This is a genomic window from Leptotrichia sp. (genome assembly GCF_057270615.1).
Genome location: NZ_DBHIXN010000009.1, coordinates 1 through 57,671 on the forward strand (window position 1 = coordinate 1; position 57,671 = coordinate 57,671).

Sequence of the window (57,671 nt, forward strand, 5' to 3'; positions counted from 1 at the left end):
TCCATATTTTCAATATCTTGATTTGGAAATAATTCTTTTAATTTCATAGTTTCTCACTTCCCTCAAAATTTTTCACAATTTTTCCCTTCACAAACAAAAACTCTTTCAACGATTTCTCCTCAAATTCCCCATAATTTTTTCTCAGTTCATAAACCGCATTTCTAAGAATTTCCCCTTTTCTCACTCTTTTCGATATTCCCGAAAAAACTCTATCTAAAAAATCCAAATTTTTATACCTAGCCAAAACTTTTTCTCTCTTCAACCAGTCAAAAAAACTTTTAAAATCACTTGGAAAAAATTCATCATATTTTTCAATATTTTTAATTATTTTTCTTTCAACTTTTTCCACATTCTCAAAATCAGAATTTTTACAAAATATATCCTCAAAATTTTTACACAAAAAATGGTCAACACACATATCCGACACAATTCCTTTAAAAATCCCAAATTTTTTTCGCAAAAGTCCATTCAAAAAATTTTCTTCTCTATCAGAAATTTTATCAATCAATCTATGCAAAATTATCCCGCTTTTCAGATTTTCTTGTAATTCGATTTTCTCAACCTTCCCTTTATAAAAATCTCCGGTAAAATTGCCGTAAAGCGTATTTCCATTTATTTTTTTATCAATTTCAAGTGATATAACCGAATGAGCTAAATAATTCATTTTGACTCCTGTTTTTTCAAATAGTCCAAAATCTCATCAAAATTCTCAAACTCAAAAAAATCAATCTCATTTTCTTGACAAAACTTGATCGCTCGAGTTCCTTTTCTAACAAAAGAAAAATCCGCCACTTCAATCGCCCTGTAATCCGAAGGTCCATCCCCAACGAAATAAACCGTATAACCTTCCTCTTTATATTTTTGAACAGCCTCTTTTTTGTCAACACCGTAATATTGCTCTTTATCTAAGTAAGGAAATGAAACAGTAATTTTATTCCCATCAAATTTAATATCATTCGAGATAATTTCTTTTTCATCCAAATTAATTCCATAATTTCTAAGAACACCTGCAATATTCAATTTTGTTCCAGCACTCACAATTCTAAATTCTATACCACTTTTCACAAAATCCACAAATGTCTCATCAATTCCAACTAATTTCAATGTTTCCAAAAATTCCTCTTTCGTAATATTCAAGCTCTCAATCCCAGTCTGCAAATATTCCTTCATCGTAATTTCGCCACTTCGATATTTTCTCCTAATATCCTCCTTTAATTCTGGCTGATACACTGAAAGTAGCGTATCTGTCGAATCTTTTTTACTAATTGTAATATCAAAATCTATTAAAAATATTAATTTTTTGCTCACAATTTCTCCTTTAGTTATCATAAATTAGCCATTTGTAAAATAAAATAATTTCAATAAATACAATTTTTTTTATTTGCCTTTTCTTTTTCTTCCATTTTTTATAAGGGAGTTAACCTCTTATGATTATAAATACTGCTTTTAGTTTATTTACTTTTACAATTGTCTATTAACATAAATACTATTATTTCTCAATTTTTAATGACTTTATTTTTATAAATTTTTCAAATATTTAATTTCATCTTCATTTAAAGAACGATATTCTCCCACTCCCAAGTGTCCCAGCGTAAGTTCTCCCACTTTTACTCTTTTTAGTGCATCAACTGTATATCCCAAAGTTTCAAACATTTTTCTAATCTGTCTGTTTCTTCCTTCAAAAATTGCAATTCTCACTTCTCTTCTATCAAGTTTTTTCACTTTTGCAGGAGCTGTCTTTCTTCCGTCAATTACAACTCCATGTTGCAACGCTTCAATATCTTTTTCTTCAATGTCACGATTTATTTTTGCAATATAGCTTTTATACAATTTTTTTCTTGGATGCATGACATGGTTGTAAATATCGCCATCATTGCTTATAATAATAAGCCCTTCTGTCATAAAATCCAGTCTTCCATAAGTAAAAAGTCTAGCATGTGATTTTATAAAGTCAATTGCGAGTCTACGTCCAAATTTATCTTCATTTGAACAAATAACTCTTTTTGGCTTGTTTAAAATATAGTATTCGTATCTTGTGTTAAGTTTTACTCTTTCTCCGTCAATTCTAACCACATCTTCAGGCTTTATATCCATTCCAATAATAGCTTCATTCTTGTTTACTGTAACTCTTCCTTCATTTATCAGCTCATCGGCTTTCCTACGAGAACAAAATCCCGTTTCTGCTATAAATTTATTTAATCTCATTTTTTACCTCTTTATTTATGATTTATTAAAAATTATTTTTAAAAGAAAGTTCTACCTCCTTTTTACTAAATAACTAAAATATAATTTTTATTTTTCAGAATTTTCATTATCTGGATTTTCAATTTGCGTTTTTTCATCTTCTTTATAAAGCAAATCAATTTTTTGAAACTGTTCACTTCCAGGCAGTTCTTCTCTTCCGTGAATATTCAAGTAACTGTAAAAATCTTCTGTCACTTCATATAAATTTGGTGTTCCAATTGATTTTTTCTTCCCAGAAATATAAATTAATTTTCTTTCCAAAAGATTAGCCATTGTCTTATCTGCCCCAGCACCTCGGATTTGTTCGATTTCAGCTTTAGTTACAGGCCCTTTATATGCAATAATTGCTAACGTTTCCATTGCTGAACGTGATAATTTTTTTAATTTCATTTCTGGATTAAAAAATCTTTTCACATCAAAGCCAAAAAGTGGATTTGACACTAAAAAAACTGCTCCATTTTCAATTTTTAAGTTTATTCCAGTATTTTTTCTTTTTTCCCTCAAACTATACAGCACTTCTTCCATTTCAAAGTTTTCCATTGCATAAAACTGTGCAAGTTCCTGTACTGTCACCATTTCCTTTGCCAAAAAAATAATTGCTTCCACTTTCTCTTCAATTTCGCTAATTTTAATTTTTCTTTGAACACCAATTATATTACTTTGTTTTTCTTCTTCTTTTCTTTCTTTTCCTTCAAATTTTTCCATATTCTACCATTTTTTATTTTTTATTTTTTTATAACAATACTTTATTTAATACTAAAAAATTTTTATTCCTTGCTAAATAATACTTGATAATATAATAAAATTGATTTAAAACTGAACTCAAATCCTAAGTTTATATGATTTTTAATAGTTTTATTTTAAACGAATTCGAGTATATTTTTATTTTTTAAACATTAAATAGTATTAATTCAAATCTAGTTTTATTATATTGTATTATTAGAAAATTTTGTAATTACAATAAATTTGTTCGATAATTATGCAAACTTAAAATTTAATAAAGTAAATATCCTAAAATAAGGTATCTTAATTTCTTGTATAGATAAAAAAATTTAGATTACCGAACATATCTAATCATAAGTTATCACTATTTTCATTAATAGGGGAATTCTCCTGTATCGTTTCTTTCAGAAAATTCCCCTAGTTTCTAGCATTATTCAAATTAATATTCGTGTGTTGGTGAAATAATAATATTTTTGTATCTCTTGAAATCTGTCAATACTTCTGCAATTCCTGTTACTACCGCATGAATCGCATCATCTCCAACAGTTACCTTTAACAGTAATTCCTTTTCGATTCTTTCTTTCAAGATTTTTATACCTGCTCCACCACCAGATAAATAAATTCCTGTTTCATAAATATCTGCTGCTACTTCAGGTTCTATTTCTTCTATTGTAAGTCTTACTTCATCAATAATTGCGTCAATATGTCTTGTAATAGCTCCATTTATAGCAGAAGTCTTGATTTTCATGCTTTTTGGTAATCCAACTCCTAGTTCACGTCCTCTTATTTCATATTCCAATTCAGGATCATCTTGACTTATTGTATTTATTTTTAATTCTTCTGCTGTTCTTTCACCAATCAGCAAATTATATTCATCTTTTACAAATTCCATAATATCTTCATTTAAATGATCTCCAGCAATTTTTACTGATCTTGACAATGCTGCTCCACCTGATACAATAAATGCAATTTCAGTAGTTCCTCCACCTATATCAACAATCAAATGCCCTTTTGGCTCAAACAAATCAATTCCTACACCAATCGCAGCCGCTATCGGTTCTTCAATTAAATAAACTTCTTTTGCTCCAGCATCTTTTACAACTTCAATTACTGCTCTTCTTTCCACTTGTGTAACTCCACTTGGAACACATATAATAACTCTTGAACTTTGGAATTTGTCTTTTTTTATTCTATGTAAAAATTCTTCAAGCATTCTTTCAGTAACTTCATAATTTGAAATTACTCCATTTTTTAACGGACGAATAATTTCAGTATGCTTTGCTGTCCTTCCAATTATTTCTTTTGCTCTTTCACCAATGTGTTCTAATTCTTCAGTTTTTTTATTGATAGCCACATAAGTTGGCTCATCTACTTGAATTCCTTCTCCCTTTACATACATAACAGTATTTGCTGTTCCTAAATCAATAGCTATATCACGCGTAGTCTTCTGTGCTATATTTGTTTTAAACAAGTCAAAAAATTTCATTTATTCTATCTCCTTCATTCTATTTTTTATTTTTTTATAAACAATTTATCAAATTACTATAGCCTTAAAGTATTTTACCATTTTTTTTGAATATACTCAAGCAACTTTAAGGGGGAATTTATTATAATGTTAATTAATTCTCTAAAATATATCTTTTTTTTAATCATTTTCATCAGTATTATCAACTATTATTTGATCATCTTGACTTATAACTCCATGTTCTTTTAATTGATCATAAATTCTCGAAGCTCTGTTAAATCCCACTTTTAATTTACGTTGAAGCAATGAAATTGAAACTTTATTTTCCTGTCTTATAATATTTACTGCATTCTCAAAGGCAGGATCAGTATCATCTTCTACTTCTTCTTCAGGTTCTTCTAAAATTTCATTTTTATATTTTACTTTTTTCGCTGATTTCAATGTATCAGTTAATATCTTAACTTCTTCATCAGAAATATATGCACCCTGTATTCTTTCCATTTTTGAAGATCCATTTGCTAGCAACAGCATATCACCTTGTCCTAAAAGTTTTTCAGCTCCTGCTGAATCAAGTATTGTTCTTGAATCAATTTGTGATCTTAATGCAAATGAAATTCTGCTTGGCAAGTTAGCCTTTATCATTCCAGTTATAACATCTGTAGATGGACGTTGTGTTGCAACAACTAGATGTATTCCAACTGCTCTTGCCTTTTGTGCAATTCTTGCAATTGACTCTTCCACGCTTCCTGAAGCAACCATCATAAGATCTGCCAACTCATCAATTATTATAACAATATATGGCATTTTTTCCACAAAGCTCAATGAATTATAGCTCTTTATGTTTCTTACTCCATTTTCCATAAGTTTTTTATATCTATTTTCCATCTCATTAACAGCCCATTTTAGCGCTATTGCAGCTTGTTCTGGATCTATAATTACTGGCACTAAAAGATGTGGAATATCATTATACGGCATAAGTTCTACCATTTTTGGGTCAACCATTATAAATTTGACTTCCTTGTCAGATTTTTTTGAAATTAATGTTGAAATTAATGTATTTACACAAACTGACTTACCTGAACCAGTTTGTCCCGCTATAAGTAAATGTGGCATTTTAACAATATCTATAAATTTATCTCGTCCTACAATATCTTTTCCTAATATTACTTTTAGCTCTCCACTGTCAAGTTCTTTATTTTTTATAATATTTGAAAAATGCACAGGTTCCTTAATTTTATTAGGAGTTTCAATTCCTATTGTATTTTTCCCTGGAATCGGAGCTTCTATACGTATACTTTCCGCTGCAAGATTCATTGCAATGTCATCTGAAAGTCCTGTTACTTTACTTACTTTTATACCTTTTGGAATTATGATTTCATATCTTGTTATAGTTGGTCCATATTCATAATTTACAACTTTTGCATCAACTCCAAATTCTTTTAGTACATTTTCCAGATGATTCACATTTTCTCTTATATTTTTTTCAATTTCTTTTTTTCGTTCAAAATCCATCGGTTTTGACTTAAAAATTTCCGCAATAGATTTTTTTACAACGTCATCATATCCCTGATTACTATCAAACATTGCATTAACTTTTCTTAATTCCTCTTCAAGCTCTTTTTCCTTTGCATTATTATTTTCAAACGCATCAAGTTTTGGAAATTGCTGAAAATTTGGATCTGTGTTTGCAGAATTAATTTCTTCTCTTCTTAAAGGCGTTACAATCTCAAGTTTTGTCTCTTTTTTATTACTTTCACCTTTTTTATTTTCACTTTTGTTATTTTCATTTTCAGTTTTTATTTCTTTTTTAGCTTCTAAAACGTTTTCTTTTTCAGGATTTGAAATATTTTCTGCAATATTTTCAGGCTTTTCTAAAGTTTCTATTTTTTTTGCACTTTCTATTGGTTTTACAACCTTGTCCAGCACATCTTCTTTTTTTATTTTTTCATTTTCCTTTATTTTTTCTTTTCTTGCATTTTCATCTTTTTTAAAATTTCCTTTTTCCTTTTCTTCAAAAATTTCAATCCATTCTTTTTCTTTTTCTGCAAGCTCTTCTTTAGAATAAACTTCTGTTTTCTGTAAAAAATTATCTTTAGGTTTTTTTGCAATTTCAAAACTTAGCTTTTCATTTCTTGACTGTATAATTTTAGCTTTTAACATCTCTCTCTGATACCGCTTATAATCAGTCTTTTTCAAATTTTCAGCATATTTCTTTGCTGCCAGTTTTCTTTTTTTCTCTTTATAATCATCACTTTTATAATATTTTATTACTTCTCTCAAAACTTCATACCCAAGTTCAATAAAATCTTTAATTATCCATGCTACAAAAAGTAATGATAAAATAACAAGAATTATAAACATCCACTGAAAACTCAAAATTTTGTAAATCGGTATCGAAAGCAATGCAGCTAAAACTCCTCCACTTTCACGATTAAATCCTATCTCCAAAAGTTGCCTACCCGCCGCAGTAAAATTCTCTGACAAAGGTTTGCCATGAACAACAGAACTTCTTATCAGAATCATTCCAAAACTCAAAAACAATCCTACTAACGCCACAACTTTTCCCTGTGTCACATCAATTCCGATTTTTTCATAAAAAAAGAGAATTACCCCATACAACATAGATATTATCGCAATAAACCATGTCATTTTTCCAAAAAACAATGTAATTCCACCTAATATAAGTGAAAATATATTTTCTCCAACATTATCACTAAGCATTTTTGATTTATTCGCCATCAGCAATATCAATATCAGCCCAATAACAAACCAGATTATACCTTCAATTTTTCTCTTATTCATCTTAACTATCCTTTCTAAAAATTCTATCTATTTCAATTTTTAAATTTAAATTAGGTTTCAAAGTGACTTTTTAATATTATACTATATTTTTTCAATTTTGTCATTTTCTATTTCTTTAAAAAAACGGAATAAATTATTTAAAGTCAAATCAAAAGCTATATTTTGATACTAAACTCTATTAAAAAATATGAATTATATCTTTATTTAAATACCAAAATTAAATTTATCAAAAAAAAATATAATTTTTTCTATTCAGATACTTGTTAATTTAAATAAATGTGGTAAAATTAATATAAAGGAGCAGAAAAATTTGCTATTTTCAAGTATTACTCTAAACAAATTCAGTAATTATGGCTATTCTGCTCAAATTTGATATTTGATATTTTTTTTATTTTAATTATAATTTATTTTTAAATTATAAAAAATATACACAATTAAATTTTAAATTTTTAAATAAAACTTTTAGGAGGAATACCATGGACTACATGAAAAAATACGAATATTGGCTAAATTCAAAAGCCATTGATGAAAAAGACAAAGAAGAGCTAAAAAGCCTAGCTGGAAATGACAAAGAAATTGAAGATAGATTTTTTAAAGATCTAAGTTTTGGAACTGGTGGAATTAGAGGGGTTCGTGGAATTGGAACAAACAGAATGAACAAATACGTAATCAGAAAAGTAACTCAAGGACTTGCAAATTATATGTTAAGTTTTGATGAAAAAGCTGCTAAAGCAAAAGGAATTATAATTGCTCATGACTGCAGAATAGGTTCAAGAGAATATGCGTTAAATACTGCAAGAGTAATGGCCGCAAATGGAATTAAAGCATACATCTACGAAAGTTTACGTTCAACACCTGAATTATCATTTGGAGTACGTTACAAAGGATGTATGTCTGGAATAGTTGTTACAGCTTCTCACAACCCTGCAGAATACAATGGATACAAAGTATACTGGGATGACGGAGCACAAGTTGTTGATCCGCATGCACCAGCAATTGTTGCTGAAGTAAATAAAATTGCAACATTAGAAGAAATAAAAGTTATTTCTGAAGAAGAAGGAAGAGAAAAAGGATTAATTATTCAACTAGACCATCAAATTGATGACGATTATATAGCAGCAATTAAAAAACAAACTATACATACAGATATTCCAGGAAAAGAAGATTTCAAGATTGTTTACACTCCGCTTCACGGAACTGGTGGAAGACCAATGAAGAGAATTTTATCTGATTTTGGATATTCATTTGAAGTTGTAAAAGAACAAATTGAACCTGATGGAAACTTCCCAACTGTAGTTTATGCAAACCCAGAAGAAGTTGCAGCATTCAAATTAGGAACAAAATTAGGAAATGAAATTGGAGCACAATTAATTCTGGCAAATGACCCAGATGCTGATAGAATTGGTATTGCAATAAGAGATGACAAAAATGAATGGTATTATCCAAACGGAAACCAAGTAGGATTATTGTTATTACAATATTTATTGAATTATAAAAAAGATATTCCAGCTAATGCACAAGTTATTACAACAGTTGTTTCTACACCAATGATTGATGTTGTTGCACCTGCTAAAAATGTTGGAGTTATGAAAACATTGACTGGATTCAAATACATTGGACAAAAAATTAGACAATTTGAACACAAAGAATTGGAAGGATCATATTTATTTGGATTTGAAGAAAGCTACGGATATTTGATAGGAACTCATGCAAGAGATAAAGATGCGTTAGTAACTTCAATGGTTATTTCTGAAATGGCAACTTATTATCACTCAAAAGGAACTTCTATTTACAAAGAATTACAAAAATTATATAAAGAATTTGGATATTATTTAGAAGGTATCAAGTCAGTAATGCTAAAAGGTAAAGATGGAATTGAACAAATGGCAGCATTGATGTCTAACTTGAGAGAAAATGTTAAAGATGAATTGCTAGGTAAGAAAATTAAAATTAAAAGAGATTTCTTCTCACATAAAGAACATAACTTGGAAACAGGTGAAGAAAAACAAATTAATTTACCAAAAGAAAATGTGTTGCAATTTGTACTTGAAGACAATACATTTATTACAGCAAGACCATCTGGAACAGAACCAAAAATTAAATTCTACTTCAGCGTAAATGCAGATTCTAGCGAAAATGTAAAAGCAAAACTTGACAAAACAATGGAAGAATTTTCTAAATTTATTGGATTATAATTTTTTGAAATAAATGTTTTGAAAAATTTGATAATTGAGATAAAATAAAAATTTTATACAAAGTTTATAAAATTGAGTAAAAATTGAAGTAAATAAATAGATGAAAACAGGGAAATTTCTTGTAATAAGAATGATTTTCCTGTTTTTTTATTTGAAAATGGAAAATATTTTTGAAAAATGTACCATAAGTTACACGTTTTAGAGATAAAAATATGATAAAACAAAAGAAAGTTTTATACTCAAATATTTTTTTAGTAAAATTAATTTGTGAAAGTTTTAAATTGGATTTAGAAGAAATGAAATATGAGGTGATATGTTTTATGGAAAAAGTAGATATGAAGAATCATTTGAATATAAATTTTGATTTGATTGAAAAAATGACGGAAATTAAGAAAAATTATATAGAAGGGAATGTTGATGTAGAGACTACAAGAAAATTGATAAGGGAGACTTTTAAAGATAAAAAGATAACTCCTGCTGAGTTTGCCTATTCTGAGCAGAAAATAAAAGATTTAGGATTTGATGATGCGACTGTTCATGATAAGATGAATGATGTGCTTGATTTGTTTGATGAAATTATTGAAAGAGAGGACTCTTCATTGCCTGAGGGGCATCCGATAAAAACTTATTTGAAGGAAAATGAAGCGGCTAGAAAGTTGATTGCTGAAATGAAGGAAGAATTGAATAGGAAGTTTATAAAAAATAGATGGCTGGAGTTTTACGATAAACTTTATACATTTAATTTGACACATTTGGCTAGAAAACAGCATCAATTATTTTCAATATTAGAAAGAAAAGGATTTGACAGACCGTCTAGAATAATGTGGACTTTTGATAATGCAGTTAGGGATAATATAAGTGAGGCTAGAAAACTGTTAATGGAAGATAAAATGGAAGAATTTTATGCGAAACAGGAGATTGCTTGGGAATTGACGCTGGATATAATGCACAAGGAAGAAGAAATTTTATTTCCGACTTCACTTAAAATGATTACTGAGGAAGAATTTAGAAATATGAGAAGTGGAGATGATGAGATAGGATATTTCTTGATTGATAAGCCTAAAGGATTTTTGCCTGAGAAAAAAGAAGAAAAAATTGAGAAAAATCAAAATTTGAATGGAAATATGTCTCAAACAGGTAATTTTATGAGTGATTTAGCTGGACTTCTTTCAAAATATAATATGAATGCAGGTGGAGGAAAGTCTGATGTGTTAGATGTTAAGCAAGGAAAACTTACTTTGGAGCAAATAAATTTAATTTTCCAACATATGCCAGTAGATTTGTCTTTTGTGGATGAGAATGAGATTGTTAAGTTTTACACTGATACAAAACATAGAATTTTTCCTAGAAGTGCAGGAGTTATAGGAAGAGATGTTAAAAACTGTCATCCGAGAGAAAGTGTTGCTTCGGTTTTGGAAATAGTTGATGCGTTTAGAAATAATGAGCAGGATGAAGTTGACTTTTGGCTTGAAATGAACGGGAAATTTATTTATATTTATTATGTTGCCGTAAGAGATGAAAATGGTACATTTAAAGGGGTTCTTGAGATGATGCAAGATGTTACGAGAATAAGAAGTCTTGAAGGGAAGAGAACGCTTGTAACTTGGGAAAAACCTAAAAAACCTGAAATTAATCAAGAGAATGAAAAAGATTTTGAAGAAAATAAAAATCCTTATGGACTAACAGAAAATACAGTAATAGGAGAAATAATAGATAAATATCCTTACATAAGAGAATTTATGCCAACATTATCGCCTACATACAAGAAACTGCTTGATCCAATTCAATATATGATAATGTCTAAAGTTGCAACACTTGATATGATTTCAATGCGTGGTGGACTTCCTTTAGATGAATTGATAGAGAAAATTTCTGATGAAATTAGAAGAAATGAAGTTGAAAAATAGTTATTATAGATAAATTGCTAAGTAAGAGTAAAAGATTTTTATTTTTAGAATAGAAATAAGAATATTTAGATAAATTTTTAGAATAAATTTTAAAAAAGTTGTAAGGATAACAGGAATTTTATTATTTGTACAATTTAAATTTGGCAGTTCCATTTTTTATTTTTTAAAATTAGCAAAAAAACATTTGACTAACATAAATTTATGATATAAAATATTATTGTTATCAAAATAATTTATAGAAAGGAAAATGGATGTTGGTACATTATTTTATTGCAGGTGGAATATTTATGTGGGGGATACTGTTCGCTTCTATTTGTGGAGTTGCAGTAATTTTAGAAAAATTTTGGATTTTTTTTACGAAAGAGAGGGAATTTACAAAAGAGTATAGGAAACAGCTATTTGAAGCGTTGAAAACAGAAAGTAGGGAAAAGATTGTTGAAATTGTAAAACCAAAAAGAGATTCAGTTTCTAGAATTGTTACAAAAACGATGGAAAATATAGATTTGGATTTGGATAAGATTGAGGAATCAGATAGGGAATATCTTGAGGAAATAATAAGAGAAGCAGTCTTGGCACAAACAGGGAAATTGGAAAAAGGAATGTGGATTTTAGGGGCAGTCGTAAATACGGCACCTCAGTTGGGGCTTCTTGGGACAGTAACGGGAATGATAACATCGTTTTCAGCATTGTCTGCGAGTACTGAAAGTTCAAAGATAGTTGCGGCTGGAATATCGGAGGCTCTGTATACTACGGCATTTGGTCTAATTGTGGCAATACCGTCTTTAGTATTTTATAATTATTTTAATAGAAGAATAGATGCAACAGTTTTGGGAATGGAGAGAGCGGCTTTGCATATTATGGGAAGAGTGAAAAAATAGAATTATAGAGTATTGAAAGGAATTAAAAATGAAATTTTCTAATAGAAGAAGTAGGCAGAATGTAGAAATATCAATGCTTAATCTTATTGATGTCATATTTATGTTATTAATATTTTTTATGATTGCCACAACATTTAATAAATATTCACAATTTCAACTTTCTGTTCCAAAATCAGATGCTAAATTTGATAAGAAGGAAGAAACGAAGGCAGAAATAATAGTAAATAGAAATAAGAAATATTTTTTAAAGATGGGTAATGATATTAAAGAAATTTCAGAAGAGAATATTCATAGTGAAATTTTGAAATTACCTAAAGAAATGCTTGAAAATGTGACATTGACGGCGGATGAGCATCTTGAATATGGATATATTGTAGAAGTAATGTCGAAATTACGTAATGAAAATGTAAAAAATGTTAGTCTTAATATACAAAAAAGTAATAAATAATAAAATGGAGAAAGGAGAGCGTGGCGAAAAAATACTGATGTCATGCGAGAATAGGATTTATGTTAAAAAAAATTACGATTTTAAGTTTAATTTTAGCTAGCTTATCTTTATATGCAGAGGGAAAATATGAAGGAAAACTTGAAAAAACAGTTGTGACGGCGACAGGATTTACTGATAATATTGATAATCAGATAAAAAATGTAACTATTATTACGTCAGAGGATATTAAAGAAAAAGGATATAATACGGTAGAAGATATATTGAAACAGGCACCAGGAGTCAATATAACACAAACTGGATTTGGTTCAGCAGTAGATATTAGAGGGCAAGGTAGATTTGGATTGGGGACAAGTGCGAATATTTCTAAAGCAGTTTCTTCGGTAAAAATACTTATTGATGGGGATGTTGCGATGGATACGATTGACACTTCTCATGCGTATATTCCTTTAAATACAATATCTGTTAATGATGTAGAAAGAGTGGAAATAATAAATGGTGGAGGAACAGTTCTGTATGGAAGTGGAACTCGAGGTGGAGTTGTAAATATCATTACAAAAGATAGAACAAAAGAAGGAGCTTCTGGTAAAGTATATTATCAAAATAGTTCTTATGGGACAAATAAATTAGGATTTGATGCAGGAATCAATTACGGGAATAAAGTTATTATTGATTTAGGATATGAAAATGTTAATGGAAAAGGTTATAGAAGAGGTTCAAAAGAAGCAAATGAATATTTGAATGGGAGTTTGAAATATAATATAACAGATAATCATAGTTTGAAATTTAAAGCGTCGAGATATGATTCAGAAGAAACATTGGCGTCAGATTTAACAAAATCACAACTTTTGAGTGATAGAAGACAGCCTGGACTTTTGAGTGATATTGATGTTAATAGAAAAGAATATAGCTTGGGATACGAAGGAAAAATTACTGATAATTTGAAATTATCGTTGACAGGATATAAACAGGATACAAATAAAACTATGTATGGAATGCCTAAAACAAAGTTTGAAGATAATAAAAAAGGAATCAATTTTAAGGGAAATTATGGACTTGAAAATGGAAATATAATTTTTGGATATAATTACATTAATCATAAGGGAAATAGAGAGCAAACTATATTTGGAACACCAATTATGAATGTTGATTTAGCAAAAGAAACGAATTCATTTTATTTGTTAGGGCGTCATAAAATTGTTGGTAATTTAGAAGGGACAGCAGGGTATAGATTTGAAAGAGCAGAATATAAAACAAATAGAGAAGTTCCGTCTACAAGAATGCCGATACCCGGTGGAAGAGGATTTGTAACTATTCCAGCAAGAGAAATACATGGTTCGAGAAAAGATAGTAATAGTGCTTATGAAGTGGGGCTTAATTACAAATATTCTGATACAGGAAATGTTTATGCGAAATATGAAAGAGGATTTAGATCACCAGCTGCAACAGAATTTGTTGATTATGCACCAGGAGCTAGAAATTATACTTTAAATAATTTAAAAACAGAAAAATTTAATACGTATGAAGTAGGATTTAAAGATATGTTATGGAATTCATTTGTAAGTGCTACAGCATTTCATACACGAACAAATAACGAAATATATTTGAATATGGATCACGGAGTGTTGGGAGGACCAAGTACAGCAAGATGGATATTCCATAATTTAAAAGCTACTGAAAGAACAGGTGTAGAGCTATTTGCTGAGCAATATTTAGGTAAATTGAGAGTAAATGAATCATTTACATATGTAAATGCCAAAATTAAAAAAGTTGGAGATGACGTATTAGCTTCAACAACTTACAATTTCAAAGATGGACAAAAAATACCAGGAGTTCCATCTGCAAAGGTTACATTAGGACTTGATTATGAAATAGCAGATGGTTTGAGAACTACTGCTAACTTAAATTATTATTCAAGTTCAGTGGATACCTACAATGAAAAAATACCTTCATATTCTACAACAGATTTAGGATTGAAATATAAACACAAAAATGGATTTGGACTTAATGCAGGAGTAAAAAACGTATTTAATAAAAAATACAATGTTGCTCAAGGGAAAGATCCTCTTACAGGAAGTACAGTGTATTCACCAGCTGATGAACGAACTTATTACATCGGAGCAAGTTATGAGTTTTAGAAAAGTGAGCTTGTTTCATAAATTTGTTTAAAGCGTTAAAGAAAGGGAAAAAATGAAATTTTATATAATTTCAATTGTTTTAAATGTTATGGCTTTATTTATTCCTGTAGCCTATTATGTTTCAAATAATAATGAAAAAGAAAATAAGAAAAATGAGCCAATAACGATAAATTTGAGTGAAAGTGTGTTTACAAATGTTTCAGAAGGAGTGGCTGGAAATAAAAATAATGGAGAGGAAAATGATAAATCTGTAAATGACAAATTTGTAAATAATGAGAGAGTGAAGGATGTTCATAATACTAAAAATATTAGAAATTCTGAGAAAATAGAAGTTTCACAAAATGACGAAATTTCAAACTCACGCTTTGAATCTAAATCAAAGAAAACTAGTAACTTGAATGATCAGAAGGAAAATCAGAACACCGAAAAAGTTTTACAAAAAAATGAGAATGTGAAAGTAGTTTCAAAAGAAAAGGCGATAGATACAACATCATCACGTACAAATATTTCAAAAAGTGTTTCAGAAAATACTGTTGGGAATAATCAAAATGTTTCTCATATTAATAAAACAAGAACTAATACTTTTAGTGGAGAAATTGGGAATCATGAAGAGAGTACTAATAAAAATGTTAAAAGTGATTCTTTTGTTAAGAAATTAGGTAATGACGGAAATAGTGGAAAAGATGGTAGAAACAGAGGAAATATTGATGGAAAAGCTGAAGATGGTGGTAGTTCAAAAGTAAGAAATTTAGAAAAAATTATAAAAAAATCTAGCAAGAATGATGATATTGAAACGAAAAGAAATACTGAAAAAGGTAAAGAAAAAAACGTAAATGTTTGTAATGAGGGAAAAGATTTTACAGTTTCGTATAATCCAAATTTGAGCTATCCTATTGCAGCACGAAGGCTTGGAGATAAAGGAGTTGTTACGGTTTCAGTAAAATTTCATTTCAATAGCAGTGGTTCTGTTAGTGTGATTTCAGTATCAGGAGGAAGTGCGATTTTTCAACAAGAAGCAAGAAAGGCTGCTAGTAAAATAAGAGTAAAAATAAAAAATCCTGAAACTTTGAAATGTACAATATCAAAATCATTTGAATTTGAACTTAAATAACTAAAAAAAGGATCAGAGAGGGAGTTGTAATTCTCCCTTTTGTTTTATCTGAAATTTTGTAATTTTTATTAAGATATTAATGCAAAAAGTTTGAAATCACATCTTACATATGGTAAAATATATTAAGTAATTTAAAAAAGGTAAAAAAATAATGATTGAAGTAAAAAATATTAAAGCATCGAAGGAAAAAAATATTGATGCAATATATATTCATATTCCATTTTGTGATAAAAAGTGCGAATACTGCGACTTTTGCACATTTGTGAGAATGGAAAAGGAATATAGAAAATATACGGATTATTTGATTAAAGAAATTAGAATGTATCCAAAAATCAAATATGATACAATTTATTTGGGCGGAGGAACACCTTCTTTACTGCCTGTTGCGATGATAAGTGAAATATTAGACGAACTTGACTGGTCTGAAAATGCTGAAATTACGCTAGAGTTGAATCCGACGGATGTGACTTTTGAAAAACTGAAAAAACTTAATAAAATTGGAATAAATAGGTTAAGTATCGGTATTCAGAGTTTTCAAGATCATGTTTTAAAATTTATTGGAAGACAGCATAGTTCTGATGATGCAATAAATGTTTATAAAATGGCAAGAGAGGCAGGATTTTGCAATATTACGGTGGATTTGATGTTCGGGATTCCTAATCAAAGTCTTGAGGATTTGCAAAGGAATCTTGATATTTTGCGGGAATTAAAACCTGAAAATGTGTCGATTTATTCGCTTATTTGGGAAGAAGGAACAGTTTTTTGGAGCAAGTTGCAAAAGGGGATTTTATCCGAAATTGATCAGGATTTGGAAGCAGAAATGTATGAAAAAATTATTGATTTTTTTGGGGAAAATGGATATTGTCAGTATGAGATTTCTAATTTTGCAAGAATAGATGATGAAGATAAAGATGTTGAAATTAATGAAATAAAAAAATTTGAAGATTTAAGAAAATTGCAGAAAAATGCGGGAAGACATAATTTGAAATATTGGCGAAATCAGAAATTTATCGGCGTTGGAATGAGTGCTGCTAGTTATTTTGGCGATAATAGGCACAGCAATGTACGGACTTTTAAGAAATATTATAATCTGATTGATGATGGAAAGTTGCCGATTGATGAAAATACGGTTGAAATTGTGGATGAAACTGAAAGCGAGAAGCTAAAAAAAATGTTGGGGCTGCGACTTATTCAAGAGGGAATTGAATATTTTGAAGATGAAAAGGTTGAAAAACTTATAGAAAGTGGATTGCTGGAAAAATTTTTCCTGAAAAAAATAAATTTTACTGATGAAAAAAATAAAGAATTTCTCTATGTAAAACAAAAAAATACAAAAAATAATGGAGGTTTTGACAAAAAAATAGTGAAAAAAACTTGTGAAGCAAGAATTCGACTGACAAAAAAGGGAATGTTGCTAGCAAATGATGTATTTGTTGAATTTATTTAAAAAAAAGGTTATAATAGTGTAATTGTAAAAATATCATATTTGTTCTTATAAAAGATATACACAATAAATTGCTTTATATTAAAAGATTTCAAATATATCTCAAATACAACAAGTCAAAACAGTAAGGAGCAGGAATGGAACTGAACAGTGTAAAAATTCAACAGAATTATAAAAAAATTTTGGAAGATATAAAAAAATATTCTCCCTATCCTGAAAAAGTTAAAATTCTGTTTGTAAGCAAGTATCTTAATGTAGAGGAACATAAGACTCTAATTGAAATGGGCTATGATTACTTTGGTGAAAATCGGGCTCAGCTTTATCGGGATAAGCTGAATGAATTTTCAGATGAAAAATATAAAAATATTAAATGGGACTTTATTGGAAGGTTGCAAAAAAATAAAATAAAGTATATAATTAATAGTGTAAATTTAATACATTCAATTGATTCTTATGAACTTTTAAAAGAAATAAATAAAAAAGCTATTGAAAATGACAGAATTATAAATGGATTAATTGAAATTAACGTTTCAAAGGAAGAATCAAAAACAGGAGTTTACATTGAAGATTTTAAAGAAGATAGCGAGAAATATTTTTCTATGAGTAATGTAAGAATAATAGGCTTTATGACAATGGCTCCGTTTGAGGCAAGCAAAGAAGAAATAAATGATTATTTTTCAAATATGAGAAATCTGAAGGAAGAATATCAGGAAAAATATGATTATATTACAACTCTTTCTATGGGAATGTCAAATGACTATATAGAAGCATTAAAAAATGGTGCAACTATAATTAGAATAGGAAGTAAATTATTTGAATAGGAGGTTATGCTTTGGGACTTAAAAGAAAATTAATGGAGTTTTTTGGCGATGATATTGAAGATGACGATGATGACATATTATCTGAAGAATTGTCAGAAAATGAAAAAAAAGAAGTGGCAGCAGAACAGCCACAACAAAACCAGCAGTCTAAGGTTCAACACAAAACAACAACGACTCGTGTAGAACCAGAAAAACAGCCAGAAGAAAAAAAAGGAATAGGAAGTCTTTTTGGTGTAGGAAAAAAGGAGGAAATTACGAAAATGCCAACATCTAAAATAAATGTCTCAATTATTAGACCAAAAGTTTTTGAAGATTCAAGATTAATTGCAGATGCAATAAAAGAAAATAAAATTGTAACATTTAGCTTGGAATTTTTAGAATATGAAGTAGGACAAAGAGTAATAGATTTTGTAAGTGGAGCTGCTTATGCAATGAGTGCACATCTTTCAAAAGTTACAGATAAAGTTTTAACTTCTATTCCACGTGAAATTGATTATGAAGATATTGATGCTTCATTAGGAGAGGACGAAGGAAATAGCGAATTTTTATAATTTATAAAATTTTAGTTAGGTATCAAAATTTAACTGCTTTTTTTGAGATTTTTTCATTTAAAGCAGTATTTTTTAATAAAATATAGCAAGAAGTCTTTCTATAAGCGGGAGATGAATTGCTTTTTTTTGTAAAAAAAAATTGAAAAAAGGATATATTTATGATATAATTTATTCAGTGAAATAATATAAAATTAGTTAATAATAATGTCATATAATAGTAATTATTATTCAGTATTTGATATAAATTATCATATGATTTTTTGTATAAAATATTGAAGAGAAGTCATTATAAGGAACAAGAATTGTTGATAAACAAGACTTTTGGATGTGTTCATTTTGTCTACAATACGATTTTGTATGCTGCTAATAAAATTTATGAAGAAACTGGGAAAAATAAAATAATTACACCTGCCAGTTTGAAGAGTGAAAACCAATTTTTGAAAGAAGTAGACAGTTTGGCACTTTCAAATGCTCAATTGAATGTAAAACGATCATTTACGAATTTCTTTCAGAAGAGAGCGAAGTTTCCGAGGTTCAAATCTAAAAAGACTAGTGTTAAAAGTTATACGACAAATTGTGTGAATAATTCGATACGAATTGAGGAAAATAAATATTTGGTTTTGCCAAAATTGAAAAAAGTTAAATTGAAATATCATAGAGAAATACCAAAGAATTATAGAATAAAGTCGGTAACATTGACAAACAGTAATGGAAATTACTATGTTTCTGTTTTGACAGAATTTGAAAAAGAAATTCAAAAAATACCAAGTAATGATAAAGTAATTGGACTTGATTTTTCAATGTCTGAATTATTTGTCAGTTCTGAAAACCAAAGGGCTGATTATCCAAGATATTTTAGGATGTTGGAAGAAGAATTGAAAAAATTACAAAAATCATTGTCAAGAAAAGTGAAATTTTCTAAAAATTGGTATAAGCAAAAAATGAAAATATCAAAATTGCATGAGTATATTAAAAATTGTCGAAGAGATTTTTTGCATAAATTATCGAAAAAATTGTCTGAAGAATACAATGCTGTGGTTGTTGAGGATTTGAATATGAAAGGGATGAGCCAGGCATTAAATTTTGGGAAAAGTGTAGGAGATAATGGATGGGGAATGTTTTTGAGGATGCTTGAGTATAAGTTGATGTTTTTAGGGAAACAATTTTTGAAGATAGATAAGTGGTTTCCGTCGTCAAAAACTTGCAGCAAATGTGGAAATATTAAAGAGAAAATGAAATTATCAGAAAGAAGTTATAGATGTGAGTGCTGTGGAATTGAGATTGATAGAGATTACAATGCGGCACTGAATATAAGAGATGTTGGAAAAGAAATGTTGAAATATTAGAAAATAAAAAAACAGGGTAGGAACTACCCGAAGAGCTTGGTAAATATATTTGGCTAGCAAAAGCAGATACTTCCCAAGAAGCTCACGCTTCTAAAAGCGGGAGTAGTTCACAGTATAAACAAAATAGATGGAGATTAGATTAAATAATGGGAATAATTTTTACAATAATAATTTTAGGAATAATTGTATTTTTACATGAACTTGGGCATTTTGCAACAGCTAAATATTTTAGAATGCCTGTTACTGAATTTTCAATTGGAATGGGGCCAAAACTTTTTTCAATAAAAAAGAAAGAAACTACCTATTCGATTAGAATTTTACCGCTTGGAGGATTTGTTAATATAGAAGGAATGCAGCCCGAAAAGTTTGACTTAGAAGCATTTAAAAAGGAAAAAATGGATGATATTATTAAAGAGCTAGATAAAACAGATAGAAAAAATAATAAAACTGAAGATGAGCAATTTATTAGTGAAATAGAAAAGAAATTAGATGAAGCTGTAAAAGAAGAATTGAAAAGACAAGAAAACATTCAAAAAAATGGTTTTTTTACAAAATCACCGTTTAGCAGATTTGTTGTACTAATTGCAGGAGTTGTAATGAATTTTATTTCTGCTTTAGTTGCTTTATACATAATGCTTTCTATTACAGGAGTGGTACCTCCTCAATATTCACAGGCAGTAATTGGAAAAATTGAGCAAAATTCAAAGATAAACAAAAAATTAAAAGTAAACGATAAAATTTTAGAAATTAATGGTAAAGAAGTAGCTAATTGGAACGATATGACAAAAAAAATAAAAGAAATTAGCCAAAATTATAAAAATGAAGATATTAATTTAAAAATATTAAGAGAAAACAAAAAAATTACTGAAAATGTAAAATTAACTTATAATGAAAAGACTAAAGAAAATATTCTTGGAATCCATTTGCTAAGCCAAAAATCAACATTTGGAGAAAAAATAAAAATAAGTTTTCTTATGTTTAAAGATTATTTTAAAATGACGCTCAATGGTATAAAAATGCTTGTGACAGGGAAAGTAGCAATGAACGAAATGACAGGTCCTGTAGGTCTTCCTAAGGTCATTGGAGAAGCTTATGGGCAAGGAGGTCTATTTGCTATGCTTGGTGTTTTTATTTTAATTTCTATAAATATTGGAATTATGAACTTGCTGCCAATTCCTGCACTTGATGGTGGAAGATTAATTTTTATAATTCCTGAATTTTTTGGAATAAAGATTAACAAAAAAATTGAAGAAAAAATACATTTAATCGGAATGATATTTTTACTTGTACTAATGATTGTTATCGTATTTTTCGATGTTACAAAATATTTTTAACAATAAATTTATCTGATAAAAAGGAGGGATTGATCCCTCCTTTGTTAATTTATACTATTCCTCGTTTAAAAAGCGAATATTTATTTTATACTAACCCATTTGAATAACGAATTTATTACAAACTTTTTTAATAAAAAAATATAAATTAAAAGGAGTTTAGTATTAAATACGATTGAAAATTTTAATCAAAATTAATACCATAATCATTATTCCAATATTTACAATAAATGGAAAAAACGGGTTAAATGCTAATAAGTGTCCAGATAGATAAGATCCAACAGCATTTCCAAGTGAATCCACTGCAGATGTTACTCCTAATATTTTCCCCTGATTTTCAACATATTTTCTAGCAATAATTGTATTTGCGAGTGATCGTGCTATTTCATAAGTCATTGTATATACAGCCATTATAAAATATGGCGTTACTCCTGACTTGACTCTAAAAAATATAACTATCATCAATATGATTCCAATAAAAATCATAACTGCATGAATACTTTTTTCTTTAAATTTCTTTAATAATTTTTCAAGTAAAAATGCTGTTCCTAAAAATGCCAGAAGTGATGAACACATTACAAAAGTTCCAATTGTATCTGCAGAAACTTTTTCATAAAATTTAAAAAAATAGTTTAATGCACTTGCATAAGAATAAATTCCAATTCCAGATAAAAAAATTATACCACAGAAAAATTTTGAAAATCTATCTAACTCTTTTATATATCTAAATGTCGAAAATGGATTCAAACTTTTATTATCTCCTATATTTCCCAATTTATTTATAATTTCTCTCATAAATATTAAAATAAAAACAGACATAACACTCCCACAAATAAACTGAAGCCCAAAAGAATATCTAGGATCAACAGTAGCAATAACCCCTCCAATTTTCTGCCCAACAGCTCCACCAATTACAATTGCTGAACTAACTTTTGCAATATTTTTAGCTTTTTCCTCTTTTTCAGACAACTGACTAACATATCCAAAAGCCACTGCAAAAGTTCCCCCAGAAGCAAATCCAGCAATCATTCGTGCCAAGAACACCATTGGAAGATTTGTGACAAAACCAAAAACTAATTGTGCAATTCCATAAAGAAATGGCATAAACATAAAAATCTTTTTCATTCCAAATTTATCTGCCAATGCTCCTAAATATGGGGATGAAATAAACATTGCTGTACTCATAAATGCTAAAAATTCTCCAGAAATGCTCTTTTTCCAACCTCTCATTTGGATCAAGTCAGGTGTTCCTGGATGTCCCAAATTATATATAACCATACATAAAAACATCATTATTATCATTCTATTTATATTTTTTTTCATATCTCTCCTTTATTTTTTCAAATATATACTCAAACCATTCAAATTTAAACTATTAAAAATTATATAAACTTAAAATTTAAATGAAATAATCATAACTTTTGAATTCTATTTTATAATAGACCTGTTCGATAACTATACAAACTTAGAATTTAATAAAACAAATATCTTGAAGCAAGGGGTCTTGACCCCTTGTATAGATAAAAAAACTTAGGTTATCGAACATATCTAATATTCCCCATTTAAAAAGCGAATATTTATTTTGATTATTTGAAAGTAAATATTAGGTTTAATCTACTAAAAAGATTTATAATATATTCGTTATTCAAATGGAGTTTGGTATAAATCAATTTTACTATAAAAAAACAAAAAACCAGATATTACTCTGGTTTTTATAAAAATATTTATTTGAGATTTTAAGTCCTAAAATAATCCTGGAATATTTACTCCACCAGTAACTACTTCCATTTCTTTTTCAGCCATTTCTTCAGATTTATCCAAAATTTCATTTACCGCATTTACGATTAAATCAGAAACTATTGTTGCATCATTTTCTTCAATTGCATCTTTTAAAACATCTAATGAAATTGATAAATCTACAATTTTTTTCTGTCCATTAGCTTTTATAGTGATTCCTCCACCAGCAACAGATGTTTCAACAAATTTATCTTTTAATCCCTCTTGAATTTTTAACATTTCTTGTTGCATTACTTGAGCTTGCTTAATTATATCCTGTTGGCTTCCACCTGATTTATTTCCTGCTCCTTTTATTTTTCTAACCATAGCTAATAATTCCTCCTACGAATTATGATTTATATATTTATAATAAATTTTATTTTTATAAAAAAAAATGGTGGAGAGAGAAGGATTCGAACCTTCGAAGGCTGAGCCGGCAGATTTACAGTCTGATCCCTTTGGCCACTCGGGAACCTCTCCACAACATTCTAAATTTTAAATAGTGGTGCCGCTTGTCGGACTCGAACCAACCACCTACTGATTACAAGTCAGTTGCTCTACCAGATGAGCTAAAGCGGCATTAAATGGCGGAAGTGACGAGACTCGAACTCGCGACATCTTGCGTGACAGGCAAGCACTCTAACCAACTGAGCTACACCTCCATAATGGTGGTCACAATTGGGCTCGAACCAATGACCCCCTGCTTGTAAGGCAGGTGCTCTCCCAACTGAGCTATGCGACCTAAAAAAATCACCATTTAACATTTTATATTCAATTTTAATTTGGTACGGCCTAGGGGGATCGAACCCCTGTTGCCGGGATGAAAACCCGATGTCCTAACCACTAGACGAAGGCCGCACATTTACTTCCCTATCTGTTTTATCTTTTAATACTCACAGACAAGAAATATAATATCATATTTAAGTTTATTTGTCAACAACTTTTTTTAAAAAAAATTTATAGTCCTTGAATTTTTTTAAATTTTTCTATATTTTTATTACAATAATTTTCTGTAATTCATTTAATTTAGGCTCGATTTTATTATTTGCTACTACTTTCATCGTTACTCTATTTGAGTAATTTTTTTCCAATATTTCTATTCCAAACTTTTTAGTATTTTCACTTAAAAATGCTTCTATTTCAGATGTATTTTCATAGTCATAATCTAAAATAAAAATAGATTTTTCTATATATTCCACAATGATTGCTTCATTGACAGCTAATTTTGCAGTTTTAGCGTAATTTCTTATGAGTCCACCAGCTCCAAGTTTTATACCGCCAAAATATCTTGTGGCAACTAATGCAACATTATAAATATTTAAAATTTTTAATATTTCTGCCATAGGCTTTCCAGCTGTATTGCTAGGTTCACCATCATCGTTATACTTAAAATATTCTTGCCCGCTTTCTATAACTCTGTAAAGCGGGACATTATGAGTTGCATTTGGATTTGTTTTTTTTATTAAATCAATAAACTTTTCTGCTTCAATTACTGTCGAAACTGGTTTAATATATCCAATAAATTTTGATTTTTTTTCTTCAAATTCGATTGTTGCTTCGTTTTTTATGCTTTTCAATCCTAATTCTCCCTTTTTATAAATTTATTATATATTCAATTATTTCATTAATTTCGCAAAAAACTATTCCATAATTCAATACTGGACGCTTTATTGTTAAAATAGTAATTCCACATTCTTTACATGCTTGAACTTTCTGTAATTCTCCACCTGTTTCTCCACTTTCTTTTGTAATAAGATACTGATATCTCTCTTTTTTGAGAGGTTATAGTTCACATAAGCTCGTTATTTCTTATGCAGTTCTCCTAATATCTTGATATTTCTTATTAGATATCAATAAATAGATATTCTTGAACTTCTTAATATTTCTATTAAGCACAGACTATATCTTATCCCACAGCTTTACCTGTTTGGGCCTGCCCACTTCCACCAACTTTGGTGTACTCCCAAAAGGGATAGTCGTTGAACCTTACCTTACGGCCTTGGCTGCTGATTGCCCATTGTTTTATTAAATTTCTTTTTGGCACTTAGGTTTTAACCATTTTTTATTTTTTTATGCCATCTGATTTATTTTTTCTGCTTTCGCAACGATCACACTTATATCCTTTATTTAATTCATCCTAAATAAGATATTATGTTGTCGTTAAACCAGCTTTAGGGTTTTCCAGCAATTCGAGCAGTATTAGACAGTTAAAAAATTGTCTTAACACACATATTTCTATATGTGCTGACTATACTTTACAAGCTATTTTATAAAGTTTTAAATTCTAATTGCAAACTTTATAGCTGTAGTTTTAATCAATCTTATAATCTTTCAATATTGCAATATTCATTTCCTTTGAAAAAGGTCCTTGCATAGCAATTATATTTTTTGGCAAATAACCAAGTTCTTCTGCACTTTGTATAGATGATGTTGTTGGCAATATTCTAATAAACAAATTATTCTTTTCTTTTATTTCTTTTAACTCTGCCAAAGCATTTGATCCTAATGTACTTAATATATTTTTATTTTCAAATCTATTCAAAAATGTGATTATTTCCCTTAAATTTGTGAACTGAAATACATTTTCAGTTCCGTAATCCAATACTCTTCTTTCAAATCTTACATATTTTATTTCTTTTTTTATTATATGTCGCTCATTTAAATAACTTATCATTGAGATGACGATATTACTAATATTTTGTGCATATGGATGACTTGCATCAATAACTAACTGAATCTCTTAAAAAAATCAAAAATTGATTTAATATTTAGAGATTTCGTTCACATAGATTCGCTATTTCTATGCAGTTCTCTAAAATACTTATAATTATTAATATAAATTAAGTATTTTGAACTTCTTAATATTTCTATTAAGCACAGACTATATCTTATCCCACAGCTTTACCTGTTTGGGTCTGCCCGCTTCCACCAGCTTTGGTGTACTTCCTAGAAGGAATAGTCGTTGAACTTTACCTTTCGGTCTTAGCTGCTGATTGCCCATTGTATTTTATTAAATTTTTTTAGCACTTAGGTTTTAACCTTGATAAACTTATGCCATCCAATTTATTTTTTCTGCTTTCGCAACAGTCACACTTATATCTTTATATTTAATTTATCCTAAACAAGATATTATGTTGTTGTTAAATTGGCTTTAGGGTTTTCCAGCAATTCAAGCAGTATTAGACAGTCTAAAAACTGCCACCGCACACATATTTCTATATGTGCTGACTATATTTACATTGCCTTTTTTATGTGATATTTTTTTACAAAAATAAAAAATACAAATTAAATTTTATCTAAATAGTTAATAAAGATATCACAAGTTTATAGCTATGATTTTTTAATCAATATTTTTTTCTAAAATTATATTTTCAATTTGTAAAATACTTAGTTTTTCTGAAATTACATGTATTCTTTTATTTTTAGCTACATCTTCAAGTAATTTTCCACCATATTCAGTAGCTGTACTAACAATAATATCATCATTCCTAACTTTCATAACCTCATCTAAAATAATTCTAGAATCCTTTGTTCCACCAATTATCCAAATCATTTAATTTTCCTTTCTTAATAATTATACACCAATTTTTTCTTAATATTACAATAAATCTGGTTTTACAGTAAAACTGATTTAAAACTGAACTCAAAAGCCATAACTATTTTACTAAAAGATCTTTTAATATTTTTATTTAAACAAGTTCGAGCATAAATTAAAATATAGCTATTAACAGTAATGTAAATTGTATATCAATCTACCATTTTATTTGTTATTTACTTTGATAACACCCGTTTTTAATTACTTGTTAAATAAAAATTTACAAAAAAATCCATTATTAAATAAAGTTAAATAATATTAATTATTCATTTTAAAATTACAATTTACTACTTTTTAATTATACCACATTATTTATTTTTTATTGATATTTATTTTATAAATTTTAAATAAATTAAAAAATTTTTTAACTAATTAATGTCATATTTTAATTTTAACAATAAAATCAGGTAAACTAATTTTAAAAAATTAAGATTATTTATTAGAAAATAAAATAATAACCCTCTTATAACCTAAATTTATGCAATCTTTTAATAGCTCAATTTTAAATGGGTTTGAATATACATTTATTTTAAGATATTTTACTTTTCCCTTTATTTTAACAAAAAGATAGCAAGAAGTCGTAGGCTTTCTATAAGTGAGAGATAAATTGCTTTTTTTTTTAAAAAAGTTGAAAAAAGGATACACTTATGATACAATTTTGGTATAAAATATTGAAGAGAAGTCATTAAAAATAATATTCAAAATCAAAAGGAGGTGTAATTTTATGAAATATAATTTAGCATTCAAATACAGAATTTATCCAAATAAGGAGCAAGAATTATTGATAAATAAGACTTTTGGATGTGTTCGTTTTGTTTACAATACGATTTTGTATGCTGCGAATAAATTTTATGAAGAAACTGGAAAAAATAAAATAATTACACCTGCCAGTTTGAAAAGTGAAAATCAATTTTTAAAAGAAGTAGACAGTTTGGCACTTTCAAATGCTCAATTGAATGTAAAACGATCGTTTACGAATTTTTTTCAGAAGAGAGCAAAGTTTCCAAGGTTCAAATCTAAAAAGAATAATGTTAAAAGTTACATGACAAATTGTGTGAATAATTCGATAAGAATTGAGGAAAATAAATATTTGGTTTTGCCAAAATTGAAAAAAGTTAAATTGAAATATCATAGAGAAATACCAAAGAATTATAGAATAAAGTCGGTAACATTGACAAACAGTAATGGAAATTACTATGTTTCTGTTTTGACAGAATTTGAAAAAGAAATTCAAAAAATACCAAGTAATGATAAAGTAATTGGACTTGATTTTTCAATGTCTGAATTATTTGTCAGTTCTGAAAACCAAAGGGCTGATTATCCAAAATATTTTAGGATGTTGGAAGAAGAATTGAAAAAATTACAGAAATCATTATCGAGAAAAGTGAAATTTTCTAAAAATTGGTATAAGCAAAAAGCGAAAATATCAAAGTTGCATGAGTATATTAAAAATTGTCGAAGAGATTTTTTGCATAAATTATCGAAAAAATTGTCTGAAGAATACAATGCTGTGGTTGTTGAGGATTTGAATATGAAAGGGATGAGCCAGGCATTAAATTTTGGGAAAAGTGTAGGAGATAATGGATGGGGAATGTTTTTGAGGATGCTTGAGTATAAGTTGATGTTTTTAGGAAAACAATTTTTAAAAATAGATAAGTGGTTTCCGTCATCGAAAACTTGCAGTAAATGTGGAAATATTAAAGAGGAACTGAAATTATCAGAAAGAAGTTATAAATGTGAGTGCTGTGGAATTGAAATTGATAGAGATTACAATGCGGCACTGAATATAAGAGATGTTGGAAAAGAAATGTTGAAATATTAGGAAATAAAAAACAGGGCAGGGACTGTCCGAAGAGCTTGGTAAATATATTTGGCTAGCAAAAGCAGATACTTCCCAAGAAGCTCCCACTTCTAAAAGTGGGAGTAGTTCACTCCCTAAGTTTATATAACTTTATAATAGTTCAATTTTGAATAAATTTAAGTATATTTTCTAACAAGGGATTTTATAAAAAAATTTATAGTTAATCCGCTGTTTAAGCGGAAAAAATATTAATAAAAAAAGCTGTATCATAAATATCTATGAAACAACTTTTTTTTATACTATTTCTAGCTTATACTAAACTCAATTTAAATAATGAATTTTAAGGATATAAACCTAATATTTTCAAATAATTAAAATATAATTTTCATTTTTTAAATAAAGTCTAGTATAAATAATCCGTCGGAGCATTTTTCTGTGCTGGCAAAACTGCTTGAGCATAGCGAGAAAAATATCGTAGACTAGCCATAGGTTGTAGGATTTGCGGCAATGATCAATCCTACAAAAATAAAAAAGAAAAAACATAGTAATTAGTTGAATGATTATGAAATAAATATTATAAAAATTTGTTTCTATTTTTAAAAGGGGTTTAGTATTAGATAGTAAAATATCCTTTAATCAAATTTTATCATTAAGTCCCCCATCTTAGTGTTATATTTATCAGATATTCCAATTTTTATTTAAATCAAATTCAAAATCTCCAAATTTATTTATCTTTTCTGAAGGATTCATAGTAAATTCTCCTAAAATATTATATCCAAAATTAAAATAGGAAAGAAGTATTTTAGGTTTACAATGAAAATTGAGAAGTTTCCAGAAATCAAGGCTTGAAATTTTGAGATTTCCATCAATGGAATATTTTCCTGATGAAATAAATTGTTGTGAATCAAATTTATCTTCTATTCTGGTATCTTCTATGATTTCTTCAGATGTAGAATTTTTTGAATCAGAAAAAATTGACTCTGCATCTGCGTCTTCTTTTGTTAATTGCTTGGATAAATTATCTTTTACGTCTGAAAGAGTTTCAGATTTTGGGGTATTTATTGACAATATTAGATTTTCAAAATTTTTCGGCAAATTTCCAGGAACGTTTGGAACATCGGTTGTTATCATTAAAAAGCCTGCATTTCGCTCTTTTGATAAATTTAGTAGAGTTTCATATTGTTCAGGTGTTGCGGAATGAATAACGTGTACAATACGTTTTGAATTTTTAGGGTTATTTTCAAAGCTATAAGTTCTTGGTGTCCAATGATTGATGTAGCTCTCGGCAGACTGTTCACTTGTTAGCCATAAATCAGAATATTTAGACATTTCATCAGTTATTGTGCTTCCAGGGTTTGCAACTGTGATTAGGTCAGGATATTTATTTTTTATATAATTGTATATTTGTGCCATATAATCAACTTCTAGTGGATTTGTACCTGATGAGATTTCATCAATAAAAATTCCAGAAATATTGTCAGAGCCGTAAAACTGTATATATTTATCAACTTCAGAAACAACTTTTCTTATACTTTTTGTATATTCATCTGTTGTGACATATCCCAAATTTTTAATTCCCATTTCTTTGTTTTTTCTAATTTGTACGATATATTCGTATTCTGCCTTGTCAGAAGGTCCGTTTGCTGGATTAATAATGACGTAAGGAACTGTTATTTCTATTTCAGGGAGGATATTTGAAATAGTTTTTTCAGATTTTGAAAAAGAATTATTAATACGGCTTTTGTAAAAACCATCAGAATATCCAAAATCTACTTTAAATTCATCTTCATTTTTTAAATTATTTTTTATAATATCATAAATTTCTTCATTTTTTGAAAATTTAATATTTTTTTTATTCCAAGATAAATTGTCACTTGAAACATTTACAGGCAAAGTATTATTGGATTCTACTGTTTTTCCAAATCCTAAACCTGTTACTCCAGCTAGAAAAGATGGGATTAAAAAATTGTTATTTTTTAACTTTTTCTTCATTTAAATAAACCTCCTTTTTGAAATTTTAATCCTTTTGACCAATAGAAACTATAAAATAACAAAATCAGATATGTTAAAATATTTTATTTATTTTAGCAATATATATTATCATTTTTTTTTTATAATTTCAAGGAAAATTTATTTTTTTTACTTTTTTTAAAATTATATAATTTTATAGTGAAACTGATTTAAAGCTGAATGACTATTTTATTCAATTTCTAAGTTTGCATAATTTTTAATAGTTTAATTTTTAATGGATTTGAGAATATTTTCATTAATAATAAAGTCCAAAGTTACATCATGCCCTTCAATCGGCACTTCCTCAATCATTTGAAAATCATAGCAAACACCGATAAATAAAGCATTATTATTTTTTAGTTTAACTTTATTCAAAAAAGTATCATAATATCCGCCACCAAAACCAATTCGATTTTTTTTAGAATCAAAGGCAACAGCTGGAACAATCACAATATCCAATATTTTTTCATCATAAAAATCATTGGACGAAGACTCATAATAGCCAAACTTGTGCAAAACAAGCTCATTTTTGTTATATTTGTTAATTTTCATTTCTCTATTATTACTATTTACAATTTTTGGAATGAAAAAATTTTTTTCAGGATAAAGTTCTATTAATTTTGTAATTCTCACTTCATTTTTCATATCCATAAAAATCATTATATTCTGAGCATTTTTTAGATATGGAGCTAAATTTTTTATAATTAATTCACTTTTTTTTTCTACCTCTTCAATAGAAAGATTATTTCTTTTTTCTAAAATTTGTTTTCTAATTTCATCTTTTTTTATTTGTAAATCTGTTTTTTGTTTTTTCATATTAAAATTATTCTCCTTTATTTTATTTTTTATCATTTATAAAAGTCTACAAAATTTGATTAATACTAAATCCTATTAAAAAAACAGAAAATATATTTTATTTATTTTATTTTCATTGGAATTCCAGAAACTACAAAATATACTTTATCTGCCTTTTCTGCCACAATCTGATTCATTTTCCCAGCAATTTCACGAAAATACCTTCCAAGTGGATAACTTGGAACAAGCCCCATTCCCAGCTCATTTGACACGATTACAGTATTTTCAAATTGATTTGTAATATTTAAAAGCTCATCTACAGAGTTTTTTACATTTTTATTTAATTTTTTTAAAGTTTGAATATACAATTTTTTCTCAAAATTGTTCCAGTCAATATTCTGATTTTCAAAAATTATATTAGTAATCATATTTGTAAGGCAGTCTACAAGCATATTATTTTTTATTTTATCATTATTTTCAAAAAAATTGCTCAATTCAATTTCAAAATTCTTGTAAGTTTCTACTGTAAACCAGTCATTTTTTCTCCTTTTTTTATGAAGCTGAACTTTTTCTTTCATTTCCTCATCAAACACAAGCGATGTTGCCAGATATATATTTTTCTGATTTCCGTTATTCAATTTCAAAAGCATCTCTTCAGCAAATTTGCTTTTACCGCTTTTAGCTCCACCAGTAACAAAAATTAATCCCATTTTATCTCCTATTTTATATTTTTTATTTTTATACTAAAATCCATTTGAAAAAAGAAACGATTTACTATTTACTTTCTGACAAGGGGTCTTGACCCCTTGCTGAACAGAATCATAAAAACTCTCTTGTTTTAATGGGGAATAGTATTAACTCAATAAAGTTAAAAATTTTTATTTTTCTGCCAGTCATAATAGCTTTGATTCAGGCTATATGCCTGAAAGCCGTTATCATTTAACAATTTGGAAGCTAAATTTGCATAAGCACAGTTTCTTCCTCTGCAGTAAACAATGATTTTCTTGTTTCTTGGCAAATTTTTAATATTTTTTTCAAGATATTTCATCGGAATATTAATTGCATTTTCTATATGGCTTGAATTAAATTCATCTTCAGGTCGTAAATCTATTATTAGTGTTTTGTTTTGTCTTGCCATTTCATACGCCTGCTCTAGTGTAATAGGACGGATTTTCATACAGCTGTCATTAAATTCATTGTGTATTCGCTGAATATCTGCCAATTGTTTTTCTCCTACTCCAATTAAAAGATACACCAAGTCAATTATCTGAGTATTTGCAATTTCGTAGACAACATAGTTTCCCTTTTTTTCATTAATAACTAGATTGCCATCCTTTAAAATCTGCAAATGCCTAGAAGTATTTGCAATGCTCATTCCTGTTTCATTTGAAATGCTTTCCACAGTTTTTGCTCCTTGTACAAGCAGATCCAGTATTTCAATCCTTTTTTCGCTAGATAGGCATTTTCCAATTTTTGATAATCCTGAATATAGGCTATTTTTGTAATTTTCACATATTTTATCCATTTATTTATCTTCCTTTTCAGTTATATAATAGAACTCACTAAAAATTAAACTGTTAAAAATCAAATAAATTTAAAAATAGTCATAATTCTTGAGTTCAGTTTTAAATTCGTTTTATTATAATAGTAAAATTTCTTTAAAGTCAAACTTGAATTTTACTTAAACTTCTAGCTTTGTATAATTTATATTATTTTCGATTTAAATTTTATATTGAATAAATGAGGTGTAATTTCTTTTTTTAAATGAAATTTAGTTCAAATTAATTTGAATATTGGTAGAATTCAAGTATATCTTTAAAATTTTAAATAAAAGTATTGACAATTTATTACAAATATGATACTATTCAATTACTTAATTGAATAGTTGATTTTATAGAAATAGTATAACACAAATTTTTTAAAAAATAAACTATAAAATTTATGAAATTAATAAAAATGAAAAAAAGAAAGAGGTTGATGTAAAATGGCATTAAGTTTAAATAAAGATAATTTTGAAAAAAGTATAGCAAATGGAGTAGCTTTAGTAGATTTTTGGGCTAGCTGGTGCGGACCTTGTAAAATGCAGCTTCCTATTATTGAAGAATTTTCAGGAGAAATGGAAGGAAAAGCTACAGTTGGAAAAGTAAATGTAGATGAAGAATTAGAATTAGCACAATCTTTTGGAATCCAAAGCATCCCTACATTAATTTTATTTAAAGATGGAAAAGCTGTAAAAAAATTAGTTGGATTGCACTCAAAAGAATCACTTTATGAAGAAATAAACAAAGTATTATAATTTTAAATAAAGTAAAACAGATTAGTTAAAGAAATATTTATTTATAAAACAAGTCTAGCGGTTATTTTTTCTGCTAGACTTTAATAATATAAAAAAAGGAATGGTGAAAAATATGTACGATTCAGTAATCATTGGATCAGGACCGGCAGGACTTACAGCTGCAATTTATTTAAGCCGTGCTGGACTAAAAAATATAGTGATAAATGGAATGGAGCCGGGCGGACAGCTTACAACAACAACAGAAGTTGAAAACTTTCCAGGATTTCCACAAGGAATTTCAGGACCGCAATTAATGGAAGATATAAAATCTCAATCTCAAAATTTTGGGACTGAATTTTTGCAAGCGGTGGTAAAGGATATTAAAGATGTTGAAAATAATGGGAAAAAGACATTTGAATTACATTTGGATAATGGAAATATTGTAGAAACGAAGACAATAATTTTATCGACAGGAGCAAGTGCAAAATATCTTGGAATTGAAAATGAAAAGGAAAATATTGGAAAAGGTGTTAGTGCCTGTGCGACTTGTGATGGATTTTTTTATCGTGGAAAAGAAGTAGTTGTAATTGGCGGGGGAGATACTGCGATGGAAGAGGCAATTTTTTTAACAAAATTTGTAAATAAAGTTACTATTATTAATAGAAGAGATATTTTACGTGCTTCTGCAATCATGCAAAAAAGAGCAAAAGATAATGATAAAATCGAATGGAAATTGGATTATACGCCTAAAAAAGTATTGGCAGATGAAAAAGTTACAGGAATTGAACTTATAAATAACAAAACAGGTAAAACTGAAACTTTAGAAACAGATGGAATTTTTGTAGCAATTGGAAGAACTCCAAATACAAAATTTCTTGAGGGAAAAGTTGAAATTGATAGCAGAGGCTATATTGCAACCAAAGGAAAATCTTCTAAAACAAGCACTTCTGGAATTTTTGCAGCTGGAGATGTTCAAGATAGCAAATACCAGCAAGCGATTGTTGCAGCGGGAAGTGGAGCAATTGCGGCACTTGATGTGGAAGAATATTTGAGGGAAAATAATTTATAATTTTTTAGATTGAAAATATTGAAGAAACTGTCTTAAATAAATAGATGGTTTCTTTTTTATTTATAACATAAATTATAAATTAATTGCCACATTTTAATAATTTTTTTAGTGAATATTGATGTATAAAAAATGAATATTGAAAAAAATATTTATCATTGAAGTTTTAGTGGCGATATGATAAAATTTTAGATGAAAACATAGTAAAATTAATTTAGAAAAACTATGGCTGTTTATTCAATCCCATATTTGATTTGAAACAGGTTGATATTATATCAAACCCATTCAAAATTGAACTATTAAAAATCATATAAACATAGGGTTTGAGTAAAATAGTCATAGCTTTTGAGTTCGGTTTTAAATCAATTTTACTATAAAAGGATTTGAGTATAAAAGAAAAAAATGAAAATAGAGGTAAGTTGATGAAAAGAGATAGTTTAATAAAAGAGGATAAGATCGGTTTTTTGATATTTCACATATTTGTAATTGCATTTGTGCTATTTTTGAAAAATGCAGTAACTTTTCCAAATGATGTATCAGAAATGAAATTTTTGGAGTGTTTGCTTATGGGAGTGTATGTTTATACATTTTTTACAGCAAAAATTTATTTGGAATGGTTAAATTCATATATGATTTTTTTGTATACATTATTTTTGTTTAATTTTACAAGGATATTTTTGGATATTGTGGATTATAAAGAATTTGGATGGGCTACAAAGTTTGCCAACTTTTATTTCTTTTATGATGTGAGAAATGAAATAATAATGGTATTTTTACTTGTGCTTTTATTTACACATTTAGGATTCTTTATCGGAATTTCAAATGAGAAGATTAGTGAAATTAGAAGTAATATTACACTTGAGAGCAGAAGAATGTTTACAGATATTGGAATGGCTTTATTTATAATTTCATTGCCTGCTTTAGCTTACAAGATGTTTATACAGCTTAGAGTTATCTTGCGAGCTGGATACGAGGCTTATTATACAGGTATTTTAAAGGGTGTAGATTATCCTGCATTTACAAAAGGTTCTGGAACAGTAATGACAATTGGATTTTTGATATTTTTAATTTCTATTCCATCCAAAAGAAAGTTTTTAACAATATCTTCGCTTTATCTTATGGTAAAACTGCTGGATTCATTTAAAGGAGCAAGAGCAATATTTTTGACACAGCTGCTTTTTATAATGTGGTATTATGCAAAAGTCTATGGAATCAGGATAAAAGCCAAGACAATGGTAAAATTAGTAGGATTTACCGTGGTTTTCTCACAAATTTTGGTATCTATCCGAAGTAAAAAAATATTCAGCTTGGATTTAATAAACACAGTTTATAATTTTCTATTTTCTCAAGGTGTAAGCTACCTTGTGCTTGGATATACAATTAATTTTAAGCATAGCATTGTCGGACACGGAAGCTATCCGTATATTTTACAAGGACTATATGGCTTTAAACCTCAGTCACTAGATACACTTTTAACAACAAATTCAATTGCAGACAGATTGACATACTATCTAAACCCGACAGCTTATTTGAGTGGTGAAGGAATTGGATCAAACTATATCGCTGAAATGTATGATTTAGGATATTTTTGGATAATTCTGATTTCAATAATTTTAGGAATTTTAATTATAAAATATGAAAAATATGCTGTCAAAAATAGATTTTTATTATTAACAAGTTATTACTTTATTCCTAATTTATTTTACATCCCAAGAGGTTCATTTTTTGGAGAAGGATTAATAAAAAATATGGCAATGCTGATTGCAGTTTATGTTTTAGTCTTTAGCTTTGACTATATGTACAGGAAGATTGAGGAAAAGAAGGAACTGATTTGATTTTTTAGGGAGTTGAGCAAAATTGAATAAGCAAGAATTGATATTTAAAGTCCATTGGGTAGAAAAATTGAAAATATTGTGTAGAATAGTTTATATTCCAGTATTAATTATTTATGGGTGGAGGTTTTCTTTGGATTTTTCAATAAATGAAATATTTTTTAAATGTTTTTTGACTGTTCTGCTTTCAATCATAATATTTTTAATTTTATCTATTTTTGTTTTTAATAAAAAAATTAAAGTATTTGACAATATTTTAACATATTATGAAAGAGGAAAAGAAGTTTGGTGTAGGAGAATAGAAAAAGAGAATGTTAGGATATTTAACGAGAATAATTTATTTTATGGTGATGTTAAATATCTTTCGATAGATTATTGTTATGTTGTCATTTCTTTATTTGGAAAGAAAAATTGCTTAAAACTTGAGAAAATCATTTGTGAAATTCAATTTGAAAAAATGGAAATTGAAAATATAGTATTTGAAATTTCAAAAAAAGAATTATTTATAGAAAAATACAAAGATATTTTTAAAAATGCTATTATTATGATAATTTTTATCTTCATAGTAGTTAAATATTCTGATAATATTTTTTTGAATTACTTTTTGATAATTATTATTTTGGGAGTTATTATTTTAGAGATTATTTCTTTAATTAGAATGAAAATTTGTACACCGAAAATTATAAAAATATTTAATAATTTTATAAGTATTGATGATGAAAAATACAGTAAGTATGATATAAAAAAGTTGATGTTTACAAGTACGAATACAAAAAGTGGAACAATAGATTTTGGATACAGAATATTAAAAATTTTTGGAAATGATGAAAAAAAGTTTTTTACACTAATTACTTCTAAAAAGTCAGAGTTTAAAAATTCTGGAAAGGATGAGGATTACGAAACTTTTTATGAAGAAATAATAAAATTTTGTATTGTTAATGAGATTGAATATGAGTTGGTGTAGAAAAATAGGAGTTTAATATTGATGGAAATAGAAAATATAAAAATAATAGACGGAATAAATGATAAGAATAAAAATGATATAGTCAAATGGACTAATGAAAAGGGAAAGGATTTTCTTGAGCAATGGGCTGGAAAAAGCCTTGATTTTCCGCTTACAGAAAGCCAAATTGATGATTTGAAGGATATTTACTCGATTTTTTGTGAAAATGAATTTGTGGGGATTATTCAGAAAATACGAAAAGAAATGAATAATATCCATATTGGGCGATTTTTGATTAATCCTGAACTTGCTGGAAAAGGACTTGGAAAAAGGGTTTTGTTGGAATTTATAAATTTGATTTTTCAAGAAAAGAATGTAAATTCTATTACTTTAAATGTGTTTGATTATAATGTGGGAGCTAAGAAATTATATGAAAAAGTTGGATTTAAGGTTGTAAATGTTGCCAAAAATCCGATGAAAAAGTATATGATGGTTATGAAAAAAGGTGAAAAATAGGAGAAAATAATGATAGAAAAAAAAATATATTATGTCTGGGTTGGAAATGCCAAAAAGCCAGATATTTTCTATAAATGTCTGGAATCATGGAAGAAAAATCTGCCTGATTTTGAAATAATAGAGATTAATGAGAAAAATTTTGATATGGAAAAACATCTTGCAAAAAATAGATTCTTTCGGGAATGTTATGAAAGAAGGCTTTGGGCTTATGTTTCAGATTATATGAGAGTGCATTTTATGTATGAAAATTCTGGAATTTATGTTGATACGGATATGGAAATAATTAAGGATTTGACACCGATTTTGGAAGAAAAAGATTCTTTTTTTAAAAATCCCAAAAATGAGGAATTAAAAAAAATGGATTTTTTAATAGGTTATGAAGATGAAAAGCACATAAGTGTGGGAATTTTTGGAACATCGAAACATAATGAAGTGCTGAAGGATATTAAAGAGTTTTATGAAAAAGAGATTTGGGAAAAGCCCATTTGGACGATTCCAAAAATATTTACGTATGTTTTTGAGAAAAAGTATAATTTGAGCGAGAAAAGGGAAAATGTTTTGAAAAATGGGAAGATAGTTATTTTTCCAAAAGATTATTTTTATCCTTATGGATTTAAGGAAACTTATTCAGATGACTGCATAAAGCCTGAAACATATGGGATACATTGGTGGAATGACAGCTGGAGCAGTTTGAAGGCTAGATTGTTTTTAGAGTCAAAACATCTGTCAGGAGTAAAAAAAATAATCAAAAATGCAAGAATAATTGCTAGATATTATTTGAAAGAAAAGCATAAATAAAAATCAAAGAAAAAAATAAAGTTGGTAGATAATTAAAAAAGTGGTATAATGGAATGAAAGTTTAGAAGTGACAAATTAATTTTTGTTACAAAAATTTAGGTAAAATAAGCAATTGTAAAAGTAGAAACTGTAAAAATTTAGTAGAAATAATATTTTTGATGGCAAGAGTTAGATATATATTGTCTTATGCTATTTTCTGTTTAAACATTGGACTGATTAAAGGGATTAAAATGACTTTTATTAGTAAATAGTATAAGATATAATTTATATTTTTAAACGAGATTTAGTATTAAAGTAAAAAATATTGTATTTATTTAAAGGTTTTGACTTTTACAAATGGCAATAATTTTTAGAAAGAATTAGGAGAAATGTTAGAAAAATGAGTAATTTAAAAAAAGCATTATTGTCGCTTATGATTTGTGGAGCGACTGTTAGTTGGGCGAAGGAATTTAAGATAATGACGTATAATATTTATGGGGCAAGGCTTACAAATGGTCAAAAATTAGGAGAAAGTATAAAGCCGTATGCACCTGATTTTGTATCACTTCAGGAAGTTGATAAATTTACAAAGAGAAGTAATTTTAGGGATGTAACGTCTGATATTGCAAAAGTTTTGGGATATGATTATTATTTTTTTAAAAAATCGAGAGATTATGATGGAGGAGAATTTGGAATTTCATTTATTTCAAAATATCCGCTTGAAAAAATATATACTTATGAATTGCCATCAGAAGGTGCAGAAAGACGACAGCTTGTTGTTGCTGAACTTTCTAAAAAGACTTTTGGGAAAAAAGTTTTGGTAATGAATACACATTTGGACTTTAAACCAAGCATAAAGCCTGAAGAAATGGAATCACTTGATTTACTTACAAAGTTTTTTGATAAAGATGATATAAAATTTATAAGTGGAGATTTTAATTTTTTGCCAACAACAAAATATTATAGTCAGATGACAAAAGATTGGAAGGACACTTATATGGAATCTAATGCTAGTGGTGTAAGAAAACTTTCAGATCCAAGAATTGATTATATTTTTGGAAGCCAATCAAAAAAATGGAAAGTAAAGGCAAGTTATTTTATTAATGATGCAACTCAAGACTGGACAAAATTGTCGGATCATCTTCCGTATATGACAGTTTTGGATATAAAATAAAGTATAAAAAAATAAAAGGAGATGTAAAATATGAAAATTTCCCTTGTAATGCCAACAATTAATGTTACAACTGAACTTAAATTATTTTTAAAAAGTTTGAAAGTGCAGACTTATAGAGATTTTGAGTTGATTGTAGTGGATCAAAATGAAGGAAATGAAGTTTTTGAGATTGTGAAAGATTATGAAGAGGAATTTAAGATAAAATATATAAAAAGTGATGAAAAAGGACTAAGTTTAAATAGAAATAGAGGGCTTGTGCTTATGGAAGGAGAAATTGTGGGATTTCCTGATGATGATTGCGAGTATCAGCCTGATACACTAGAAAAAGTCGTCACGTTTTTTAAAAACAGAAAAAATTATCGGATTTATTCGTGCCGTACACTTGAACGTGGAAAAACTTATGGAACAGGTGTCATGGAGAAAAAAGATATGGATATAGCTAAGGATAATGTAGATAAAACTGTAAAATCTATAACTTTTTTTGTGAATTATAACAAAGATGATATTATTTTATTTGATGAAAGTTTAGGAGTTGGTGCAACTTTTGGAAGTGGAGAAGAAACAGATTATGTGCTTACATTACTTCACAAAGGCTATAAGGGAAGATATTTTGCAAATGATATAATTTTTCATCCAGCTAAAAAAGGTAATTATAGCGATTTGGAACGTGCCTATAAATATGCTTTGGGATTTGGAGCATTGGTAAAAAAGGAAGTAAAAGGCAGAAAAAACAGGCTTTACATTTTGAAATACTGGAAACGGCAATTTAGAAGTTTTGTCGGGATGCTCATTACTAAAAACAAAAAGTATCATAAAGTTGTGATGAAGGGTAGAAAAATAGGATACAAACATTATGAGCTAAAATAGAAATTTAGGAGAAAAATGGAGAAATTTAACATAAATAATAGAAGATATATTGGAAATAAAAGTAAGTTGTTGGAATGGATTTTTGAAAAAATAAGAGAAAATACAATTGGAAGTTCTTTTTTTGATGTTTTTTCAGGTACTGGTTCAATATCAAAAGAAGCTTTAAATTATTATGATGAGATTATAATTAATGATTTTTTATTTTCAAATAATGTTATTTATAAAGCATTTTTTGGAAATGAAGATTATGATAAAAAGAAATTAGAAAAAATAGCAGTAGATATAAATAGTTGCAAATATGAAGATTTAGAAGAGAATTATTTTGATAAAAATTTTGGAGATAAATATTTTGGTAAAAGAGATGCAAGAAGAATAGGATTTATTCGTGAGAAAATTGAAACAAAAAAAAGAGAGAAAGAAATAAGTGAAAAAGAATATAATATTTTATTATCTTCTCTTATTTATTCAATTGATAAGATTGCAAACACGGTTGGGCATTATGAGGCATACATAAAAAAATCTATAAAAGATGATGTATTATTTTTTAATTTAATAAAGCCATTAGACACAAAAGGAAAAAATATAAAAATTTTTAGAGAAGAGGCAAATAAATTAGGTAATAAAATAACATCAGATATAGTATTTTTAGATCCTCCTTATAATTCTCGACAATATTCAAGATTTTATCATGTAATTGAAAATTTAGTTGAGTGGGAAAAACCAGAATTATTTGGTGTAGCATTAAAACCAAAAGAAAAAAATATGAGTGATTATTGTAGGAGTAATGCACCAAAAGTGTTTGATGATTTAGTAAAAAAATTAAATTGTAAATATATTGCTGTTATATATAATAATACTTATAATTCAAAAAGTTCATCTTCAAAAAATAAAATTAGTTTTGAAGAAATATCAAAATCTTTAAATGAGGTTGGAGAAACAAAAGTTTTTGAAAAGGAATATAAGTTTTTTAATGCAGGAAAAACAGATTTTAAGGCTCATAAAGAATTTTTATTTTTAACGGAGGTAAAATAATATAAATGAAATCAAAAATTAGATCGCCTTTTTTTTATGTTGGTGATAAATATAAACTAATGCCTCAGTTAGAAAAATTATTTCCAGTTAATATAAATAATTACTACGAACCTTTTGTTGGTGGTGGAAGCAGTTTTTTAAACACAGAAGCAAAGAATTTTTTTTTAAATGATATAAATGAATACGTTATTCAATTACACTGTTATTTACAAAGTTTTAGGGAAAGTAAAGATAAATTTTTTGAAAGCCTTTTTAGAACTATAGAAAAATATGGATTATCCTGTTCTCTTTTAGGGAAAATTGTACCAGATAAATTAAAAAAAGAATTTATAAAAACATATTATTCAAGATATAATAAAGAAAATTATATAAAAATGAGAGAAGACTATAATAAAAATAAATCAAATTTTGAATTGCTATATTTATTATTAATTTATGGTTTTAATCATATGATAAGATTTAATTTAAAAGGAGAATTTAATTTGCCAGTAGGAAATGTGGATTTTAATAAAAACGTGTATAATGCCTTAAATAATTATTTTGATTTTTCTAAAAAAAATAATCTAAACTTTTTTAATCAAGATTATAAAGAATTCTTAATTAACCGTGATTTTGAGAAAAATGATTTTGTATATTTAGATCCTCCATATTTAATTTCAAATAGCGAGTATAATAAAATATGGAATGAAAAAAATGAAGAAGAACTATATCAAATTTTAGAAGACATAGATAATCAAGATGTTAAATTTGGGCTTTCCAATTTAGTGATACATAAAGATAAGAAAAATGAAATATTATTAGATTGGATGAAAAAATATAAAGTATACGAAGTAAATAGTAATTATATAAGTCGTTTTGATAATACAAGAAAAATAAATTCAAGGGAGGTTTATGTAACCAATTATGAGGAAGAGAGAGAGAAAACCATTATTGTTTTCGACAACTATGAGAAATCCTGAAAGAATAGCTTCATTTATTGAAAATCTGAAGGAATTTGAAGGAAAAATTTTAACAAAAGAAGTTATTATGAAAATAGTAGAAAAATTAATAAAAAATAAATTGTATGCTCCACTATACATAAAAAGAATACCGCATTTGAAAAAAATATTTGAAAATGATACAAATTCTTTTAGTGAAGAAGAAATAAAAGAAATTATAGAAAATAGTCCACAGAATCATAAAGAAGCAGGATTTGAAAAAGGGTGGGATAGTAGGTTTGACACTTGGTATAAATTATCAAAGGAATTTGGATTTCTTTATTATGAAATGGATAAACCAATAGAAATTTCAAAAACAGGACATATGCTTTGTGATGCCTATTTAGAGAATGAAAATAGCAATTCAGGAGAAAAGATACAAAAAATATTTTTAAATGCTTTAATGAAATATAATGTGGATAATCCTTATAGAAAAAATCTAAATAAAAGTACACCGATTCCTCTTTTATTAAATGTTTTGAAAAAATTGAAAAATGATAAAGAAGAAAATGGAGCAGGAATTTTTAGAAAAGAATTACCTTTTCTAATTTGCTGGAAAAATAATGATTCCGATGAGTTATATAAATATATAAAAAACTTTAGAAAAACTTATGGATATACTGCAAGTAATGAAGTCGTCTATGAAAGATGTTTGGAATTATTAGAAAGTGAAAATGAAAAAAGATTTAAAATAAAACAAATTATACAGGAATCTGTTGATGATTTAATTAGAAAATTAAGAATAACAGGAATTTTCTCTTTAAGAGGATTTGGAAGATTTGTTGATATTAATGAATTAGAAAAAAATAAAATTGAATATATAGTAAAAAATTATTCAAAGTGTAAAACTTATGAAACAGAATATGATTTTTATAAATATATGGGAGAAATGGATTTAAATATAATTAATATTGAAGAGAACATTAATTATGAAACAGTAGAAACTATAAAAATTACTGCGTTAAAAAATTTTGCAGTAAAGTATGAAAACAAAGAAATCATTGAAGAATTAGAATGTTTAGAAAAAGATAAAAATTCAAAGGACGAATTTTTAAAATTAATAGATAATCCGACTCGTTTAGAATTTTTAACAAGTTTAATTTTAATAAAAAATTATCCTGATTTATTGATAAAACCAAATTATTCAATAGACGATGAAGGAAATCCAACATTTACAGCAAAAGGCAGAATAGCAGATATTGAAGTTTATGATGAAAAATCAGATGTTTTAGTAGAAGTTACATTAATAAAAAATAGACAGCAATCTATAATAGAAATTCCTGCAATAACTAGACATTTAGTAGAATTAAATGAAAAATCAAAAAAAGAAAATATATTTTCAATTTTTGTTGCTCCTAATATACACGAAGATACAAAATATATGTGCGAGTTTACAAAATATCATAAAGATTTGGATATAAAACCATATACAATAAGTAATTTTGCTAAAAAAATAAAATTTGAAGGAAATATATTAGAATTTTTAAATTAAATAAAGTAAAAAATTAGGAGAAAAATATGGATAAGATAAAATGTTTAATAAATATGGTAATAGCTTATCTTATTTATCCATTTAACAAAAAGAAATTCAAAAATAGAAATATATGGCTTGTAGGTGGAAATGCAGGAGAGCTTTTTGTGGATAATGGACGTGCGATGTATGAATATTTACGGTCAAGGCAGCAGGAGGAGGTATACTGGATAATAAACAGAAATGCTAAAATTGCTAAAAAAATTCCAGGAGAAAAGCTGATAAAAGGAAGTGTAAAGAGCTACCTTTATTTTATGAATGCAAAAGTTGCATTATTTTCCCACTCAATTTCTGCAGATATTGTTCCGTACTTATTTGTAGTGCCATTAATAAATAAATTTCACAAAAAAGTATTTAAAGTATTTTTAAATCATGGAACAGTAGGCTTTAAAGTACGTCAGGCAATGAATCCAAAGACAGCAAAAGTGGCAGAAGCACTTGTAAAATCATATAATTTGAATATTTGTGATTCAGAATTTGAAAGAAAAGTAAAAACAGAAATATGGTGGGAAGTGCCAAAAGAAACAGCAGTTATAACAGGTTATCCAAGATACGATAAATTATATAATTTAGAAATTGCTGAAAAACAAATATTTTTTATGCCAACATGGAGAAACTGGCTAAAGTCAGAAAATTCAGAAAATCAGAAATTTGAAGATACAAAATATTTTCAAAACATTGCAAAATTAATTACAGATAAAAAATTAAATGATTATTTTGAAAAAAATAATATTAAATTGAATGTCTATATTCATCAGTTAATGCAGGACCATTTAAAAAATTTTGGAAATATAAAACTTGGAAAAAATATAAAAATACTTCCAAAAGAAGTAAACATAACTGAAGAGCTGCAAAAATCAAAGTTATTAATAACAGACTATTCAAGTGTAGCTTACGATTTTTATTATCTAAACAAGCCAATTATTTTCTTTCAGTTTGATAAACGTGAATACGAAGAAAAAGTTGGTTCTTATGTAGATTTAGATAAGGATTTATTTGGAATGCAGGCTAAAACTGTGGAAAAATGTGTGGAAGAAATCATTGAAATTTCTCAAAATAATTTTTATTATGATAAAAAGATGAAGCAAAAGTCTGATAAATTGAGAGAAAAGTTTTTGAAGTATGTGGATAAAGGAAATTGTGAAAGAGTTTATGATGAAATTTTAAAAAGAATAAATTAAAACTCGATTTTCTTATTAAGGATTTATAACATATGTTGTTATTAATAAATATTTTCTTTATATTATTAAGTTTTTTCTTTATTTATTTTCGCAGGATTGCTCATTGCCGCAAATCCTGCACCTATGGCTAGACTCCGACTTTTATTTGCCCAACTCCGAAACTCCTCCTTTCAGTCGTCAAACAGTCGTAGTTGAACAAATAAAAGCTCCGTCGGTTTTTAAATTAAAAAATTTATTTTGTTAAAGAAAAAATATTTATTATAAATTTCCGAGATTTTAATTTTTCGGTAAAAGACAACTTGTTTGAGCTTTTCTATTTTATTTGAATTGAGAACAACTTCATGAGATTAAAACAACTTTTATTAAAAGCGAGTTTTGTCTTTTGCTGTAAAATTAAAATTCAAGAGCGGGAGTGCAGAGGTATGGCGTTTGATACCTCTGCGTTAAAAAAAGATTATAAAGTATGTAAATAACAATAATTATTAAATAAAAAAATTGATATAAAAATGGAAAAGAAAAAATTTTTATTAATTTTTTAAAAAATTGAAAAAGAAAATAAACCATGATAAAATTTAAGAACAAAAAAATAAAGAGAGAACAGAGGTAAAATAACGATGGCAGATACACCGCTTATGAAACAATATAAAGAGATAAAATCAAAATTTGAGGATTCTATATTGTTTTTTAGACTGGGTGATTTTTATGAAATGTTTTTTGAGGATGCGGTGAAAGCGTCACGGGAATTGGGACTTACACTTACTTCAAGAAATAAAGAAAAAAATGTAGATGTGCCGCTTGCGGGAATTCCGTTTCATTCGGCGGATTCATATATTACAAAACTTGTTTCAAAAGGGTATAAAGTTGCAATTTGTGAACAGATAGAAGATCCTAAAACGTCAAAAGGTATTGTTAAAAGGGAAGTTGTAAAGATTATAACGCCAGGGACTGTTGTGGATATGGAGGCACTTGATGCAAAGAGCAACAATTACTTGATGAGTATTTTAAACATTGAAAATAAACTTGGAATTGCATATATTGATATAACGACTGGAGAATTTAAAGTAACGGAAGTTGAAAAGGATGATGATTTTATAAAATTATTCAACGAAATTAATAAGATTGAGCCTAAAGAAGTACTTGTGACAGAGGATTTTTATGGTGAAATAAAAGAAAAGCTGGATGATTTTTTACAAAAGAATGATTCAGTTGTAACTTTTGTGAATAAAGTTCGGGATAGTGCAAAATATCTTATGGATTATTTTAGAATTGTGTCTTTGGAAAGCTATGGGATTAAGGATAAAAAGGGGATAATTGGAGCTGCTGCAATGGCACTTGATTATGCAGTTACTATGCAGGTTGAGCATGATTTGACAGTGGAAAAGATTGAGTTTGTGAATATTTCCAATTATGCTGAAATAAATGCAATTACAAGCAGAAATTTGGAACTTTTAAAAAATCAAAGGGAAAAAACTGTGTACGGATCGCTTTTGTGGGTTTTGGACGAGTGTAAAACTTCGATGGGAACACGGCTTTTAAAAAGATTTATAAATAATCCGCTTTTAAATATTGATACAATAAAAAAAAGGCAAAAAGATGTACAATATTTCATTGATAATATTTTAGTTCGTGAAGATTTGCGGGAAAAACTTGAGAATATCTATGATTTGGAGCGGCTTTTAGGAAAAATAACCTTTGGGAGTGAAAATGGGAAAGATTTGACAGCATTGAAAAAGACGATAAAATCAGCTGTTGAAATAATGAAAATTTTGGAAAGTACAGATTTTTTTCAAAATATTGATGTAAATATTTTATTTGAATGTTATAAAATTATTGATGACAGTATAAATGAAGATGCACCGTTTTCTGTGCGAGAAGGTGGAATTATAAAATCTGGATATAGTCAGGAATTGGACGAAATTAGAAACATTATGAATTCTGGGAAAGACTTTTTGCTGGATATTGAACAAAGAGAAAGGGAAGCAACTGGAATTAAAAATATGAAAATAAAATTCAATAAAGTTTTTGGTTATTTTATTGAAATTACGAAAGCAAATCTGGATATGGTTCCAGAACATTATATAAGAAAACAGACCCTTTCAAATTCAGAGAGGTATATTACACCTGAGCTAAAAAAATATGAGGATACAATAATAAATTCCAAAGCAAAAATTGAAGATTTGGAGTATCATTTGTTTAAGGAAGTTAGCGAGAAAATCAAGGAACATCGAAAAATTTTGTCAGAATTAGCAGAAAGGCTGGCATATATTGATGTAATGGTATCTTTTGCAGTAAGTGCCATTGAAAATGATTATGTAAAACCTGAAATAAACAAGGAATATTCCTTTGAAATTTTTGGAGGAAGACATCCAGTTGTGGAAAAACTGATTGGAAGAACAGATTATGTTTCAAATGATACAGTTTTTACTGAAAAGGAAAGTTTTGTTGTGCTGACAGGACCTAATATGTCTGGAAAATCAACGTATATGAAGCAAATTGCATTAATTTCAATAATGGCTCAGATTGGTTCGTTTGTTCCTGCTAAAAAAGCAAATTTATCAGTTATAGATAAATATTTGACAAGGATTGGAGCTTCTGATGATATTTTGACTGGACAGAGTACGTTTATGGTTGAAATGAGCGAAGTTTCCAACATTTTGAACAATGCAACAAAAAAAAGTCTGATAATATTGGATGAAGTTGGACGTGGGACTTCTACAACTGATGGTGTTTCGATTGCAACTGCTATTTCGATGTATATTCACAATAAAATTGGTGCTAAGACAGTTTTTGCAACACATTATCATGAACTTACCGATTTAGAAAATAAATTTTCAAATATTACAAATTATCGGATAGAAGTGGATGAAAAACAAGGGAAAGTGATGTTTTTGCGAAATATTGTAAAAGGTGGAGCAGATAAGTCGTACGGTATTGAAGTAGCAAAGCTGGCAGGACTTCCAAAAGAAATATTAGTTGAAAGTAAAAAAATATTGAAACGGTTGGAGCAAAAAAAGGAATTGATTGAAAAAACTGTAGATGTTCATCAGCTTTCACTTTTTGGAGAAAATTTAGAGTTTGAAAATAATTTTGAAAAGTCTGAAAATGAAACTGTAAATGATATGAAAATTGCTGAAAATAGTCAGTTTTATGAAGTAAAATTGGAAAAAATAGAACAGGAAAAAGAAAATTTATTAGAAATTGTGAATAAAATAGAAAATTTTGATATAAATAATATAACACCGATGGATGCAATGAAATTTTTATTTGAATTAAAAGAAAATATAAAAAAAGATAATTAAAATAGTGAAATAGGAGAAAAAAACAATGTGGAAAAGAATAGGCTATGGAGGTTTAATACTAATACTGATATATTTTATATATGCAGTATTTTTTAAAAAAATTCCAACACCACTTGAGCAGATGCAAAAAGATATGAAAGCAAAAAAAGTTGTGTATAGATTAAAAGATGAAGCAATTATTTATGCGGATGAACAAATTGGATCCGAAGGAGATGAAGTCATTAGATTTAAAAATGTAATTGTAGATCTTTTAAAAAAACAAATGGTAATTTCTGGAAAAAAGGGAGAGGTAAACACTAAAACACTTGATGTTTCGTTAATGAAAAAAGTTGTTGGAACGACAAAGGATCAGAAATGGGAAATTTATACAGAACGTGTAGATTATAAAAAACAGGGAGATTTGTTAGTCTCGCCAGTGAAGACAAAACTTATAAATACTTTTGATGATACTGTTTCTCAGGCAGACAAAGTTGAAACGACGACGAAATTTGAAACGATTGTGGCAACAGGACATGCTAAATACAATAATAAAAAAGACAAAAAAACTATGACAGCGGATAAAATAACATATAATGATCCTACAAAAGTAAGTTTCGCAGAAGGGCATGTTGTCTATAAGGAAGAAAAAACTAAAAGAACGCTTACAGCAGATAAGATGAGATACGATGATATTAATAAAATAGGAAATGCAGAAGGGCATGTGCATTATACTTCTCCTGAAAGTAAATTAGATGCTCAAAAAGCAGATTATTATATGAAAGGTGAAGAAAGAGTTGAAGGTTTTGGACATGTTGTTTATACAGGTAAAGAAAGTGTAATTACAGCAGACAATGCCGTATATTTTATCAAGAAAAAACAAGTTAATGGAAATGGACATGTTGTCTATACAGGTAAGGAAAGCGTAGTTACAGCAGATAGTGCCGTGTATCTCGTTGAGAAAAAACAAGTTGATGGAAGAGGGCATGTTAGATATACAGGAAAAACTATGATAATTACTGGAGATCATGTTTTCTATGATAAAATTGCTCAAATAATAACTGGTGATGGAAATGGTACTTATAATTATTTGCCACGAAAAACTACGGGAACTTATAAAAGTGGAGTTTATGATTTAAAAACTCATACTATGACAACAAATGATTACTATACTGCTAATTATGATGATTATAAAATGGATGGAACAAGTCTTGTATATGTTTTTCCTACGGGAAATGCAGTTATGAATGGGCCTTTTAATGTCAGAAAACAAAACTTTATTGTTCATGGTGCAAACGGAAAAATGAATACGATTTCAAAAGATATTTTTGCGAATAAAATGGAAATGTCAAGTATTCAAGGAGATAAAATAACATCTGATATTGGACAGGGAAGTTTTGAGAAAAAGGAATTTAGATTTGATGGGCATGTAAAAGGTAAAATTCGTGGAAATGTAAAGGATCTGGTACATGATCCAAGACCACTTGTAGAATCAGAAGCAGTACATTTTGTCGGAAATACTGCAAAAGTTTATTTTGTATCTCACAAAAATGGAAGTAATATGAGTATTACACGTAGTGAAATTAAAGAAAATGTACGTATGACATACAAAGACATTACATTGGATTCACAATATAACGAGATGGATTCAAGAAGAAATCTTATACTTGCAAGAGACAAGGTAATGGTTGACTTTAAAAATAATACCAAGATGACTGCAAACTATCTATATATGGATATGAACAAGCAGGAAGGATATGCTAGAAATAACATAAAAATTGTAAGTACGTTACCTCAGTTTAGAGCAATTAATACAAGTGCTGACAAAGCTATAATTTACTTGAAAGATAAAAGAATAAAACTGAATGGAAATGTAGTAACTTACCAAGGTAAAAATCAAATTTCATCTAAAAGTGCAATATACAACATGGATAAAAAAATTCTTGAAAATGAAGGAAATATTCAGATGCGTTATGAAGTTCAAAATAACAGCAGTAATAGTGAAAATAGTGAAGTTCAGGGAAGATCAGATCCTAAAAATTCTGCAGCAGTTCAAGAAGTAATAAATAAGCTGTCAGTTTCTGAAGGAGGACGCCTTCCAAAATCAATGACTGCCTCAAATGGCGTCCCAGTTACGATAAGATGGCATTCTTCAAATTCAAGTTTATATTCGGTGTCTGGAAGAGTTAATAAGCAGTTTTATGGTGGTGGATCTAGAGGAGCAACATTAACTGCTACTGCAAAAGCAGGAGTAGATACAGCAGAAAGAACTTTTACTATAAGTGTTCCGACAGAGTCAGCTCATGAAATGCTGGTAAGAGCAGCAAGTAATATCTATGTTCCAGAAGATGGAGAAAATTTACCTTCATCAGTTAGAGTAAATGTAAATAGAGGAACAATAGATGTGCCTATATCATGGAGCAAACATGGAGATAGAAATGTAGCAACATTGAGATATGGTGGAGCTTCCTATAGCCAGCAATTTTAAGTAATATTTAAGATCAGTTACAAATTTTTTTAATGAAATTTTCTTTTTTAGCAGAGGTATTATTGTTATACCCCTGCATACTAATTAGTCTATAGTAAAACTGAATTTAAAAGCTATGATTATTTACTAAAATCCTAAGTTTTATGATTTTTAATGGTTAAATTTTGAATGAATTCGAGTGTATTAAAAAACTTAATTATTAACGCATAAGAATTTTATAATAGTGAGCAAGAACTTAAAAGAATAGAAAAATTACGATAAGAAATAGTTGTATCTTACTTGTATGTAAAAAATATATCCTTAGAATTTTTACTCTATTTAATAAAATTTTTAGTTGAATATAATTAAAACATCTGTTATAATAAATTAGAGGGACAAGTTTTAAGCTTTAATTCAGGGATTATAGTTATTTTTTAGAAGAATTTATTTTAATTAATTTTAATTAGATTTAAATTAAAGAGATTTCATTGTGTATAAAAAAAACAATTGATTTATAAGCCAAAAAAAATGTATTATTAAATTTTATATGATATTATTATAATGTAAGCCTATCATATTAAGATTATTTTATGATAAGCTCACTTTAAGACCAAATACAAAAATTATAAAAAATATTTTTGCATTTGAAGGGGGAAAAATATGAAAAAAAATATATTAAATGAAATACATAAAAAGGCAGAGAATTTTTCACGCGGAGAAGAAATTGCTAATTTTGTAAGCCATACAGTAGGAGCAGGGTTATCAATATTAGCTTTTATAATATTAACAATACATGCTAGCTGGAAACGTGATGCTGGAACTATAATATCTTTTATGACATTTGGATTCGGATTGATAGTTTTATATACAATGTCCTCCATATATCATGGATTAAAGCAAGGAACAGCGAAGAAAATATTTGAAATTTTTGATCATTCGGCAATTTATATTTTAATAGCAGCTTCTTATACCCCATTTTTATATTTAGTTGTTAATTCTCCAATGAATAAAATTATATTGACAATTCAATGGATAGTTTGTATTTTGGGAATTGTATTTAAAGTATTTTTTACTGGTAAGTTTAAATTATTTTCAACTTTACTTTACTTAATAATGGGATGGATGATAGTATTTGCATGGAATGATTTAATAAATAATATAAATAAAATTTCGTTAGTTTATTTAATTGCAGGTGGAGTTCTATATTCACTTGGAACAATCTTTTATTCGTGGAAAATATGTAAGTTTAATCATATGATATGGCATATTTTTGTGATTTTAGGAAGCATTTCACATTTTTTGGCTGTGTATTATTTAATTTAAAAGAATAAACCATAAAAATGTGTATATTTTATTTAGAAAGGGTAATTTAATGGGAAGAAAATCGAAAGTATCTAATGAACTAAAAGTTGAACTCGTAAAGATGATATTAGAAGGGAAAGGAAGTATTCAAGGATTATCAAAAGAATATAATGTTGCAAAATCATCATTAATGACTTGGAAGAAAAAATATCTTGAAATAGGAGAAGATAGTATAAAAGTCGAAGATAAAAATAGACATTACTCTCGTGAAATTAAAGATAAAGCTGTTAAAAGTTATTTAAATAATGAAGGTTCATTATTTGAAATTTGTAAAAAATATGATATTGCATCTGTAAGTGTTTTGAATTACTGGATTAGAGATTATAGAAGAAGTTTGGATGAAAATGGGAAAATATCGCCGTTGAAAAAACATGTAAGAAAAACTATCGAAGCTAAAGTTGAAGCTGTTCAATTTTGTCAAAATAATAATTATGATTATAACATGACTATTCGTAAATTTGGAATTTCATATCAGCAAATTTATTCATGGGTAAAAAAATATGAAAAAGGTGGCATTGATGCATTAGCTGATAACCGTGGAAAACGCCGTCCTGAGCCTGAAGCAGAATCTGACAAAACAGAAAAGAAATAGGCCATTTGATAACATACAAACTCAGAATTTAATAAAATAAGTATTCTGAAGCAAGGAGTATTGCTTTTGTGTAAAAGATAAAAAAATTTAGATTATTGAACATATAAATATAAAAAAACTGTCATTTCCATATTATCAATAAATGAATTTGACAGTTTTTTATTTTATTTTTTAGATTCTTCAATTTTAGCAGGTACAAATTTTCTATCTGGACTGCTAAAAATTTTTATTCCGATAATTGCAATAATGATCATAGCTATGCTTATTAAGTACGGAAGTCTTATTCCAAAAATTAATAAGTCTTCTGCTCTAAATGTACTTACAAATGTTCTTATAACTGCATACATAATTAAATAAATCATTGATAAAATTCCAGGATTGTATTCTTTTTTTCTAAAATAGAACCAGAGAATTAAAAATCCAATTAAATTTAAAAATGCTTCGTAAAGCATAGCTGGATGTAATGGCAAATTTGGAAATTCAGATCCAGCTGGTGTATTTAACGGAAAAGTTAATCCCCAAGGCACAAGTTGTTTAAATTGAGCTTGTGCGGCAGTACTCATTGATTGATATTTTGCCCACCATTCATTGAATCTTCCTGAAAAGATTACGCTAAGTGGAGTAAATGTAGGAACTCCATGAACTTCACCATTTGCCAAATTTCCAAATCTTCCTAAAAATTGTCCAAATAGCAAAGGTCCAACAGCCATATCTGTGAGTACCCATAAGTTCATTTTATTTTTTTTTGCATAATGATATGCACCTATGAATGCTCCAATAATTCCACCATGAATTGCAAGACCACCTTCCCAAATATAAAATATGGATAAAGGATTTCCAATGTAATCAGGGAATTTAAAAATAACATAATATAATCTTGCTCCAATTAATCCTGATACTATCGTTGTAAATGCAAAATCTTCAATAATCTTTCGATCATCAACTCCTCTTTTTTCAGCAACATCATCTGCAAGTGCGATAAACATTCCAAAAAGAAAAGCTAGAATATACATTAAGCTATAAATCCTAAGTTCAAAACCTCCAATTTTAAATAAATATGGTTTCATCTATACTCCTTTTCAATGTTATGTAATAAGGGCTGTTTGATTCAAAATTTTGATTTTTTAAAAAACAAGCCCTTAATTATTGTTCTAAATTTTTATAATTGCTTTTTTAACTCTTCTTCAAAAATTACAAAAAAGTCATCAAGCTGTTTTTTGGAAATTCTTCCTAAAATCCCAATTCTCATAAGGCTTTCGGCATATTTTCCTTTTCCGCCTGTAACAGTATATCCTTTTTCTTCAAGAGCAGAAATAATTGATTTTATTACAATTCCTTCTCTATAAACAGAAATTAATGTATTTGTTCTATTTTCTTCATTTTTAACTAATAATTTAAATCCAAGTTTTTCTGCTTTTTCTTCTACGTATTTTCTCAAGTCGTGTTTTTGTTTTATTGTATTTTCAATTCCATTTTTAATTAAATCTTTTAGTGATTGATTTAATGCTAAAATTAATGCAATTGCTGGTGTATAAGGTGTTTCTCCTTTTTCTTCAAAATATTTAATATATTGTTTTAAATCAAAGTAATATTTAGGCAAATCAGAAGTTTCCATTGCTTTTTTTGCCTTGTCGCTTATTGCTACAAAAGCTAGTCCTGGAGGTATTAAAAATGCTTTTTGGCTTCCTGCAATTGCAACATCGACATGCCATTCGTCAAAGTTAAATTCATTTACTACAAGTCCGCTAATTGTATCGACTATTAATAAAATTTCAGTATTTTTAGTCAAATCTCCAAGTGATTTTATGTCATTTAAAATTCCGACTGAAGTTTCACTGTGAGTAGCTAAAATTCCTTTTAAATCAGGATTTTCTGAAATAACTTTTTTTACATCATCTAATTTGTAGCTTTCTCCAAACTCATATTGTAAATTGATTACATTCAAACCATAAATTTCTGCAATTTTTCTAAATCTGTCACCAAAATATCCAGTATTTACAGCTAAAACTTTATCTCCTTTTGAAAAAAAGTTTACAATGGCAGTTTCCATTGAACCTGTTCCAGAAGAAGTTACAACAGCAACATTATTTTGTTTTGTCTTGAATATTTTTTTCAAGTTTTCGTTATTTTCTCTCATAATTCTTCTAAATTCAGGTGTTCTGTGATGAATAATATCCTTTCCAAAAATTTCTAGATATTCTTCTGGTATATTAGTTGGACCAGGTGTTAATAATAATTTTGAACTCATAATCTTAATTCCTCCTAAAATTTATATTTTTTTCTTTTTTTATAGTTCTTTTGTTAATTTATCATATTTCAAAAGTTTTGTTAAAATTTCTTCAACATTGTCTAGTTTTAACATATTGGGTCCGTCGGACAGTCCTTTATCAGGATCGGGATGCACTTCTGCAAAAATCCCATCTACTCCTACAGATACAGCTGCCCTTGCAAGTGGGTAAACATAAGTACGGTTACCGCCTGAAGTTTCTCCAAGCCCACCTGGAATCTGTACCGAATGTGTTGCATCAAATACAACTGGATATCCAAATTTACGCATTTCCAAAAGTCCACGCATATCTACAACAAGATTGTTATATCCAAATGAAGCTCCACGTTCGCAAAGCATTATATTTTCATTTCCAACTTCCTGAAATTTCTTGACAACATTTTTCATGTCCCAAGGTGCTAAAAACTGTCCTTTTTTTATATTTACAGCTTTTCCGGTTTCAGCCGCCGCAACAAGCAAGTCAGTTTGTCGTGATAAAAAAGCTGGAATTTGTAAAAGATCAATTACTTTTGCAGCTTCCTTACATTGATAAGGCTCATGAATATCAGTCGCAAGTGCAATGCCATATTTAGATTTAACTCTTGATAAAATTTCAAGTCCTTTTTCAAGGCCTGGACCTCTAAAAGATGAAATTGAAGAACGGTTAGCTTTGTCAAAAGAAGCTTTGAAAACATAGGAAATTCCTAATTTATCTGTAATATTTTTCATTTTTTTGGCTACTTCCATAACTAAATCTTCCGATTCAATTACACAAGGCCCTGCAATCAAAAAAATCTTATCATTACCAATCGTAATCTTATCAGTAATTTTAACTTTTTTTACTTTATCTATCAACATATCCGAATCCTTTCTAAAAAGTTTTTCTTATATTTTATTTTATCACAATATTACTTTTTTTGCTAATTTTTTTCTAAAATAACAGAGTAAAATATTTGAGTGAACTACTCCCGCTTTTAGAAGCGGGAGCTTCTTGGGAAGTACCTGTTTTTGCTAGCCAAATATATTTACCAAGCTCTTCGGACAGTCCCTGCCCTGTCTTCTTTTATTTTTAATATTCCAACATTTCTTTTCCAATGTTTTTTATATTCAGTGCCGCATTGTAATCTCTATCAATTTCAATTCCACAGCACTCACATTTATAACTTCTTTCTGATAATTTCAGTTCCTCTTTAATATTTCCACATTTACTGCAAGTTTTCGACGATGGAAACCACTTATCTATCTTCAAAAATTGCTTTCCTAAAAACATCAGTTTATACTCAAGCATTCTCAAAAACATTCCCCATCCATTATCTCCTACACTTTTACCAAAATTTAATGCCTGGCTCATCCCTTTCATATTCAAATCCTCAACAACCACAGCATTGTATTCTTCAGACAATTTTTTCGATAATTTATGCAAAAAATCTCTTCGACAATTTTTAATATACTCATGCAATTTTGATATTTTCGCTTTTTGCTTATACCAATTTTTAGAAAATTTCACTTTTCTCGATAATGATTTCTGTAATTTTTTCAATTCTTCTTCCAACATCCTAAAATATTTTGGATAATCAGCCCTTTGGTTTTCAGAACTGACAAATAATTCAGACATTGAAAAATCAAGTCCAATCACTTTATCATTACTTGGCATTTTTTGAATTTCTTTTTCAAATTCCGTCAAAACAGAAACATAGTAATTTCCATTACTGTTTGTCAATGTTACCGACTTTATTCTATAATTCTTTGGTATTTCTCTATGATATTTTAATTTTATTCTTTTCAATTTTGGCAAAATCAAATATTTATTTTCCTCAATTCGTATCGAATTATTCACACAATTTGTCGTGTAACTTTTAACACTATTCTTTTTAGATTTGAACCTTGGAAATTTCGCTCTCTTCTGAAAAAAGTTCGTAAACGATCGTCTTACATTTAATTGAGCATTTGAAAGTGCCAAACTGTCTACTTCTTTTAGAAATTGATTTTCATTTTTCAAACTGGCAGGTGTAACTATTTTATTTTTTCCAGTTTCTTCATAAATTTTATTAGCAGTATACAAAATCGTATTGTAAACAAAACGAACACATCCAAAAGTCTTATTTATCAATAATTCTTGCTCCTTATTTGGATAAATTCTGTATTTGAATGCTAAATTAT

The 57,671-nt window shown here is 27.9% G+C and carries 47 protein-coding genes, 5 tRNA genes and 2 pseudogenes (1 of these 54 running past the window's edge); 29 read left to right on the forward strand and 25 right to left on the reverse strand.

What is annotated here, in order from left to right:
* Positions 1-43: 43 nt before the first annotated feature.
* The 6 genes from ACO409_RS02975 to ACO409_RS03000 form a co-directional block, all read right to left on the reverse strand.
* On the reverse strand, positions 44-664 hold the full coding sequence (locus ACO409_RS02975; protein WP_485554685.1) for an ACP phosphodiesterase: 621 nt from the start codon (positions 662-664) through the stop codon (positions 44-46).
* Positions 661-1,308 carry an MtnX-like HAD-IB family phosphatase gene (locus ACO409_RS02980; protein ID WP_485554687.1) on the reverse strand — a complete coding sequence of 216 codons (648 nt, stop codon included), beginning with the start codon at positions 1,306-1,308 and terminating at the stop codon, positions 661-663. The genes ACO409_RS02975 and ACO409_RS02980 overlap by 4 nt, the downstream gene beginning before the upstream one ends.
* 210 nt (positions 1,309-1,518) lie before the next feature.
* Entirely contained in the window at positions 1,519-2,205 is a 687-nt protein-coding gene (locus ACO409_RS02985) for a pseudouridine synthase (protein WP_485554689.1), read from the reverse strand.
* A gap of 87 nt (positions 2,206-2,292) precedes the next feature.
* Positions 2,293-2,949 (reverse strand): SMC-Scp complex subunit ScpB, encoded by a 657-nt coding sequence (gene scpB / locus ACO409_RS02990; RefSeq protein WP_485554691.1) that lies wholly within the window; start codon positions 2,947-2,949, stop codon positions 2,293-2,295.
* 457 nt (positions 2,950-3,406) lie between these two features.
* Positions 3,407-4,453 carry a rod shape-determining protein MreB gene (gene mreB, locus ACO409_RS02995; protein ID WP_485554692.1) on the reverse strand — a complete coding sequence of 349 codons (1,047 nt, stop codon included), beginning with the start codon at positions 4,451-4,453 and terminating at the stop codon, positions 3,407-3,409.
* A 159-nt stretch (positions 4,454-4,612) separates the two neighbouring features.
* Positions 4,613-7,234: a DNA translocase FtsK gene (locus tag ACO409_RS03000; RefSeq protein ID WP_485554694.1), complete on the reverse strand. Its 2,622-nt coding sequence runs from the start codon at positions 7,232-7,234 to the stop codon at positions 4,613-4,615.
* Between the two features lie 476 nt (positions 7,235-7,710).
* Between ACO409_RS03000 and ACO409_RS03005 the strand changes: the two genes are divergently transcribed.
* The 12 genes and pseudogenes from ACO409_RS03005 (at position 7,711) to ACO409_RS03060 (ending at position 21,404) form a co-directional block, all read left to right on the forward strand.
* Positions 7,711-9,429, forward strand: coding sequence for a phospho-sugar mutase (locus ACO409_RS03005; RefSeq protein ID WP_485554696.1), 1,719 nt, complete (start codon positions 7,711-7,713; stop codon positions 9,427-9,429).
* A gap of 320 nt (positions 9,430-9,749) precedes the next feature.
* Positions 9,750-11,336, forward strand: coding sequence for a PAS domain-containing protein (locus ACO409_RS03010; protein WP_485554698.1), 1,587 nt, complete (start codon positions 9,750-9,752; stop codon positions 11,334-11,336).
* Positions 11,337-11,587: 251 nt separating this feature from the next.
* The gene (locus tag ACO409_RS03015) at positions 11,588-12,214 is read left to right on the forward strand and encodes a MotA/TolQ/ExbB proton channel family protein (RefSeq protein WP_485554700.1); all 627 of its coding nucleotides are present in this window, start codon (positions 11,588-11,590) and stop codon (positions 12,212-12,214) included.
* Positions 12,215-12,242: 28 nt separating this feature from the next.
* Entirely contained in the window at positions 12,243-12,662 is a 420-nt protein-coding gene (locus tag ACO409_RS03020; protein WP_315045685.1) for a biopolymer transporter ExbD, read from the forward strand.
* Between the two features lie 59 nt (positions 12,663-12,721).
* Complete coding sequence (locus ACO409_RS03025; RefSeq protein WP_485554703.1) at positions 12,722-14,797, forward strand: TonB-dependent receptor; 2,076 nt, start codon at positions 12,722-12,724, stop codon at positions 14,795-14,797.
* Between the two features lie 52 nt (positions 14,798-14,849).
* Complete coding sequence (locus tag ACO409_RS03030) at positions 14,850-15,908, forward strand: TonB family protein (protein ID WP_485554705.1); 1,059 nt, start codon at positions 14,850-14,852, stop codon at positions 15,906-15,908.
* A 151-nt stretch (positions 15,909-16,059) separates the two neighbouring features.
* The gene (gene hemW / locus ACO409_RS03035; RefSeq protein ID WP_485554707.1) at positions 16,060-17,355 is read left to right on the forward strand and encodes a radical SAM family heme chaperone HemW; all 1,296 of its coding nucleotides are present in this window, start codon (positions 16,060-16,062) and stop codon (positions 17,353-17,355) included.
* Positions 17,356-17,489: 134 nt separating this feature from the next.
* Positions 17,490-18,173: a YggS family pyridoxal phosphate-dependent enzyme gene (locus ACO409_RS03040; RefSeq protein ID WP_304080050.1), complete on the forward strand. Its 684-nt coding sequence runs from the start codon at positions 17,490-17,492 to the stop codon at positions 18,171-18,173.
* Between the two features lie 11 nt (positions 18,174-18,184).
* Positions 18,185-18,724, forward strand: a complete 540-nt coding sequence (locus ACO409_RS03045; protein WP_485554709.1) for a cell division protein SepF — start codon at positions 18,185-18,187, stop codon at positions 18,722-18,724.
* 204 nt (positions 18,725-18,928) lie between these two features.
* Positions 18,929-18,997, forward strand: a pseudogene (locus tag ACO409_RS03050) (IS200/IS605 family transposase); the annotation flags it as partial.
* Entirely contained in the window at positions 18,997-20,070 is a 1,074-nt protein-coding gene (locus tag ACO409_RS03055) for an RNA-guided endonuclease InsQ/TnpB family protein (RefSeq protein ID WP_485554711.1), read from the forward strand. The pseudogene ACO409_RS03050 and the gene ACO409_RS03055, both read left to right, overlap by 1 nt.
* 146 nt (positions 20,071-20,216) lie before the next feature.
* On the forward strand, positions 20,217-21,404 hold the full coding sequence (locus tag ACO409_RS03060) for a M50 family metallopeptidase (protein ID WP_485554713.1): 1,188 nt from the start codon (positions 20,217-20,219) through the stop codon (positions 21,402-21,404).
* Between the two features lie 162 nt (positions 21,405-21,566).
* Here ACO409_RS03060 and ACO409_RS03065 read toward each other — a convergent pair whose 3' ends face one another.
* From ACO409_RS03065 to ACO409_RS03115, 11 genes and pseudogenes are all read right to left on the reverse strand, one after another.
* The gene (locus tag ACO409_RS03065) at positions 21,567-22,724 is read right to left on the reverse strand and encodes an MFS transporter (protein ID WP_485554715.1); all 1,158 of its coding nucleotides are present in this window, start codon (positions 22,722-22,724) and stop codon (positions 21,567-21,569) included.
* A gap of 420 nt (positions 22,725-23,144) precedes the next feature.
* Positions 23,145-23,504: a YbaB/EbfC family nucleoid-associated protein gene (locus ACO409_RS03070; protein ID WP_485554717.1), complete on the reverse strand. Its 360-nt coding sequence runs from the start codon at positions 23,502-23,504 to the stop codon at positions 23,145-23,147.
* A 68-nt stretch (positions 23,505-23,572) separates the two neighbouring features.
* Positions 23,573-23,657: transfer RNA gene (locus tag ACO409_RS03075), tRNA-Tyr, on the reverse strand.
* Positions 23,658-23,680: 23 nt separating this feature from the next.
* Positions 23,681-23,756: transfer RNA gene (locus tag ACO409_RS03080), tRNA-Thr, on the reverse strand.
* A 6-nt stretch (positions 23,757-23,762) separates the two neighbouring features.
* A tRNA-Asp gene (locus tag ACO409_RS03085) sits at positions 23,763-23,839 on the reverse strand.
* A gap of 4 nt (positions 23,840-23,843) precedes the next feature.
* Positions 23,844-23,919 (reverse strand) — tRNA-Val (locus ACO409_RS03090).
* Positions 23,920-23,960: 41 nt separating this feature from the next.
* Positions 23,961-24,035 (reverse strand) — tRNA-Glu (locus ACO409_RS03095).
* A 128-nt stretch (positions 24,036-24,163) separates the two neighbouring features.
* On the reverse strand, positions 24,164-24,754 hold the full coding sequence (locus ACO409_RS03100; protein ID WP_485554719.1) for an IMPACT family protein: 591 nt from the start codon (positions 24,752-24,754) through the stop codon (positions 24,164-24,166).
* A 16-nt stretch (positions 24,755-24,770) separates the two neighbouring features.
* Positions 24,771-24,941 (reverse strand): annotated as a pseudogene (locus ACO409_RS03105) (precorrin-6A/cobalt-precorrin-6A reductase); the annotation flags it as partial.
* 547 nt (positions 24,942-25,488) lie between these two features.
* Positions 25,489-25,914, reverse strand: coding sequence for a precorrin-6A/cobalt-precorrin-6A reductase (locus ACO409_RS03110; protein ID WP_485554772.1), 426 nt, complete (start codon positions 25,912-25,914; stop codon positions 25,489-25,491).
* 603 nt (positions 25,915-26,517) lie between these two features.
* Positions 26,518-26,730, reverse strand: coding sequence for a precorrin-6A/cobalt-precorrin-6A reductase (locus ACO409_RS03115; RefSeq protein ID WP_485554721.1), 213 nt, complete (start codon positions 26,728-26,730; stop codon positions 26,518-26,520).
* Positions 26,731-27,496: 766 nt separating this feature from the next.
* Between ACO409_RS03115 and ACO409_RS03120 the strand changes: the two genes are divergently transcribed.
* A complete protein-coding gene (locus ACO409_RS03120; protein ID WP_485554723.1) occupies positions 27,497-28,594 on the forward strand; it encodes an RNA-guided endonuclease TnpB family protein in 1,098 nt (365 codons plus the stop codon).
* A gap of 657 nt (positions 28,595-29,251) precedes the next feature.
* Here the strand turns inward: ACO409_RS03120 and ACO409_RS03125 are convergent.
* The 4 genes from ACO409_RS03125 to ACO409_RS03140 form a co-directional block, all read right to left on the reverse strand.
* Positions 29,252-30,565, reverse strand: coding sequence for a spherulation-specific family 4 protein (locus ACO409_RS03125; protein ID WP_485554725.1), 1,314 nt, complete (start codon positions 30,563-30,565; stop codon positions 29,252-29,254).
* Between the two features lie 243 nt (positions 30,566-30,808).
* The gene (locus ACO409_RS03130) at positions 30,809-31,399 is read right to left on the reverse strand and encodes a 5-formyltetrahydrofolate cyclo-ligase (protein ID WP_485554727.1); all 591 of its coding nucleotides are present in this window, start codon (positions 31,397-31,399) and stop codon (positions 30,809-30,811) included.
* Between the two features lie 101 nt (positions 31,400-31,500).
* On the reverse strand, positions 31,501-32,088 hold the full coding sequence (gene cobU / locus ACO409_RS03135; RefSeq protein WP_485554729.1) for a bifunctional adenosylcobinamide kinase/adenosylcobinamide-phosphate guanylyltransferase: 588 nt from the start codon (positions 32,086-32,088) through the stop codon (positions 31,501-31,503).
* Positions 32,089-32,246: 158 nt separating this feature from the next.
* Positions 32,247-32,903: a metalloregulator ArsR/SmtB family transcription factor gene (locus ACO409_RS03140; RefSeq protein ID WP_485554731.1), complete on the reverse strand. Its 657-nt coding sequence runs from the start codon at positions 32,901-32,903 to the stop codon at positions 32,247-32,249.
* 459 nt (positions 32,904-33,362) lie between these two features.
* On the opposite strand from ACO409_RS03140, the gene trxA reads away from it, so the two are divergent.
* From trxA to ACO409_RS03220, 16 genes are all read left to right on the forward strand, one after another.
* Positions 33,363-33,674: a thioredoxin gene (trxA, locus tag ACO409_RS03145; RefSeq protein ID WP_485554733.1), complete on the forward strand. Its 312-nt coding sequence runs from the start codon at positions 33,363-33,365 to the stop codon at positions 33,672-33,674.
* Between the two features lie 112 nt (positions 33,675-33,786).
* Entirely contained in the window at positions 33,787-34,722 is a 936-nt protein-coding gene (trxB, locus tag ACO409_RS03150) for a thioredoxin-disulfide reductase (RefSeq protein ID WP_485554735.1), read from the forward strand.
* A 419-nt stretch (positions 34,723-35,141) separates the two neighbouring features.
* A complete protein-coding gene (gene wzy / locus ACO409_RS03155; protein ID WP_485554737.1) occupies positions 35,142-36,554 on the forward strand; it encodes an O-antigen polysaccharide polymerase Wzy in 1,413 nt (470 codons plus the stop codon).
* A gap of 130 nt (positions 36,555-36,684) precedes the next feature.
* Complete coding sequence (locus ACO409_RS03160; RefSeq protein WP_485554739.1) at positions 36,685-37,515, forward strand: hypothetical protein; 831 nt, start codon at positions 36,685-36,687, stop codon at positions 37,513-37,515.
* Positions 37,516-37,536: 21 nt separating this feature from the next.
* Positions 37,537-38,010 (forward strand): GNAT family N-acetyltransferase, encoded by a 474-nt coding sequence (locus ACO409_RS03165; protein ID WP_485554741.1) that lies wholly within the window; start codon positions 37,537-37,539, stop codon positions 38,008-38,010.
* Between the two features lie 9 nt (positions 38,011-38,019).
* Positions 38,020-38,808 (forward strand): glycosyltransferase family 32 protein, encoded by a 789-nt coding sequence (locus ACO409_RS03170; RefSeq protein WP_485554743.1) that lies wholly within the window; start codon positions 38,020-38,022, stop codon positions 38,806-38,808.
* Positions 38,809-39,187: 379 nt separating this feature from the next.
* Positions 39,188-39,961, forward strand: a complete 774-nt coding sequence (locus ACO409_RS03175) for an endonuclease/exonuclease/phosphatase family protein (protein WP_485554745.1) — start codon at positions 39,188-39,190, stop codon at positions 39,959-39,961.
* Between the two features lie 30 nt (positions 39,962-39,991).
* Positions 39,992-40,828, forward strand: coding sequence for a glycosyltransferase family 2 protein (locus ACO409_RS03180; protein ID WP_485554747.1), 837 nt, complete (start codon positions 39,992-39,994; stop codon positions 40,826-40,828).
* 15 nt (positions 40,829-40,843) lie between these two features.
* Complete coding sequence (locus ACO409_RS03185) at positions 40,844-41,860, forward strand: DNA adenine methylase (protein ID WP_485554749.1); 1,017 nt, start codon at positions 40,844-40,846, stop codon at positions 41,858-41,860.
* 5 nt (positions 41,861-41,865) lie between these two features.
* The gene (locus tag ACO409_RS03190; protein ID WP_485554751.1) at positions 41,866-42,819 is read left to right on the forward strand and encodes a DNA adenine methylase; all 954 of its coding nucleotides are present in this window, start codon (positions 41,866-41,868) and stop codon (positions 42,817-42,819) included.
* Entirely contained in the window at positions 42,764-44,329 is a 1,566-nt protein-coding gene (locus ACO409_RS03195) for an AlwI family type II restriction endonuclease (protein ID WP_485554753.1), read from the forward strand. Before ACO409_RS03190 ends, ACO409_RS03195 begins: the two co-directional genes overlap by 56 nt.
* 26 nt (positions 44,330-44,355) lie before the next feature.
* Complete coding sequence (locus ACO409_RS03200) at positions 44,356-45,549, forward strand: CDP-glycerol glycerophosphotransferase family protein (RefSeq protein ID WP_485554755.1); 1,194 nt, start codon at positions 44,356-44,358, stop codon at positions 45,547-45,549.
* Positions 45,550-46,163: 614 nt separating this feature from the next.
* Positions 46,164-48,848, forward strand: coding sequence for a DNA mismatch repair protein MutS (gene mutS, locus ACO409_RS03205; protein WP_485554757.1), 2,685 nt, complete (start codon positions 46,164-46,166; stop codon positions 48,846-48,848).
* 25 nt (positions 48,849-48,873) lie between these two features.
* Entirely contained in the window at positions 48,874-51,312 is a 2,439-nt protein-coding gene (locus ACO409_RS03210; RefSeq protein WP_485554759.1) for an LptA/OstA family protein, read from the forward strand.
* 639 nt (positions 51,313-51,951) lie between these two features.
* On the forward strand, positions 51,952-52,614 hold the full coding sequence (trhA, locus tag ACO409_RS03215; protein WP_485554761.1) for a PAQR family membrane homeostasis protein TrhA: 663 nt from the start codon (positions 51,952-51,954) through the stop codon (positions 52,612-52,614).
* 49 nt (positions 52,615-52,663) lie between these two features.
* Positions 52,664-53,245, forward strand: a complete 582-nt coding sequence (locus ACO409_RS03220; RefSeq protein WP_485554763.1) for a transposase — start codon at positions 52,664-52,666, stop codon at positions 53,243-53,245.
* Between the two features lie 164 nt (positions 53,246-53,409).
* Here the strand turns inward: ACO409_RS03220 and lgt are convergent, their stop codons facing one another.
* The 4 genes from lgt to ACO409_RS03240 all read right to left on the reverse strand — a co-directional run.
* Positions 53,410-54,312: a prolipoprotein diacylglyceryl transferase gene (lgt, locus tag ACO409_RS03225; protein WP_485554765.1), complete on the reverse strand. Its 903-nt coding sequence runs from the start codon at positions 54,310-54,312 to the stop codon at positions 53,410-53,412.
* A gap of 92 nt (positions 54,313-54,404) precedes the next feature.
* The gene (locus tag ACO409_RS03230; RefSeq protein WP_485554767.1) at positions 54,405-55,493 is read right to left on the reverse strand and encodes a pyridoxal-phosphate-dependent aminotransferase family protein; all 1,089 of its coding nucleotides are present in this window, start codon (positions 55,491-55,493) and stop codon (positions 54,405-54,407) included.
* 39 nt (positions 55,494-55,532) lie between these two features.
* Entirely contained in the window at positions 55,533-56,369 is an 837-nt protein-coding gene (gene kdsA, locus ACO409_RS03235) for a 3-deoxy-8-phosphooctulonate synthase (RefSeq protein WP_485554768.1), read from the reverse strand.
* A gap of 211 nt (positions 56,370-56,580) precedes the next feature.
* Positions 56,581-57,671, reverse strand: partial view of an RNA-guided endonuclease TnpB family protein gene (locus ACO409_RS03240; protein WP_485554770.1) — the 3' portion only. It continues 7 nt past the right edge of the window; 1,091 of the gene's 1,098 nt are visible here — the last part of the coding sequence; its start codon lies off the right edge, out of view; it ends in the stop codon at positions 56,581-56,583.

Excerpts from the sequence above, each read along its gene's own strand:
- ACO409_RS02975 (WP_485554685.1), bottom strand. The coding sequence starts at position 664 with ATGAATTATTTAGCTCATTCGGTTATATCACTTGAAATTGATAAAAAA.
- ACO409_RS02985 (WP_485554689.1), bottom strand. The coding sequence starts at position 2,205 with ATGAGATTAAATAAATTTATAGCAGAAACGGGATTTTGTTCTCGTAGG.
- scpB (WP_485554691.1), bottom strand. The coding sequence starts at position 2,949 with ATGGAAAAATTTGAAGGAAAAGAAAGAAAAGAAGAAGAAAAACAAAGT.
- mreB (WP_485554692.1), bottom strand. The coding sequence starts at position 4,453 with ATGAAATTTTTTGACTTGTTTAAAACAAATATAGCACAGAAGACTACG.
- ACO409_RS03000 (WP_485554694.1), bottom strand. The coding sequence starts at position 7,234 with ATGAATAAGAGAAAAATTGAAGGTATAATCTGGTTTGTTATTGGGCTG.
- ACO409_RS03005 (WP_485554696.1), top strand. The coding sequence starts at position 7,711 with ATGGACTACATGAAAAAATACGAATATTGGCTAAATTCAAAAGCCATT.
- ACO409_RS03010 (WP_485554698.1), top strand. The coding sequence starts at position 9,750 with ATGGAAAAAGTAGATATGAAGAATCATTTGAATATAAATTTTGATTTG.
- ACO409_RS03015 (WP_485554700.1), top strand. The coding sequence starts at position 11,588 with ATGTTGGTACATTATTTTATTGCAGGTGGAATATTTATGTGGGGGATA.
- ACO409_RS03020 (WP_315045685.1), top strand. The coding sequence starts at position 12,243 with ATGAAATTTTCTAATAGAAGAAGTAGGCAGAATGTAGAAATATCAATG.
- ACO409_RS03025 (WP_485554703.1), top strand. The coding sequence starts at position 12,722 with ATGTTAAAAAAAATTACGATTTTAAGTTTAATTTTAGCTAGCTTATCT.
- ACO409_RS03030 (WP_485554705.1), top strand. The coding sequence starts at position 14,850 with ATGAAATTTTATATAATTTCAATTGTTTTAAATGTTATGGCTTTATTT.
- hemW (WP_485554707.1), top strand. The coding sequence starts at position 16,060 with ATGATTGAAGTAAAAAATATTAAAGCATCGAAGGAAAAAAATATTGAT.
- ACO409_RS03040 (WP_304080050.1), top strand. The coding sequence starts at position 17,490 with ATGGAACTGAACAGTGTAAAAATTCAACAGAATTATAAAAAAATTTTG.
- ACO409_RS03060 (WP_485554713.1), top strand. The coding sequence starts at position 20,217 with ATGGGAATAATTTTTACAATAATAATTTTAGGAATAATTGTATTTTTA.
- ACO409_RS03065 (WP_485554715.1), bottom strand. The coding sequence starts at position 22,724 with ATGAAAAAAAATATAAATAGAATGATAATAATGATGTTTTTATGTATG.
- ACO409_RS03070 (WP_485554717.1), bottom strand. The coding sequence starts at position 23,504 with ATGGTTAGAAAAATAAAAGGAGCAGGAAATAAATCAGGTGGAAGCCAA.
- ACO409_RS03115 (WP_485554721.1), bottom strand. The coding sequence starts at position 26,730 with ATGATTTGGATAATTGGTGGAACAAAGGATTCTAGAATTATTTTAGAT.
- ACO409_RS03120 (WP_485554723.1), top strand. The coding sequence starts at position 27,497 with ATGAAATATAATTTAGCATTCAAATACAGAATTTATCCAAATAAGGAG.
- ACO409_RS03125 (WP_485554725.1), bottom strand. The coding sequence starts at position 30,565 with ATGAAGAAAAAGTTAAAAAATAACAATTTTTTAATCCCATCTTTTCTA.
- ACO409_RS03130 (WP_485554727.1), bottom strand. The coding sequence starts at position 31,399 with ATGAAAAAACAAAAAACAGATTTACAAATAAAAAAAGATGAAATTAGA.
- cobU (WP_485554729.1), bottom strand. The coding sequence starts at position 32,088 with ATGGGATTAATTTTTGTTACTGGTGGAGCTAAAAGCGGTAAAAGCAAA.
- ACO409_RS03140 (WP_485554731.1), bottom strand. The coding sequence starts at position 32,903 with ATGGATAAAATATGTGAAAATTACAAAAATAGCCTATATTCAGGATTA.
- trxA (WP_485554733.1), top strand. The coding sequence starts at position 33,363 with ATGGCATTAAGTTTAAATAAAGATAATTTTGAAAAAAGTATAGCAAAT.
- trxB (WP_485554735.1), top strand. The coding sequence starts at position 33,787 with ATGTACGATTCAGTAATCATTGGATCAGGACCGGCAGGACTTACAGCT.
- wzy (WP_485554737.1), top strand. The coding sequence starts at position 35,142 with ATGAAAAGAGATAGTTTAATAAAAGAGGATAAGATCGGTTTTTTGATA.
- ACO409_RS03165 (WP_485554741.1), top strand. The coding sequence starts at position 37,537 with ATGGAAATAGAAAATATAAAAATAATAGACGGAATAAATGATAAGAAT.
- ACO409_RS03170 (WP_485554743.1), top strand. The coding sequence starts at position 38,020 with ATGATAGAAAAAAAAATATATTATGTCTGGGTTGGAAATGCCAAAAAG.
- ACO409_RS03175 (WP_485554745.1), top strand. The coding sequence starts at position 39,188 with ATGAGTAATTTAAAAAAAGCATTATTGTCGCTTATGATTTGTGGAGCG.
- ACO409_RS03180 (WP_485554747.1), top strand. The coding sequence starts at position 39,992 with ATGAAAATTTCCCTTGTAATGCCAACAATTAATGTTACAACTGAACTT.
- ACO409_RS03185 (WP_485554749.1), top strand. The coding sequence starts at position 40,844 with ATGGAGAAATTTAACATAAATAATAGAAGATATATTGGAAATAAAAGT.
- ACO409_RS03190 (WP_485554751.1), top strand. The coding sequence starts at position 41,866 with ATGAAATCAAAAATTAGATCGCCTTTTTTTTATGTTGGTGATAAATAT.
- ACO409_RS03195 (WP_485554753.1), top strand. The coding sequence starts at position 42,764 with ATGAGGAAGAGAGAGAGAAAACCATTATTGTTTTCGACAACTATGAGA.
- ACO409_RS03200 (WP_485554755.1), top strand. The coding sequence starts at position 44,356 with ATGGATAAGATAAAATGTTTAATAAATATGGTAATAGCTTATCTTATT.
- mutS (WP_485554757.1), top strand. The coding sequence starts at position 46,164 with ATGGCAGATACACCGCTTATGAAACAATATAAAGAGATAAAATCAAAA.
- ACO409_RS03210 (WP_485554759.1), top strand. The coding sequence starts at position 48,874 with ATGTGGAAAAGAATAGGCTATGGAGGTTTAATACTAATACTGATATAT.
- trhA (WP_485554761.1), top strand. The coding sequence starts at position 51,952 with ATGAAAAAAAATATATTAAATGAAATACATAAAAAGGCAGAGAATTTT.
- ACO409_RS03220 (WP_485554763.1), top strand. The coding sequence starts at position 52,664 with ATGGGAAGAAAATCGAAAGTATCTAATGAACTAAAAGTTGAACTCGTA.
- lgt (WP_485554765.1), bottom strand. The coding sequence starts at position 54,312 with ATGAAACCATATTTATTTAAAATTGGAGGTTTTGAACTTAGGATTTAT.
- ACO409_RS03230 (WP_485554767.1), bottom strand. The coding sequence starts at position 55,493 with ATGAGTTCAAAATTATTATTAACACCTGGTCCAACTAATATACCAGAA.
- kdsA (WP_485554768.1), bottom strand. The coding sequence starts at position 56,369 with ATGTTGATAGATAAAGTAAAAAAAGTTAAAATTACTGATAAGATTACG.